At 66.5% G+C, this 57,671-nt stretch carries 47 protein-coding genes and 1 riboswitch (1 of these 48 only partly in view); of the genes, 27 read left to right on the top strand and 20 right to left on the bottom strand.

Annotation, left to right across the window (positions count from 1 at the left end):
• Window positions 1-1,246, top strand: the final stretch of a protein-coding gene (gene uvrA / locus AC1PLS_RS06225; protein ID WP_024940077.1) for an excinuclease ABC subunit UvrA. 1,721 nt of this gene lie to the left of the window's left edge; 1,246 of the gene's 2,967 nt are visible here — the last part of the coding sequence; its start codon lies off the left edge, out of view; it ends in the stop codon at window positions 1,244-1,246.
• A complete protein-coding gene (locus AC1PLS_RS06220) occupies window positions 1,246-1,653 on the top strand; it encodes an acyl-CoA thioesterase (protein WP_024940078.1) in 408 nt (135 codons plus the stop codon). Before uvrA ends, AC1PLS_RS06220 begins: the two co-directional genes overlap by 1 nt.
• Window positions 1,654-1,904: 251 nt before the next feature.
• On the opposite strand, the gene AC1PLS_RS06215 is transcribed toward AC1PLS_RS06220, so the two are convergent.
• Window positions 1,905-2,342 (bottom strand): copper chaperone PCu(A)C, encoded by a 438-nt coding sequence (locus AC1PLS_RS06215; RefSeq protein WP_046342023.1) that lies wholly within the window; start codon window positions 2,340-2,342, stop codon window positions 1,905-1,907.
• A gap of 53 nt (window positions 2,343-2,395) precedes the next feature.
• On the opposite strand from AC1PLS_RS06215, the gene AC1PLS_RS06210 reads away from it, so the two are divergent.
• From AC1PLS_RS06210 to AC1PLS_RS06195, 4 genes are all read left to right on the top strand, one after another.
• On the top strand, window positions 2,396-3,166 hold the full coding sequence (locus AC1PLS_RS06210; protein ID WP_046342022.1) for an enoyl-CoA hydratase/isomerase family protein: 771 nt from the start codon (window positions 2,396-2,398) through the stop codon (window positions 3,164-3,166).
• Window positions 3,167-3,237: 71 nt separating this feature from the next.
• The gene (gene tesB / locus AC1PLS_RS06205; protein WP_016901707.1) at window positions 3,238-4,152 is read left to right on the top strand and encodes an acyl-CoA thioesterase II; all 915 of its coding nucleotides are present in this window, start codon (window positions 3,238-3,240) and stop codon (window positions 4,150-4,152) included.
• A gap of 148 nt (window positions 4,153-4,300) precedes the next feature.
• Window positions 4,301-4,810, top strand: a complete 510-nt coding sequence (locus AC1PLS_RS06200) for a putative signal transducing protein (protein ID WP_184431815.1) — start codon at window positions 4,301-4,303, stop codon at window positions 4,808-4,810.
• A 99-nt stretch (window positions 4,811-4,909) separates the two neighbouring features.
• Window positions 4,910-6,103, top strand: a complete 1,194-nt coding sequence (locus tag AC1PLS_RS06195) for an RNA polymerase sigma factor (RefSeq protein ID WP_054590907.1) — start codon at window positions 4,910-4,912, stop codon at window positions 6,101-6,103.
• A 186-nt stretch (window positions 6,104-6,289) separates the two neighbouring features.
• On the opposite strand, the gene AC1PLS_RS06190 is transcribed toward AC1PLS_RS06195, so the two are convergent.
• Window positions 6,290-7,027, bottom strand: coding sequence for an EF-hand domain-containing protein (locus AC1PLS_RS06190; protein ID WP_374057716.1), 738 nt, complete (start codon window positions 7,025-7,027; stop codon window positions 6,290-6,292).
• On the opposite strand from AC1PLS_RS06190, the gene AC1PLS_RS06185 reads away from it, so the two are divergent.
• A complete protein-coding gene (locus AC1PLS_RS06185; RefSeq protein ID WP_039519976.1) occupies window positions 6,918-7,832 on the top strand; it encodes an arginyltransferase in 915 nt (304 codons plus the stop codon). The two genes, AC1PLS_RS06190 and AC1PLS_RS06185, sit on opposite strands and share 110 nt — an antisense overlap.
• A gap of 52 nt (window positions 7,833-7,884) precedes the next feature.
• On the top strand, window positions 7,885-9,114 hold the full coding sequence (locus AC1PLS_RS06180) for an endonuclease/exonuclease/phosphatase family protein (protein ID WP_240307497.1): 1,230 nt from the start codon (window positions 7,885-7,887) through the stop codon (window positions 9,112-9,114).
• Between the two features lie 100 nt (window positions 9,115-9,214).
• On the opposite strand, the gene purT is transcribed toward AC1PLS_RS06180, so the two are convergent.
• A complete protein-coding gene (gene purT, locus AC1PLS_RS06175; RefSeq protein ID WP_054590905.1) occupies window positions 9,215-10,414 on the bottom strand; it encodes a formate-dependent phosphoribosylglycinamide formyltransferase in 1,200 nt (399 codons plus the stop codon).
• A gap of 127 nt (window positions 10,415-10,541) precedes the next feature.
• Here purT and AC1PLS_RS06170 point away from each other — a divergent pair, with 127 nt between their 5' ends.
• The 4 genes from AC1PLS_RS06170 (at window position 10,542) to AC1PLS_RS06155 (ending at window position 12,835) form a co-directional block, all read left to right on the top strand.
• Window positions 10,542-11,411, top strand: coding sequence for an SPFH domain-containing protein (locus tag AC1PLS_RS06170; RefSeq protein WP_016901700.1), 870 nt, complete (start codon window positions 10,542-10,544; stop codon window positions 11,409-11,411).
• 9 nt (window positions 11,412-11,420) lie between these two features.
• Complete coding sequence (locus tag AC1PLS_RS06165) at window positions 11,421-11,705, top strand: hypothetical protein (RefSeq protein ID WP_184431817.1); 285 nt, start codon at window positions 11,421-11,423, stop codon at window positions 11,703-11,705.
• Entirely contained in the window at window positions 11,702-11,881 is a 180-nt protein-coding gene (locus tag AC1PLS_RS06160) for a type II toxin-antitoxin system antitoxin (RefSeq protein WP_024939461.1), read from the top strand. The genes AC1PLS_RS06165 and AC1PLS_RS06160 overlap by 4 nt, the downstream gene beginning before the upstream one ends.
• 156 nt (window positions 11,882-12,037) lie before the next feature.
• Window positions 12,038-12,835, top strand: coding sequence for a M15 family metallopeptidase (locus AC1PLS_RS06155; protein WP_184431820.1), 798 nt, complete (start codon window positions 12,038-12,040; stop codon window positions 12,833-12,835).
• Window positions 12,836-12,872: 37 nt separating this feature from the next.
• Here the strand turns inward: AC1PLS_RS06155 and AC1PLS_RS06150 are convergent, their stop codons facing one another.
• The 5 genes from AC1PLS_RS06150 to AC1PLS_RS06130 all read right to left on the bottom strand — a co-directional run bounded on the left by AC1PLS_RS06150 (window position 12,873) and on the right by AC1PLS_RS06130 (window position 17,410).
• On the bottom strand, window positions 12,873-13,547 hold the full coding sequence (locus AC1PLS_RS06150) for a DNA-3-methyladenine glycosylase family protein (RefSeq protein WP_481104285.1): 675 nt from the start codon (window positions 13,545-13,547) through the stop codon (window positions 12,873-12,875).
• A gap of 2 nt (window positions 13,548-13,549) precedes the next feature.
• Window positions 13,550-13,921 (bottom strand): DUF423 domain-containing protein, encoded by a 372-nt coding sequence (locus AC1PLS_RS06145; protein WP_039815377.1) that lies wholly within the window; start codon window positions 13,919-13,921, stop codon window positions 13,550-13,552.
• 95 nt (window positions 13,922-14,016) lie between these two features.
• The gene (locus AC1PLS_RS06140) at window positions 14,017-15,198 is read right to left on the bottom strand and encodes a polyketide cyclase (RefSeq protein WP_024939464.1); all 1,182 of its coding nucleotides are present in this window, start codon (window positions 15,196-15,198) and stop codon (window positions 14,017-14,019) included.
• 374 nt (window positions 15,199-15,572) lie between these two features.
• Entirely contained in the window at window positions 15,573-16,214 is a 642-nt protein-coding gene (locus tag AC1PLS_RS06135; protein WP_016901693.1) for a response regulator, read from the bottom strand.
• Entirely contained in the window at window positions 16,214-17,410 is a 1,197-nt protein-coding gene (locus tag AC1PLS_RS06130) for a sensor histidine kinase (RefSeq protein ID WP_016901692.1), read from the bottom strand. Before AC1PLS_RS06130 ends, AC1PLS_RS06135 begins: the two co-directional genes overlap by 1 nt.
• 226 nt (window positions 17,411-17,636) lie before the next feature.
• Here AC1PLS_RS06130 and AC1PLS_RS06125 point away from each other — a divergent pair, with 226 nt between their 5' ends.
• The 5 genes from AC1PLS_RS06125 (at window position 17,637) to AC1PLS_RS06105 (ending at window position 20,652) form a co-directional block, all read left to right on the top strand.
• On the top strand, window positions 17,637-18,236 hold the full coding sequence (locus AC1PLS_RS06125) for a GNAT family N-acetyltransferase (RefSeq protein WP_024939465.1): 600 nt from the start codon (window positions 17,637-17,639) through the stop codon (window positions 18,234-18,236).
• 3 nt (window positions 18,237-18,239) lie between these two features.
• Window positions 18,240-18,986 carry a septum site-determining protein MinC gene (gene minC / locus AC1PLS_RS06120; RefSeq protein ID WP_016901690.1) on the top strand — a complete coding sequence of 249 codons (747 nt, stop codon included), beginning with the start codon at window positions 18,240-18,242 and terminating at the stop codon, window positions 18,984-18,986.
• Window positions 18,987-19,021: 35 nt separating this feature from the next.
• Entirely contained in the window at window positions 19,022-19,831 is an 810-nt protein-coding gene (minD, locus tag AC1PLS_RS06115; protein ID WP_046342008.1) for a septum site-determining protein MinD, read from the top strand.
• Between the two features lie 2 nt (window positions 19,832-19,833).
• Entirely contained in the window at window positions 19,834-20,091 is a 258-nt protein-coding gene (gene minE / locus AC1PLS_RS06110) for a cell division topological specificity factor MinE (RefSeq protein ID WP_005994583.1), read from the top strand.
• A 69-nt stretch (window positions 20,092-20,160) separates the two neighbouring features.
• Window positions 20,161-20,652 (top strand): hypothetical protein, encoded by a 492-nt coding sequence (locus AC1PLS_RS06105; RefSeq protein ID WP_102252572.1) that lies wholly within the window; start codon window positions 20,161-20,163, stop codon window positions 20,650-20,652.
• Between the two features lie 177 nt (window positions 20,653-20,829).
• On the opposite strand, the gene AC1PLS_RS06100 is transcribed toward AC1PLS_RS06105, so the two are convergent.
• Together AC1PLS_RS06100 and AC1PLS_RS06095 are read right to left on the bottom strand one after the other, a co-directional pair.
• Window positions 20,830-22,125, bottom strand: coding sequence for a sensor histidine kinase (locus tag AC1PLS_RS06100; protein WP_046342007.1), 1,296 nt, complete (start codon window positions 22,123-22,125; stop codon window positions 20,830-20,832).
• The gene (locus AC1PLS_RS06095) at window positions 22,118-22,834 is read right to left on the bottom strand and encodes a response regulator transcription factor (protein ID WP_481104284.1); all 717 of its coding nucleotides are present in this window, start codon (window positions 22,832-22,834) and stop codon (window positions 22,118-22,120) included. The genes AC1PLS_RS06100 and AC1PLS_RS06095 overlap by 8 nt, the downstream gene beginning before the upstream one ends.
• Before the next feature lie 136 nt (window positions 22,835-22,970).
• On the opposite strand from AC1PLS_RS06095, the gene AC1PLS_RS06090 reads away from it, so the two are divergent.
• The 5 genes from AC1PLS_RS06090 to AC1PLS_RS06070 all read left to right on the top strand — a co-directional run bounded on the left by AC1PLS_RS06090 (window position 22,971) and on the right by AC1PLS_RS06070 (window position 32,504).
• Window positions 22,971-24,704 (top strand): ArnT family glycosyltransferase, encoded by a 1,734-nt coding sequence (locus AC1PLS_RS06090; RefSeq protein ID WP_184431826.1) that lies wholly within the window; start codon window positions 22,971-22,973, stop codon window positions 24,702-24,704.
• Window positions 24,705-24,804: 100 nt separating this feature from the next.
• Window positions 24,805-25,569 carry a phosphatase PAP2 family protein gene (locus tag AC1PLS_RS06085; protein WP_104600886.1) on the top strand — a complete coding sequence of 255 codons (765 nt, stop codon included), beginning with the start codon at window positions 24,805-24,807 and terminating at the stop codon, window positions 25,567-25,569.
• On the top strand, window positions 25,566-27,221 hold the full coding sequence (locus tag AC1PLS_RS06080) for a phosphoethanolamine transferase (protein WP_184431828.1): 1,656 nt from the start codon (window positions 25,566-25,568) through the stop codon (window positions 27,219-27,221). The genes AC1PLS_RS06085 and AC1PLS_RS06080 overlap by 4 nt, the downstream gene beginning before the upstream one ends.
• Window positions 27,222-28,435: 1,214 nt before the next feature.
• Complete coding sequence (locus tag AC1PLS_RS06075) at window positions 28,436-30,454, top strand: M2 family metallopeptidase (protein WP_481104283.1); 2,019 nt, start codon at window positions 28,436-28,438, stop codon at window positions 30,452-30,454.
• A gap of 130 nt (window positions 30,455-30,584) precedes the next feature.
• Window positions 30,585-32,504 (top strand): XVIPCD domain-containing protein, encoded by a 1,920-nt coding sequence (locus tag AC1PLS_RS06070; protein ID WP_184431832.1) that lies wholly within the window; start codon window positions 30,585-30,587, stop codon window positions 32,502-32,504.
• A 118-nt stretch (window positions 32,505-32,622) separates the two neighbouring features.
• On the opposite strand, the gene AC1PLS_RS06065 is transcribed toward AC1PLS_RS06070, so the two are convergent.
• Window positions 32,623-33,024: a hypothetical protein gene (locus tag AC1PLS_RS06065; RefSeq protein ID WP_016901679.1), complete on the bottom strand. Its 402-nt coding sequence runs from the start codon at window positions 33,022-33,024 to the stop codon at window positions 32,623-32,625.
• A 16-nt stretch (window positions 33,025-33,040) separates the two neighbouring features.
• Window positions 33,041-34,294, bottom strand: a complete 1,254-nt coding sequence (locus AC1PLS_RS06060; RefSeq protein ID WP_024939474.1) for a multidrug effflux MFS transporter — start codon at window positions 34,292-34,294, stop codon at window positions 33,041-33,043.
• A 256-nt stretch (window positions 34,295-34,550) separates the two neighbouring features.
• Window positions 34,551-34,665, top strand: a riboswitch (glycine riboswitch).
• Between the two features lie 98 nt (window positions 34,666-34,763).
• On the opposite strand from AC1PLS_RS06060, the gene gcvP reads away from it, so the two are divergent.
• The 4 genes from gcvP (at window position 34,764) to AC1PLS_RS06040 (ending at window position 42,961) form a co-directional block, all read left to right on the top strand.
• Window positions 34,764-37,697: an aminomethyl-transferring glycine dehydrogenase gene (gcvP, locus tag AC1PLS_RS06055; protein WP_184431834.1), complete on the top strand. Its 2,934-nt coding sequence runs from the start codon at window positions 34,764-34,766 to the stop codon at window positions 37,695-37,697.
• Window positions 37,698-38,121: 424 nt separating this feature from the next.
• A complete protein-coding gene (locus AC1PLS_RS06050) occupies window positions 38,122-39,771 on the top strand; it encodes a carboxylesterase/lipase family protein (RefSeq protein WP_065031897.1) in 1,650 nt (549 codons plus the stop codon).
• A gap of 21 nt (window positions 39,772-39,792) precedes the next feature.
• Window positions 39,793-40,647 (top strand): aldo/keto reductase, encoded by an 855-nt coding sequence (locus tag AC1PLS_RS06045; RefSeq protein WP_065031894.1) that lies wholly within the window; start codon window positions 39,793-39,795, stop codon window positions 40,645-40,647.
• Between the two features lie 205 nt (window positions 40,648-40,852).
• Window positions 40,853-42,961 carry a catalase gene (locus tag AC1PLS_RS06040; RefSeq protein WP_046342001.1) on the top strand — a complete coding sequence of 703 codons (2,109 nt, stop codon included), beginning with the start codon at window positions 40,853-40,855 and terminating at the stop codon, window positions 42,959-42,961.
• A gap of 829 nt (window positions 42,962-43,790) precedes the next feature.
• On the opposite strand, the gene AC1PLS_RS06035 is transcribed toward AC1PLS_RS06040, so the two are convergent.
• Both AC1PLS_RS06035 and AC1PLS_RS06030 read right to left on the bottom strand, forming a co-directional pair.
• Window positions 43,791-44,516, bottom strand: coding sequence for an AraC family transcriptional regulator (locus AC1PLS_RS06035; protein ID WP_184432916.1), 726 nt, complete (start codon window positions 44,514-44,516; stop codon window positions 43,791-43,793).
• Between the two features lie 127 nt (window positions 44,517-44,643).
• Window positions 44,644-45,114 (bottom strand): hypothetical protein, encoded by a 471-nt coding sequence (locus AC1PLS_RS06030; RefSeq protein ID WP_184431836.1) that lies wholly within the window; start codon window positions 45,112-45,114, stop codon window positions 44,644-44,646.
• 323 nt (window positions 45,115-45,437) lie between these two features.
• Between AC1PLS_RS06030 and AC1PLS_RS06025 the strand changes: the two genes are divergently transcribed.
• Window positions 45,438-45,842 (top strand): hypothetical protein, encoded by a 405-nt coding sequence (locus AC1PLS_RS06025; RefSeq protein WP_221237717.1) that lies wholly within the window; start codon window positions 45,438-45,440, stop codon window positions 45,840-45,842.
• 101 nt (window positions 45,843-45,943) lie between these two features.
• Here AC1PLS_RS06025 and AC1PLS_RS06020 read toward each other — a convergent pair whose 3' ends face one another.
• The 6 genes from AC1PLS_RS06020 to AC1PLS_RS05995 form a co-directional block, all read right to left on the bottom strand.
• Window positions 45,944-48,064 (bottom strand): alpha/beta hydrolase family protein, encoded by a 2,121-nt coding sequence (locus tag AC1PLS_RS06020; protein WP_184431840.1) that lies wholly within the window; start codon window positions 48,062-48,064, stop codon window positions 45,944-45,946.
• Window positions 48,065-48,237: 173 nt separating this feature from the next.
• Window positions 48,238-49,524 carry a carbohydrate porin gene (locus AC1PLS_RS06015; protein WP_184431842.1) on the bottom strand — a complete coding sequence of 429 codons (1,287 nt, stop codon included), beginning with the start codon at window positions 49,522-49,524 and terminating at the stop codon, window positions 48,238-48,240.
• Between the two features lie 238 nt (window positions 49,525-49,762).
• Window positions 49,763-52,189 carry a glucose/quinate/shikimate family membrane-bound PQQ-dependent dehydrogenase gene (locus AC1PLS_RS06010; RefSeq protein ID WP_311736835.1) on the bottom strand — a complete coding sequence of 809 codons (2,427 nt, stop codon included), beginning with the start codon at window positions 52,187-52,189 and terminating at the stop codon, window positions 49,763-49,765.
• A 302-nt stretch (window positions 52,190-52,491) separates the two neighbouring features.
• Entirely contained in the window at window positions 52,492-53,340 is an 849-nt protein-coding gene (locus AC1PLS_RS06005; protein ID WP_184431844.1) for a transporter, read from the bottom strand.
• An 824-nt stretch (window positions 53,341-54,164) separates the two neighbouring features.
• Window positions 54,165-56,135, bottom strand: coding sequence for an OPT family oligopeptide transporter (locus AC1PLS_RS06000; protein WP_047125795.1), 1,971 nt, complete (start codon window positions 56,133-56,135; stop codon window positions 54,165-54,167).
• A 615-nt stretch (window positions 56,136-56,750) separates the two neighbouring features.
• Window positions 56,751-57,569, bottom strand: coding sequence for an HDOD domain-containing protein (locus tag AC1PLS_RS05995; protein WP_046341997.1), 819 nt, complete (start codon window positions 57,567-57,569; stop codon window positions 56,751-56,753).
• Between the last annotated feature and the right edge of the window lie 102 nt (window positions 57,570-57,671).

The following is a 57,671-nucleotide window of genomic DNA, read 5'->3' as shown; positions in this document are numbered from 1 at the left end:
CGCGCAAGGCTCGTTGCAGGACATCCTGGATGCACCCGGCTCGCTGACCGGCCAGTACCTGTCGGGCAAGCGCCGCATCGAGATTCCCAAGCAGCGCCACAAGCCCAACCCGAAGATGATGTTGCATCTGCGCGGGGCGACCGGCAACAACCTGAAGAATGTCGACCTGGATATTCCGGCCGGCCTGTTGACCTGCATCACCGGCGTGTCCGGCTCGGGCAAGTCCACGCTGATCAACGACACCTTGTTCTCGCTGGCGGCCAACGAGATCAACGGCGCCTCGCATCCGGTGGCCGCGCATCGCGAGGTGGAGAATCTGGATCTGTTCGACAAGGTCGTGGATATCGACCAGTCGCCGATCGGGCGCACCCCGCGCTCCAATCCAGCCACCTACACCGGCATGTTCACGCCGTTGCGCGAGTTGTTCGCACAGGTGCCGGAAGCGCGCGCACGTGGCTACTCGCCGGGCCGTTTCAGCTTCAACGTGCGCGGCGGCCGCTGCGAGGCCTGCCAGGGCGATGGCCTGATCAAGGTGGAGATGCACTTCCTGCCCGACGTCTACGTGCCCTGCGATGTCTGCCACGGCAAGCGCTACAACCGCGAGACGCTGGAGATCCGCTACAAGGGTTTCAACATCAGCGACGTGCTGCAGATGACCGTCGAGGACGCGCTGCGGCTGTTCGAGCCGGTGCCGTCGATCGCGCGCAAGCTGGAAACGCTGGTGGATGTGGGCCTGAGTTACATCAAGCTGGGCCAGAGCGCGACCACGCTGTCCGGCGGCGAGGCGCAACGCGTCAAGTTGTCCAAGGAGCTGTCGCGTCGCGATACCGGACGCACCCTGTACATCCTCGACGAGCCGACCACCGGCCTGCACTTCCACGACATCGAAGCGCTGCTCGGCGTGCTGCACAAGCTGCGCGACGAGGGCAACACGGTGGTGGTGATCGAACACAATCTGGACGTGATCAAGACCGCCGACTGGATCGTGGATCTGGGCCCGGAAGGCGGCCATCGCGGCGGCAGCATCCTGGTCTCCGGCACGCCGGAAGATGTGGCCGCGCACAAGGCGTCCTACACCGGGCAGTTCCTGGCCAAGATGCTGCCATCGGTGAAGGCGCGCGAGACCCGGCCGGCGGCCATGGCCAACAAGCCCGATGCGCGCCCGCCACGCAAGATCAAACCGGAGAAGGTGGCGAAAGTCGCCAAGTCCGCCACCAAGAAAACCGCAAAGAAGAAGGCAAGCTGATGAGCGAAGAGCACAAGGTGTTGGCACGCATCCCGATCAGCGTGCGCTGGCGCGACATGGACAGCATGGGCCATGTCAACAACGCCAAGTACATTTCGTACCTGGAGGAAGCGCGCGTGCGCTGGATGCTGGGCGTTGAAGGCGTGGCGATGACCGACCGCATCGCGCCGGTGGTCGCGGCCACCAACGTCAACTACAAGCGCCCGCTGATATGGCCGAACGACATCCTGGTGGAACTGTTCGTCGAGCGCCTGGGCAGCAGCAGCATCACCATCGGCCACCGCATCCTCGACCAGAAGGACGAGGGCGTGCTGTATTCCGATGGCAACGTGGTGGTGGTGTGGATCGATACGCAGACCGGCAAGAGCGCATCGCTGCCGGACGCGGTACGCGCCGCCAGCAGCTGAGATTTGCCAGTTGCGCGTTGGCTCTCCAGCGCCATAAGACGACGGCGGCTCTTCCGGGAGCCGCCGTTGTTGTTTGCAGCGCTCCTGTCATGCCGCTGCGCGATACCACCGACAGGCCGCGTGATCGAGACCGACACAGTGAAGTGGCAGCCTGCTCGCCACCACGCATCGCGTTTGATCGGCAACATCGCGCAGTGGGCTCGGCAAACACTACAGGACCCAGACTCCGCTCAGCCGCGCACTGCGCGCGTTTACGAACCCGGCGCGCGCTTGCGCGCCTGCAGCGTGGTCTTGACCTCGCGGCCATCCTGCAAGGTAAAGGTCACCGGCACCTGCGCGCCTTCCTGCAGCGGCGCACGCGCTTCCATCAGCATCAGATGCAGGCCGCCCGGTGCAAGCGGCACCGACTTGCCGGCCGGCAATGCCAGCTCCGGCACCGCGCGCATGCGGCTGACGCCGTTGGTTTGCGTGGTCTCGTGGATGGACACATCGGCAAACGCACTGCTCTTGGCCGCGGTGACCTTCGACGGCTGCGCACAGCCATTGTGGAACTGCCCGAAGCCCGCTGCCATGCCCATGCCACCGGGTGGCGGAATGCGGATCCAGCCGCCCTTGAACTCGGGCAGGCACTGCGCGCCAGCGCCTGCACTTGCCAGCATCACCCATGCACCGAGCACGCGTGCGTACATGCGCTGCCTGCTTCGACTGCCGTCTATCATGACCCAACCTCCAGGAGCCCCGAATGAGCATCCAGATCTTAGACCATGGCCGTCTTCGCGAAATCCGTCTGGCGCGCCCGCCGGTCAATGCACTGGACAGCGCGCTGTGCCAGGCCCTGAGCGTTGCGGTGCAGCAGGCCGGCGAGGAGACCGACGGCATCGTGCTGTCGGGCAGCGAGCGGATCTTTTCCGGTGGCATGGACGTGCCGCACCTGCTGGCGCATGGCACCGACCGCGCCGCGTTGCTGGCCAGCTGGACGGCCTTCTTCGAGGCCGCGCAGGCGCTGGCGAACAGCCGCGTGCCGGTGGTCGCGGCCATCGGCGGGCATGCGCCGGCCGGCGGCTGCGTGCTGGCGCTGTGCTGCGACTACCGGGTGATGGCACGCAGCGCCGATACCGCCAAACCGTATGCGATCGGCTTGAACGAGGTGCAGGTGGGCCTGGCTGCGCCGGAAGGCATCCAGCGCCTGCTGCGCCGCGTGGTCGGCGCGCACCGCGCCGAGCGCCTGCTGATCTCCGGGCAGCTGCTGCCGGCCGAGCAGGCGGTCACGATCGGCCTGGTCGACGAACTGGTCGATGGCGAATTGGTCACCGCCCGCGCGGTGGCCTGGCTGCAGGACCTGCAGCAGCTGCCGCGCCAGCCGATGCTGGCCACGCGCGCGATTGCCCGCGCCGATCTGCGCGCGGCACTGGCGCCGGAGCTGATCCAGCTGGAGCGCTTCATCGACGGCTGGTACGCGCCGGATGCGCAGGCCGCCCTGCACGGCCTGGTGGCGCGGCTGCAGAAGGCCTGAAGGCGCTCCCGCACGGCGCGCAGGGGGCGGCCCGCTATAATCGCGGTCCGTCGCACGCCCAGGCCAGCCCCTTGTCCGCCACTGCCGAACCCGTCGTCTCCGAACTGATCAGCCTGCTGTCGCTGGAGCGCCTGGAAGACAACCTGTTCCGCGGCCAGAGCCGCGACATCGGCACCAAGTACGTGTTCGGCGGACAGGTGCTGGGCCAGGCACTGGCCGCCGCGCAGGCCACCGTGGACAACGGCCGCCAGGCGCACTCCCTGCATGCCTATTTCCTGCGCGCCGGCAATATCGACCACCCGATCGTCTACGACGTCGACCGCACCCGCGATGGCGGCAGTTTTTCGGTGCGCCGGGTCACCGCGATCCAGCATGGCAAGGTGATCTTCTTCTGCGCGGCCTCGTTCCAGCAGCGCGAAGACGGCGCCGAACACCAGTCCGCGATGCCGGTGGTACCGCCGCCCGAAGACATCGAACCCACCCCGCCGCTGGCGGCGGAGGTGCTGGAGAAACTGCCTGCCAAGGTGCAGCGCTGGCTGTCGCGTGGCGGCCCGTTCGAGTTTCGCCATGTGTTTCCGCGCGACGAACTCAAGCCGCCCAAGCGCCCGCCCTTCCAGCAGATGTGGCTGCGCCTGAGCGACCCGGTCGGCGACGACGTCGGCCTGCACCAGGCCTTGCTGGCCTATGCCTCGGATTTTCAGCTGCTGGGCACCTCCACCTTTCCGCATGGCATCAGCTACTACACGCCGAATGTGCAGATGGCCTCGCTCGATCACGCGCTGTGGTTCCACCGCCCGTTCCGCACCGACGACTGGCTGCTGTACTCGCTCGACAGCCCCACCGCACAGGGCTCGCGCGGCCTGGCGCGCGGGCAGTTCTTCACCCGCGATGGCGTGCTGGTCGCCAGCACCACCCAGGAAGGCCTGATCCGCGTGGTGCCCGACGGCAGCGCGATCGCGGTGCCGGCAAACGACTCGCCATGTTGATCGCTGCACCGCGTTCGTCGCGCGCAGGCATGCTGATGGCCGCCTGCACTTTCCGGCCTGGATCGACGTCCTTGCCGCTCCTTTCTTTCAGCTCGAGCAAGCGCATTCGCAGCGCGCCCTGCTCGGCAATCGCTGGCACTCCTTAAGCATGCGCAAGATCTTCAGCAGTCAACGTATCGAAACCGCCGAAGGCGTGGCCGATCTCCTGCGCAACGCCGGTATCGACGTGCGCATGAGCAACGGCCGCTCCTACGAGAGCAAGCGCAGCGGCCAGTTCAGCTATCTCGAACAGGGCAACGCCCAGGCCTACCCCACGGTGTGGATCGTGCACGCCGACGACCAGCCGCGCGCCCGCGATCTGCTGCGCGACGCACGCCTGCTCGACACCACCCGCCGCGATCTGCCGAATGTGGAGTACACCTTCCGCGACGGCGAAAACGGCTCGAGCACCAATGCGCGCAGCTGGGCCTGGCGCATCCGGCTGGTGCTGCTGCTGGTGATCGGCGCGGTCGCCATGTTCGTGGTGCTGCGCCATCGCAATGCCCCGGATGCGGCCAGGCCAGTGGCACCGCCGGCCGCGCAGCCAGCGCCCGCCACCACCGCACTGCCCGCCACAGAGGACGACGAAGTGCGTGTACGGATCCAGCCGGCGCGCTGAGCGCAGCCACCCGGCGCTGCGCCAGGCGCCACCGCCATCACGTTGGTCACATCCGCTGCTCGCCTGCGTCATGCTGGGACCAGGACATGGATTGCGCCGATGCACACCGACACGCTGGACCTGATGTTGCAACGCGAATTGCCGGTCGCCGCCGCCGGCTGCCAGCAGGCCTACGGCCGCATCGTGCGCGCCTGCCAGAACACGGTGACCGCCATCGCACTGGCGATCACCCGCGATATCGCCGCCAGCGAAGACATCGCCCAGGAAGCCTTCCTGCGCGCCTGGCAGCGGCTGGCGCAATTGCATCAGCCGGCCAGTTTCCTGCCGTGGCTGCGGCAGATCACCCGCAACCTGGCGCGCGACTGGCTGCGCGCCAACCGGCATCGCGCGCTCAGCGGCGAAGCGGCGGACCTGGCGATCGCGATGGCTGCCGACCCGGCCCCCTCGCCCGCCGACCAGTTGCTGCAGGTGGAAGAAGAGATCGCCGCGCTCGACATCATTTCTGCATTGCCCGAAGAGAGCCGCGAGACGCTGCTGCTGTTTTATCGCGAAGGCCAGAGTTCGCGGCAGGTTGCCTCGCTGCTCGGGCTGAGCGATGCGGCCGTGCGCAAGCGCCTGTCGCGGGCACGTGCCAGCGTGCGCGGCGAGCTGCTGCGCCGGTTCGGCGAGTTCGCCCATGGCAGCGCGCCCAGCGTGGCCTTTGCCACCGCGGTGACCTCGGCAACCCTGCTGGCCGCGCCGGGGACGGCGAGCGCGGCCATCGTGCTGACGGGCATGGGGGGCGCGGGCAAATTAGGCGTGAGCGGGCTGACCGGCTCGGCATTGGGCGGGGGTGGCGCGGCCGGTGCGCTAAGCCTCTGGCTCGGCCTGCCGTCTCTATTCGCCGCCGGCGCCGTGCTGATTGCCGGCGTCGGCACGTACTGGTCGTGCTGGTATCTGCTGCGCTTTGCGCAGACCGCCGCCGAAGCAGCGGCGATTCGTCGTTTCCTGCACATCACCACGCTGACGTCGGTGCTGGTGGTGGGCAGCACGCTGCTGCTCAAACGCCTGGATGCCGGCGCATGGGCGTCATTGCTGCTGCTGGGCGCAGGCATGGCGGTGCTCACCTACCAATCCATCCGGGTGCTGCCACGCGTCATGCGCCCGATGCTGGAACGCGATGCGCAACGACGCGGCACCACGCGGGCACCGCTGCTGTATCGCTGCATGTTCAGCCCGGCCGCGATGCTGGTGAGCACGGCGGCGGTCATGCTGCCCATCGTGCGGCACTACATGAAGCTGGGGATGCTCTGATCCCGGCGTGGCGCCATCGCCGCATGCGGCAAGTGCGGCCATTCCAGTCAACAAAAACGGCCTCCTGCTTGCGCGGGAGGCCGTTGGTCGATCGGCGCCTTGTTGCGTGTTGCGGTTTACATGCTGCGTGTGACGCCAGTGCTGCCCCGGTCGCAGCACTGCGACCGGGTAAGCGACTGGATGAACTCAGTTGCCCGCGGCAGGCTTGGCCGGCATCGGACGCTTGCCGTGATCGCCATGCTCGCCCTGACCCCAGCGGCCATGCTCGCCGCGCTGCTTGGATGCGGCATCGAACTCGGCCTTGCTCAACTTGCCGTCCTTGTCGGTATCGGCCTTGGCAAACCATGCATCGCGATGCTGCTGCATGCGCAGCTCACGGTCCGCGCGATCGACAAAGCCGTCCTTGTTGATGTCCATCTCATCGAAGCGCGCGGCGAACTTGGGGTCGGCCTTGGCTTCTTCGCGGCTGATGCGGCCGTCCTTGTTGGTGTCGAGCTTGCTCAGCCATTCGCCGCGTCCACCGCGACCCGGGCCGCGATGATGCGGCCGCTCGTCGCGCGACAGCTTGCCGTCCTTGTTGGTGTCCAGCGTGTCGAACTGTGCGGCCAGCTTGGGGTCGGCAGCGGCCTCGCTGCGATCGATCACGCCATCGCCGTTCTTGTCGAGTTTGGCAGGACGCGGCGCATCGCCGGCGGCAGGCGGAGCGGCGAACACCGCGCCGGTGGACAGGGCAGCCAGCACGGCCAGTGCGAGAAACGGTTTGCGAGACGTCATGAGAAACTCCTGGAATGTGGGAACCACACGCGGCACCTGCATGGGCCGCATCGCGTGGGTGGCGCATCCGGATCCACCGTGCGCTGCCACCAACACCCACATCAACGAGCCATCGGCGCGCGCGTTGACGCGGCAGCCGGGCGTATTCATCCGGCGGACAGTCGCCGCCGTTGCGACGCGCAGGCGCTATCCTGACGCCATGGCCATCCACGCCGACACCCATGACGACCTGCGCCTGTTCCAGACCGGCGAGCATGCCTGTGGCTACTGGTCCGAGCGCCGCGCGCGCGACCTGGTGCTGGATCCGCACGACCCGCGTCTGGGTGCGATCTATCCGCAGGCCTTGGCATGGGGATTCCGTCGCTCCGGCGATCTGGTCTACCGGCCGCATTGCGAACGTTGCCGCGCCTGCGTGCCGGTGCGCATCGCGGTGGATGCGTTCCGGCCCGATCGCAGCCAGCGCCGCTGCCTGGCGCGCAACCAGGACCTGGTGGTGCGCGTGGTCGCTGCCGAGCGCACCGACGAACAACTCGCGTTGTACAGGCAGTACCTCAAGCACCGCCATCCCGGCGGCGGCATGGACGAACATGGCGCCACCGAATTCGACCAGTTCCTGATCGGTGGGTGGTCGCATGGACGCTTCCTGGAAATCCGCGAACCCGCAGTGGCGCACGCGCCGGGGCGGCTGCTCGCCGTTGCGGTCACCGATGTCACCGAGCATGCGTTGTCGGCGGTCTATACGTTCTACGCACCGGATGCCACTGCGCGCAGCCTGGGCACCTTTGCGATCCTGCAGCAGATCCAGTGGGCGCAACGCGAGCGCCGCGCGCATGTGTATCTGGGCTACTGGATCGACGGCCATGCCAAGATGAACTACAAGCGCCGCTTCAGCGCGCTGGAGGCCTACGACGGCCGCCAGTGGCGCGGGCTTCCTGCCGCTGCACCGGAAGGGTGAACCCCGCCGGGACGACATCGGGCTGTCGTCTTGCACATGCGAGAATATCGCGATGATCAGACCTCTCTTACTGCTTGCGCTGACCGCGCTCTGCGCCGCCTGCGCCCATCAGGCGACCTCTCCGGATACGAGCGCCAAGGCAACTGCCGCCTCCGCGCCGGCCCAGCTACGCATCGCGACCTACAACACCTCGCTGTATTCGGATCAGGCCGGCGGCCTGGTGCGCGAACTGCAGGGCGACAGCGCGCATGCGCGCAAGATCGCCGCAGTGCTGCAGCGGGTGCGTCCGGATCTGGTGCTGCTCAACGAGTTCGACTTCGACCCCGAGCACCGCGCCGCCGATCTGTTTCAGCAGCGCTATCTGGAGGTCGCCCAGCCGGGCGGCGGCGCAGCGTTGCGCTACCCATATCGCTACCTGGCCCCGGTCAATACCGGCGTGCCGAGCGGCCTGGATCTGGACAACAACGGCAGCGTCGGTGGCGATGGCCGCACCCGCGGCAACGATGCCTGGGGTTACGGATTGCATCCCGGCCAGTACGGCATGCTGGTGCTGTCGCGCTACCCGATCGACACGCAGGCGGTGCGCAGTTTCCAGTTGCTGAAATGGAGCGCGCTGCCGGGTGCGCTGCGCCCGACCGACCCGTCCAGCAAACAATCGTTCTATCCCGACGCGATCTGGGCGCAGCTGCGGCTGTCGTCCAAGTCGCATTGGGACGTGCCGGTGCGCACGCCGCTCGGTGTGGTGCACGCGCTGGTCTCGCACCCCACCCCGCCGGTGTTCGATGGCGCCGAGAAGCGTAACGTCGCCCGCAACCACGACGAGCTGCGGCTGTGGCGCGAGTATCTGGACAATCCCAAGGACGCCAGCTGGCTGTGCGACGACCAGGGCCGCTGCGGCGGGCTGCCCGCCGATGCGCGCTTCGTCATTCTCGGCGACCTCAATAACGACCCGGTCGACGGCGCCGGCCGGCACGATGCGATCCGCGCCTTGATCACGCACCCGCGGGTGCTGCAGTACCCCACGCCGCACAGTGCAGGCGGCCCGGAAAAAACCGCCGAATACGCCGCGCAAGGCATTGCCCATGCGGGCGACCCGCACCAGGTCACCGGCGACTTCGGGCCGCAGGCGGGCACGATGCGGCTGGACTACGTGCTGCCTTCGCGCCAGTTCACCTTGGTCGGCAGCGGCATCTTCTGGCCCGCCAGCGCCACGCCGGAAGCGGCGATCGCCGATGGCAGCGATCATCATGCGGTTTGGGTGGATGTGGCTGGGGCGCGGTGATTGGGGATTGGGGATTGGGGATTTGAAGCGTCGGTTGGTTGCTTGTGTCTTGGCGCGATTGCGGCTGGTTGCCGCAACCGCGCCGTGACCCGCGCAGCGCTCAGTCCAGCTGGATCTGCAACGCCTCTGCGGCTACCCGCGCCTTCTCGCGCGCGGCGTCGATGCTGTCGGCACGCGCCAGCGTGACGCCGACGCGGCGGTGACCGTCCACGCGCGGCTTGCCGAACAGGCGCAGTGCGGTGTCCGGGTCGCGCAAAGCCTGCGCGACATTGTCGAAGGCCGGCACGCCATGACCGTGCGCCAGCAGCGCGCACGAGGCCGACGGGCCGCTCTGACGGATCACGCCGCCGTTTTCCGCACCGACCGGCAGGCCGAGAATCGCGCGCGCGTGCAGGGCGAATTCGCTCAGCTCCTGCGAGACCAGCGTGACCAGGCCGGTGTCGTGCGGGCGTGGCGAGACCTCGCTGAACCACACCTCGTCGCCCTTGACGAACAACTCCACGCCGAACAGGCCCAGACCGCCCAGGTCGTCGGTGATGGCCTGCGCGATCTGCTGCGAGCGCTGCAAGGCGGCCGCTGACATCGGCTGCGGCTGCCAGCTCTCGCGGTAGTCGCCGTCCTTCTGCCAATGCCCGATCGGGTCGCAGAACGAGGTGCCGCCGGCATGCCGCACGGTCAACAAGGTGATCTCGTAATCGAAGTCGATGAAGCCCTCGACGATGCAGCGGCCGGCACCGGCACGTCCGCCGGTCTGCGCGTAGTCCCAGGCCGCCTCGATGTCCGCCTCGCTGCGCAGGGTGCTCTGGCCCTTGCCCGAGGACGACATCACCGGCTTGACCACGCACGGCAGGCCCACCGCGGCGATCGCCTCGCGATACTCGGCAGCCGTGTCGACGAAGCGATACGGCGAGGTCGGCAGGCCCAGCGTTTCGGCAGCCAGGCGACGGATGCCCTCGCGGTCCATGGTCAGGCGTGCGGCGCGCGCGGTCGGGATGACCCGCTGGCCCTGCTCGCGTTCCAGCGCGAGCAGCGTTTCGGTATGGATCGCCTCGATCTCCGGCACGATCAGATGCGGCTGCTCCCGGGCGATCAGCGCGCGCAGCGCCTGGGGATCGAGCATATCCAGCACGTGCGAACGGTGCGCCACCTGCATCGCCGGCGCGTCGGCATAGCGATCGGCGGCGATCACTTCCACCCCGAAGCGCTGCAATTCGATCGCCACTTCCTTGCCCAGCTCGCCCGAGCCCAGCAACAACACGCGGGTGGCGGAAGGCGACAACGGCGTGCCGAGAGTAGTCATGAGCGCAGTCCAGATCGGGAGGGGGCCGCCATTCTAACGGGCCATCACCATGGCCGCCGGCTGCGCGACTTGCATCGACTGATATCACTTTGATATCTTTTTTCCACTCCCCAAGGACACCCACCTCATGAAAGAGAAGCCGATCAGCTCACTGCCGGGCATCCCGGTCATCCTCGCCGCTGGCGCCGCGTTCGCGGGCGCCGCCTGGTTCATTCTCACGACCCTGGCGGCCGGCAGCCCGACTCCAGCCGGGTTCCTGATTGCGCTGTTGGTGGTGGCGGCGGGCATCTTCATGCTGGCCGGCCTGTACACGCTGGAGCCGAACCAGGCGGCGGTGCTGAGCCTGTTCGGCAAGTACGTCGGCACGGTCAAGGACCCGGGCCTGCGCTGGAACAGCCCTTTCTACGCCAAGCGCCGGGTCAGCCAGCGCGTGCGCAACTTCGAGAGCGGCCGGCTCAAGGTCAACGAACTGGACGGCAGCCCGATCGAGATCGCCGCGGTCATCGTGTGGCAGGTGCTGGACGCTTCCGAGGCGGTCTACAACGTCGACGATTACGAAAGCTTCGTGCATATCCAGTCCGAAGCGGCGCTGCGCGCGATGGCCACCAGCTACCCGTACGACCAGCACGAAGACGATCAGATCTCGCTGCGCAGCCATCCGGCCGAAATCAGCGAACAGCTCAAGCGCCATCTGGACGAGCGCCTGACCCAGGCCGGCGTGGACGTGATCGAAGCGCGCATCAGCCACCTCGCCTACGCGCCGGAAATCGCCCAGGCCATGCTGCAACGCCAGCAGGCCAATGCGGTGATCGCCGCACGCACGCGCATCGTCGCCGGTGCGGTGGGCATGGTCGAAATGGCGCTGGCCGAGCTGCAGAAAAACGGCGTGGTGCAGCTGGACGAAGAGCGCAAGGCGCACATGGTCAGCAACCTGCTCACCGTGTTGTGTTCTGATCGTGGCACCCAACCGGTGGTCAACGCCGGCTCGCTGTATTGAGGTGATGCAATGAATGTCATGGTGCCGTTGGTCGTCGCGCTTTCCGGCTTGCCTGCATTGGCAATCGCCGCCTCCATCGGTGCGGACGACGACGACCGCGCGCGCGGCCTGGGGCTGCGCTGGGCCCTGATCAGCCTGGTCATCCTGATCGGTGCTGCCTGCCTGTACTGGGCCGGCGACAACCGCGCCGGCATCTACGCGGTGGTGATCGGCATGCTCGTCGGTGTGAATGTGTTGATCGTGTCGATGGTGATGCACCTGCGCCGCTACAGCGGCCGCCAGGAGCGCGAGTGAGCGAGAAGAAGGCCTACCCGCTGCGCATCAACGCCGACGTGCTGGCCGCCGCGCAGCGCTGGGCCGACGACGAACTGCGCAGCCTCAACGCGCAGATCGAATACGTGCTGCGCGACGCGCTACGCAAGGCCGGGCGCCTGCCGAAGCCGCAGGGCGACAAGGACGCCGATGCTTGAACAAAGCAAAGGCGTGATTGGTTGAGAGGAAAGCGACTGTTCCCGTTCGTATGCATCCGCCCACCGCTGCTCAACGGAGCATCTCTATCGGCGCACGCCAGCATTCGCGCCGCTCCGGACTGGCAGCCCTCACGTAGCACCCGCTAAGCTGGGTAGATGCGCAATTCTCCACGTCTGCTCCTCAACACCCGCACCATCGAACTGTGGCCGGCAGACCTGCCGCGTGCGCGCGGCAATGCGGATGCACGCGTGCTGGCGCAGGCCGACTGGCTGCTGCGGCGCAAGCGCGACGGGCGCTACCTGGCCGCGCATCTGCCGCAGGGCCTGATGCCGTTGATCCCGCGACTGGCGTACGAGCCGGGGCTGGACGAGGCACTGGCGCTGCTGGAACTGCCAGGCGGGCGTGCATCGGACCGTACGAACACGCTGTTGCCGGTCAGCGGCGTGCAGCAGCGGCTGGCGCAACTGGAAATCGACGTGGAGGCGTATCCACGGCAGACCGGGCTGAGCCTGGTGGCCGAACCTGCTGCCCTGCACTTTGCCGGACGCGATCGTTTTGCGCGTCCGTTGTGGCTCAGCGCCGGCGCAAGCCGTGCATGGCGACAGATGCAGGCCGACGCTGCACGCGCTGGCGTGCTGCTGGATGCGTTGTCCGGGTATCGCAGCCACGATTACCAACTGGCGATCTTCGAACGCAAGCTGGCGCGCGGCCTGACGGTGCCGCAAATCCTGGCGGTCAACACCGCGCCCGGCTTCAGCGAACACCACAGCGGCGATGCACTGGATATCGGCACGCCCGGCGAGCCGCCGGTGGAAGAATCCTTCGAGACCACGCCGGCCTTCGCGTGGCTGCGCGACAACGCGGATCGCTTTGGCTACCGGCTGAGTTATCCGCGCGACAATCCCTACGGCATCATCTACGAGCCCTGGCACTGGCGTTGGTCGGCGGCGTAATGCGCGCGGCAAGCCGCACGCACCGCACTGCAACGCCCTACTCCTGCGAGCGCGGCGTCGGCACTTTGGCTGCCACGCTGAAGTCGGAGATCTTCCATAGATAAAACGCGGCGTAGCTGCGGTACGGGGCCCAGCGTTCGCCGCGGATGGCCAGTTCCTTCGGCGTGGGCATCTGTTCCTGCCTGTCCACGCGCTGGGCGCCCTTGCGCACGCCCAGGTCATCGACGGGCAGAAGATCCGGGCGCCCCAGGCGGAACATCAGCATCATCTCCACCGTCCAGCGGCCGATGCCGCGCACCGGGATCAGCGCCTGCACGATCGCTTCCTCGTCCATGAAGGCGAGCCTGCGCAGGGAGGGAATCTCGCCATCGCGCTCGCGGCGCGCCAGATCGCGCAGCGCCAGCGACTTGTTGCCGGACACGCCACACGCGCGCAGTGCCGCGTCGTCGATGCGACCGAGCGTGTCTGCATGCAGGCGCGGCGCACCGATGGCCGCCTCCACCCGCGCCACGATCGTCGATGCGGCCTTGCCGCTGAGTTGCTGGAACAGGATCGCGCGCGCCAACGCATCCACCGGATCGAACGGCTTGCGCCAACCCGGCTGCGCGGTGATCGGGCCGATGCGCTTCATCCACGCGCCCAGCGCACGATCGCGCCGGCTCAGGTACGCAAAGGCGGCCTCTACATCGAATCCGCGGGTATGGCGCGGCATGCTCAGCGCCTCAACGCGCCGATCGCCAGCACCGCCCAGCCCAGCATCAGGCTGACGCCGCCCACCGGTGCAAGGCTGGTGGGCCAGTGCAGCAGCGCGCCGCCGACCAGGCTGCCGGCAAACAGCAGCGTGCCGAGCAACAGCAGATACAGGCCGAGCCGGCCAAGCGCGCGCGTTTCGGTGGCGCCGAGTACCGTCAGCACGGCACCGTGGCCAAAGGCATACAGCGCTGCCAGTTGCAGCCGCGATTGCACCAGCGCATCGGCTACCCCGTGCGAGGCATAGGCCGACAGGCCCACCGCGCTGGCGGCCAGCAAGGCGCCGCAAAACGCCAGCAGCGACGGATGTTTCTTGCGACGTTCGAGCAGTGACATAAAGGCGATTCCATTGCAGCGCCGTGGCGCAAAAAAAAACGCGCCGCAGGACTGCGGCGCGTTTTCGTCTGGATCAGATCATCGTGGTGAGACGATTACTTGATGGCCCAGTAGACGTCGTAGGTACCGTCCTGCGTAAACGACTTGTCCACGCCGCCCTTCCACGACTCGTACGGACGCTCGGTCACGTCGTTGCCGTTGGTGGCAGCCCAGGCACGCAGGGAGCTACGCACTGCGTCCAGGCCGGCCATGTGGCCTGCGTAGGTCGCAAACGCGGAACGGTGTGCCTTGGTGCGCTCGTACTTGACCGGTGCTTCCGACGGGATGTTGACCTTCAACTCCTCGCCCGCTGCAGCAACCGGGGTTGCATCCACAGGTGCGGCAGCCGCGGCGTCATCCTTCTTGGCATCGGCCTTGGCGGTGTCGGCCTTGGCATCGGTCTTCGGCGCGCCACCGGCACGCTTGCGGACCGGCTGCACGACGTCGAACGCGTACTTGTCGCTAGCGAAGTCGGTGGTCACGATGCGGACCGGACCAGCAGCCTCGAGGCCGTTGGCGTCCATCACGCGCTTGATCCACTCCTGGTTGTCCTTGATCGACTTCTTGATCGTCTCGTTGTCACGATCGATGTTGCCTGCGTTGACGACCAGCAGGTCCTCGGCCGGCACATCGACGAGCTTGAGATCGCTCAACACCGGCTTGCCGTCGAGCTGGGCGCGGTAGTCGAAATTCGGCACGGTCGCCAGTGCGGTCGCCAGACGCGACAGACCCAGCTTCAGGTCGTCGCCCACGTGGCGGCTGACATACAGGCCGGCATAACGACCGAACAGGTTCCAGCCGTACTTGACGCTGTAGTCCTGGGTGATCTTGACGTTCTTGTTGTTCTTGCCGGTTGGCGCAAGGGTGAAATTGGTGACTTTGTCGTAGCCCTTGGTGGGATCGTCGATCGAAATCTCAACACGCTCGTTCTTGACGCTGTTGGTGATCTCCCAGCTACCGTCGCCGATGTAGCCTTCGGTGGAGCTGTATTCGACGCGTGCACCCTTGCCCTCGTTCGGGCCGACCAGCTTCAGCTGGATCTTCGGGTCACGCAGCACAAGCGGGTTCCAATCCTTGAAACGACGGAAGCTGTTCACGGTGTCGTAAACAATCGTCATCCTGCGGTTGGTCTCAACACTCTCGGACATCTGCCGCTCCGAGGGCAACACCAAGCCCACCACGACAAACAAGCCAGCCACGATCCCCAAGGCGATCAGGAACTCGATAATACGGGTCATTCAGGAGGTCTCCGGGGCCGATCCCACGGCCGGGTTGAGTGAAGCGAAGCCGCCATCCTAGCAGGCTTCGAGAAAGATGTTCAGTTGTGCGACGGGTAGCGCGGTCTTGCGGTGTCATCCACCGCGCAACCGCGCAGCCCATGACTGCGCAACCCCAACCTGCACAAGGGTTTGGTCAGATTGCGCGCAGCTATCATGCACATCGCGCGATGCCTGTGTGTGATGCGATTGCCGCCGGCGCCACGTTCTGCCTCCCGGCCGCGTGCGTGATCAGGTTGGAAACGACCAGACCACCCCGCCGGGTGCCCTGGCGTACGCGCAGCGTGCGGCACGCGTGGCCGCCATGCCGCACGCCGCGCCGCCTGCGCTGCCGATCAGACCAATTGCAGCTCGAAGGCCTTCAGCACCGCGCGGGTGCGGTCGCGCACGCCGAGCTTGGACAGGATGTTGGAGACGTGATTCTTGATGGTGCCCTCGGCCACGCCCAGCGAGTTGGCGATCTCCTTGTTGGAGAAGCCGCTGGCCATCAGCCGCAGGATCTCGGTCTCGCGGTCGGTCAGCGGATCGGGCCGGTCCAGGCTGACGAACTCGTTGCGCATGTGCTCCAGGCCCGACAGCAGGCGCTGGGTCACCGCCGGCTGCACCAGCGAGCCGCCGTCGGCCACGGTGCGGATCGCGCCGACCAGTTGTTCCAGCGAGACGTCCTTGAGCAGGTAGCCCTTGGCGCCGGCCTTGAGCCCGGCCAGCACCAGCTGGTCGTCGTCGAAGGTGGTCAGGATGATGGTCGGCGGCAGCGTGCCGTTGCGCGAGAGCATCTGCAGCGCCTCCAGGCCGGACATCACCGGCATGCGCATGTCCATCAGCACCACATCGGGCTGGACCTGCGGGATCTGCTCAACCGCCTGCTTGCCGTCCGAGGCCTCGGCCACCACCTCGATGCCGTTATCCAGCGCCAGCAGCGAGCGGATGCCCTGGCGTACCAGGGTTTGGTCGTCGACCAGGCACACACGGATCATCAGAACACTCCTTGAGTCACGGCCGCAGGCATCAGTGCCGGCGCGCCTGGGACGGAGATGCGCAGGCCGAAGCCGTCACCCCGCCGGGTTTGAATCTCGAGCTGGCCACCATACTGGTTCAGCCGCTCGCGCATGCCGCGCAGCCCGTTGCCGGGCGCCACCGTGTCGGCGCCATGGCCATCGTCGCGCGCGTCGATCAACACGGTGTCGGCATCGCGCCGCACCTGGATCCACAGGTTGCGCGCACCGGCATGGCGCACCGCATTGGTGATGATTTCCTGGGTACAGCGCAGCAGCACGTGGGCGCGCTCGGGGTCGTCCAGGGTCAGCGGCTGGGCGATGTCCAGGTGGATGTCCAGCGACGGCACCTGGGTCACCAGCGGGCGCAGGGCCGCTTCCAGGTCGATCGCGCCGCTGTCGCGCAGGTGGCTGACCGCTTCGCGCACGTCGGTGAGCAGCAGCTTGGCCAGCGTATGCGCCTGGCGCACGTGCTCCTGGGCCTGGCCGTCGGTGATGTGGCCGGCCACTTCCAGGTTCAGGCTCAGCGCGGTGAGGTGGTGGCCGAGCAGGTCGTGCAGCTCGCGCGAGATGCGGGTGCGCTCGTTGACGCGGGCGCTTTCGGCCAGCAGCGCGCGGGTGGCGCGCAGCTCGGCATTGAGCCGGCGCTGTTCTTCGCGGGCATCGGTCTGCTGGCGCGCGACCAGGCTGGTCACGAAGATGAACATCGAAAAGCCGCCGTACAGCAGCGACTGCATCAGCGCGGCGAACAGGGTGAAGTCCGGGCGCAGGTAATAGAACACCGGCAGCACCGCCAGCTGGCTGAGCACCAGCCAGGCCACGCCGATGCGCAGCGGCAGCAACCAGGGGATCACCCCCGCCGCCACCATCATCAGAATGCTGCCCAGCCCGGTCCCGCTGAGATAGCTGACCGCCAGCGCGAAGATGGTCAGCAGCAGCAGGATCAGCCGGTCGTACCAATGCGCATGGCCGCCGCTGCTCAGGCCGCGGGTCAGCCAGAAGTAGCTGGCGCCGAAGCCGACGAAGAACGCCGACATCAGCAGGCCTTCGGCCACGCTGCGGTGGTCGCCCTCTTCTGCGGCTGGCCAGTAGGTGTACACCAAGGGCATGGCGATCATCGCCCAGGTGAACAGGCCGGCGAAGCGCAGGACGCGCGTATGACTGAGGTATCCCAACATGCAGGCATCTTAGGCGCTCGCCGGGCGGCTGCCCTCTTGCCGGAAGTCATGCATGCGTGTGGCATGGCGCGCCGGGCCTGGCAGCAGGAGCTGCCGGCATTGGCATGCTGCAGTCGGTTCTCATGCCTGGCTGGCAGCACACGGCGGGTCGCCGCTTCAGGCCACGCATGCAATAATCCGACGCAGATCCGATTTCGGGTCGAGAGCGTTACCCCACGGAGTCCCAATGTCGATCGTTATCCGCGACGTGCGCGAGCACGAGCTCGATTCCGTCCTGGCCCTGAACAACAATGCCGGACTGGCAATCCTGCCGCTGGATTCAACCAAGCTGCAACGTTTCTACGAGCAGGCCGAATATTTCCGCGTCGCCGAGCGCGACGGCAACCTGGCCGGGTTCCTGGTCGGGTTCGGCAGCGGCAGTGCGCATGACAGCAGCAATTTCGCCTGGTTCCGGGACCGTTACCCGGAATTCTTCTATATCGACCGCATCGTGGTCGCCAGCCGCCGTCGCGGCGGTGGCGTCGGGCGTGCGTTCTATGCCGATGTGCAGAGCTACACCGAGTTGCGCTACCCGCAACTGGCCTGCGAGGTGTTCCTGGACCATGGCGCCGATGCGGCGCTGCTGTTCCATGGCAGCTTCGGCTTCCGCGAGGTCGGCCAGAACACCATGGCCGATGTCGAGGTGCGCGCCAGCATGCTGATGAAAGACATGTGCAGCTATCCGTGGGTCAAGGAGACCTATGCCGGCAAGTTGCCCGACCACCTGCCGTGGGTCGGCCGGCCGCGTCATGCCGCCGCCACCGACAACCCGTCGACGGGGAGCTGAGGCGTGGCGAGCGTGAATGTGGATTTTGAACAGGCCGGCGAACTGAAGATCGGCCAGGTGGGCATTGCCAACCTGCGCGTGCGCACGCTGGACGTGCCGCGCCTGGTGCGCGAGATGCGCGAGCGCGTGACCCGCGCGCCGAAGTTGTTCGGACGCGCGGCGGTGATCCTGGATTTCGGCGGCTTGTCGCAGGTACCGGACCTGGCCACGGCCAAGGCGCTGCTGGACGGACTGCGCGATGCCGGCGTGTTGCCGGTGGCGCTGGCCTACGGCACCAGCGAGATCGACCTGCTCTCGCAACAGCTCGGCGTACCGCTGCTGGCCAAGTTCCGCGCGCAATACGAGCCGACCGCGGTGAGCCCGCCGCCACCCCCGCCACCACCGGCGCGTGCCGAACCCGCAGCGCCAGCGGCGCGGCCGGCGCCTGGGCGCATGCAACGCAACGCGGTGCGCTCGGGCCAGCAGCTGTATGCGGAGAACTGCGACCTGACTGTGCTCAGTACGGTCGGTGCCGGGGCGGAGGTCATCGCCGACGGCAGCATCCATATCTACGGTACCCTGCGTGGCCGCGCGTTGGCCGGCGCCCAGGGCAACCCTGACGCGCGCATCTTCTGCCGCGACTTCCACGCCGAACTGGTTGCCATCGCTGGCCACTACAAGGTGCTGGACGATGTTCCCATGGACCTGCGTGGCAAGGCCGTCCAGGTCTGGCTGGAGCAGGATCAGATCAAGATCGCTGCGCTGGACTGACGCAGCCCAACCACAGAAATATTCGGAGAAATCCTTTGGCTGAAATCATCGTAGTCACCTCCGGCAAGGGCGGCGTTGGCAAGACCACCACCAGCGCGAGCCTGGCCTGCGGGCTGGCACGGCGCGGCAAGAAGGTCGCCGTCATCGACTTCGACGTCGGTCTGCGCAACCTGGACCTGATCATGGGCTGCGAGCGGCGCGTGGTGTACGACTTCGTCAACGTCGTGCATGGCGAAGCCACGCTCAAGCAGTCGCTGATCAAGGACAAGCGCTTCGACAACCTGTACGTGCTGGCTGCCTCGCAGACCCGCGACAAGGACGCGCTGACCCAGGAAGGCGTGGAGAAGGTGCTCAAGGACCTGGCCGCCGACGGCTTCGACTACATCGTCTGCGATTCGCCGGCCGGCATCGAGAAAGGCGCGTTCCTGGCGATGTATTTCGCCGACCGCGCGGTGGTGGTGGTCAATCCGGAAGTTTCCTCGGTCCGCGACTCGGACCGTATCATCGGCCTGCTCGATTCCAAGACCCGCAAGGCCGAGCAAGGCCAGACCGTGCCGGCCTTCCTGCTGCTGACCCGCTACAGCCCGGGCCGCGTGGAAGGCGGCGAGATGCTCAGCATCACCGACGTGGAAGAAGTGCTGGGGCTGAAGGCCATCGGCGTGATTCCCGAATCCGGCGATGTGCTCAACGCCTCCAACAAGGGCGAGCCGGTGATCCTGGATGCCGAGTCCCCGGCCGGCCAGGCCTACGACGACGCGGTCGCCCGCATCATGGGCGAAGAGCGCCCGATGCGATTCACATCCGTGGAGAAGAAAGGCTTCTTCAGCAAGCTGTTCGGAGGGTAAGCATGGGCCTGCTCGATTTTCTCAAGAGCAAGAAGAACACCGCCGAGACGGCCAAGAACCGCCTGCAGATCATCATTGCGCAGGAGCGCAACCACCGCGGCGGGCCGGATTACCTGCCGCTGCTGCAGCGCGAATTGCTGGAAGTGATCAAGAAGTACGTCAACATCGACGCCGATGCGGTGCGGGTTGATCTGGTCAAGGATGGCGAGCATGACGTGCTCGATATTTCGGTTGCCTTGCCCGAAGACGGCGACAAGTAAGCGTCCCCTGCGGCACCGTGTTTGCACGGTGCCGCCTTGACGGCCCGAACCGACCGCGAGCCTTTGCGTGTGACCATCGATTCCTCTCCCAGCCCCGAGCCAGCCAGCGTGTTGTGCGTGGGCGATATCGGCCTGGACGCACCGGCCGCGCTGCTTGCCCGCTATGGCCTGCGCCTGCATCGCGTGGAAGCCGGCGCGCCGATCCCTGGCAGTTTCTGGGGCGAACCGGAAGCCGGCATCATCGGCTGCGATGTCTATGTGCGTGACGACACGCCGGTGCATTCGCTGTTGCACGAGGCCGGGCATCTGATCGTCCTGCCGGCCGACAAACGCGCGGCTGTGCATACCGACGCCACCGATTCGGTGGATGAGGAAGACGCCACCTGTTATCTGCAGATCCTGCTGGCCGAGCAATTGCCGGGCGTGGGCAGCGCGCGCCTGATGACCGACATGGACACCTGGGGCTATACCTACCGGCTGGGATCCACGCGCGCCTGGTTCGAGCAGGACGCAGAAAATGCGCGCAGCTGGTTGAGCGCGCGCGGCTTGCTGCCGGCCTGAGTGCCCGCGCCGTGGTCGAGGGGCGTTGCGCTGGATGCGGCTCTCGAGATCAGTCGATGCGTCCACTCAACGCAGTGGCTGCCACGCCGTAGTAAACAGCCGTCGGGCGCTGGCAGATGCCACACAAGCGGCGTGTGCGCGACCACGTGCGATGTCACCGCCTGCGTGACTGCCCCATCATCCCTTCGCTGTCGCGGCCAATGCCCCGGACAGGTCCAGCGTCGCCACCGTGCCCTGCCCGGCATTGGAATCCAGGTTCAGATGCCAGCCCAGATGCTCGCAGAGCCGTCCGATCAGTTCCAGTCCGATGCCGTTGCCCTGGCGTGCGTTGCCGCGCGCCAGGCGCGCGTAGATCGCGCTGATCTCCTCCGGCGTCATGCCGTGGCCCGGGTCGGCAATGCGCACCACACCTGGTGCCGATAGCGAGACGCGGATGATGCCGCGGTCGCTGTTCTCGATCGCGTTGCGCAACAGGTTGCCGATGGCGGTCTGCACGATCGCCACCGGTGCGGTGAGGCTGCATGGCGGAAGCGGATCGGTGAGTACCTGCAGATCCTTGTCGGCGAGCAGATGCGCGTGGTCGGCGACGATCTCCGGCAGCAACTGGTCCAGACGCAGCGTATCGCTGCTGCGCGTCAGCCGGCCGGGGTCCTTGGCCAGCACCAGCAACAAGGTGATCAACTGCTCCACCGCGGCGCTGGTCTGGGCGATGCGCTCCAGCTGGTGGCGCACCGCCGGCGGTGTGCCGGCTTGTTCCAGCGCCAGTTCGGCAGCATTGCCGATCACCGCCAGCGGGGTGCGCAACTCATGGCTGGCACTGTCGATGAAGGCGCGTTCGCGTTCGACGAACTGGCCGTTGCGATCGAGATAGTCGTTGAGCGCGTCGGCAATCACGTACAGCTCGGCGCTGCCCTGCGGGCCAACAGCAATGCGTTGTGCACGCCGCTCCGGACGCAGCGCGCCGATGTCGCGCGCCAGCTCCACCAGCGGGCGCACCAGCCGCGCCATCGCATAAGTGCCCATCAGCAAGGTGATGCCGATCAGCGCGACGCCTGCCGCCAGCATCCAGCGGGTGATGAACTGCTCCAGCGCCTCGAAGTCGGTGATATCCAGCACCAGCGCCAGGCGCCCGGCATGCGGCGTGTCGCGCACCATCACCGCGCTCTGGCGGCCGGCGATTTCCAGCTCGTCGTGCAGGCCGGGATGCAGCGTGCGCAGGACCGGCGGCACTGCCGCGCTGCCGTCGACGCGATACAGCCGCAGGGTGTCCGAGTCCTGCCAGCGGTAATCCGGATTCTGCGCACTGCGATCCAGGATGCTGTCCAGCTCCGAATTCAGCAACGAGCGCCACACGCCGTGTTCTGCGCGCTCGTGCAGATACTGCGCGGTGCCGAACACCGCCAGCACCATCAACAACGTGTAGCCGAACAACCACACCAGCACGCGGCGGCCCAACGGGCGCTGCCTAAGCATCGCTGCACTCGCCCGCAGCCGGATCGCCGGCACCTTGCAGCGGCGCCAGGCGATAGCCCAGCCGCGGCAGGGTGTGGATCAGTTTCTGCGCGAACGGGCCGTCCACGCTGCGACGCAACTCGTAGATATGCGAGCGCAGCATGTCGCCATCGGGCGGATCGTCGCCCCATAGCGATTGCTCCAGCCGCTGCCGGGTGACCGCGGCGGGGCTCGCCTGCATCAGCACTTCCAGCAGCTTGCGGCAGGCCGGATACAGGTGCAGCACCTGGCCGGCGCGGGTGGCTTCGAGGGTGGACAGGTCCAGACGCAGATCGGCCACCTGCAGCAACTTGCCGCGTCGGCGCCCATGCGCACGCGCAAGCAGGGCCTCGATGCGGACCTCCAGTTCCGGCAGCGCGAACGGCTTGGTCAGATAGTCGTCGGCACCAGCCCGGAAGCCGGCGATCTTGTCGGGCAACTCGTCGCGGGCGGTGAGCATGATCACCGGCAGCTCGGACTGGTGCTGCTCGCGCAGGCGGCGCAGCACTTCCGGGCCGTCCATGCGCGGCATCATCCAGTCCAGCACCAGCACGTCGTACTGCTGGGTGGTGGCCAGATGCAGGCCGGTGATGCCGTCAGGCGCTGCGTCAAGGGTGTGCCCGCGCGCTTCGAAATAGTCGAACAGGTTGGCAACCATGTTGCGGTTGTCTTCGATGACCAGCAGCCGCATGAGCGCGTTTCCAGGGCGGCCCGGCAGGGACGATGTGCGCATCCTAACCGAGCCTGGCCGAACACAGCCGCTCTGGATGGCTCCGACAAAATTCCGACCTGCTTGCCGGATAGTGTGGCGCCCCACCGATCGGGGCGTGCGCGTGTCGCCTGCCATCTCCGCCGCCACTTCCCGCCAGCGCGCACTGCTCGCCGCCGTGTTGCTGATCGTCGTCAGCCTGCTGGCCGGGCTGGGCCTGCGCCAGCCCAACCCGCCGGACGAGCCGCGCTTTGTGCTGGCCGCACGCAGCATGGTTGCGACCGGTCAATGGCTATTGCCGCACCGGGGCAGCGAGCTGTATGCCGAAAAACCGCCGGTTTTCATGTGGTTGCAGGCAGCCAGCTACGAGCTGGTGCCGCACTGGCCGGTCGCGTTCCTGCTGCCGTCGCTGCTGGCTGCGCTCGCCACGTTATGGCTGACCTGGGACATCGCGCGGCGGTTGTGGAACCGGCGCGTGGCGCGGCATGCGGTACTGGCGTTGTTTGCGGTGCTGCAGTTCGGCCTGATGGCCAAGCGTGCGCAGATCGACATGGTGCTGGTGGCGCTGACCACGCTGTCGTTGTGGGGGATGCTGCGGCATCTGCTGCGCGGGCCGGACTGGCGCGCATGGACGCTGGGATTGTTCGCCGCCGGCGTGGGCACGGTGACCAAGGGCGTGGGCTTTCTGCCCTTGCTGCTGTTGCTGCCGTGGATGGCGCTGCCGCGCAGGCACTGGCGCGTGCTGCCGGCACGCGCACAGGCCGGGCGCAGCTGGTTGCTGGTGCTGCCCGCGTTCCTGGCGGGGACCGCGGTGTGGCTTGGTCCGCTGGGCATCGCGTTGTGGCAGAGCAACGACCCGGCGCTGCATGCCTACGCGCACGAGTTGTTGTTCAAGCAGACCGGTACCCGTTACGCCCACGCCTGGCATCACCTCAAGCCGGCCTGGTACTACCTGCAGGTGATCGCCACGCTGTGGTTGCCCGGCTGCCTGCTGTTGCCCTGGTTGCTGCCGGCCTGGTGGCGACGGCTGCGGCGCAGCGACCCGCGCTATCTGTTGCTGCTTGCCTGGAGCGTGTTGGTACTGGTGTTCTTCAGCGCCAGCCCGGGCAAGCGCGAGGTCTACATCTTTCCGATGCTGCCGGCCCTGTGCATTGCCGCTGCACCGCTTCTGGCTGGGCTGCTGCGCAAGCGTGGCGTCCGCGTATTGCTGACCGGCTACCTGCTGCTGCTCGCACTGGCCGCTCTCGCATTGGGCAGCGGTATCGCGCTGCATCTGCACTGGGCGGAAAACACCGCGCTGCAGCGCGGAATGGAGTTGGCCTCGCTGCGGTCGGTGGGTGTCTGGTTGATCGGCCTGGGCGTGGTCGGCCTGGCGGCAATTGCATGGTCGCGTGGCAAGCGCACCGGCACCGCGGTGGTGGTGGTGACCGCCGCGCTGTGGAGCGTGTACGGCCTGGGCTTGATGCCGGCACTGGACCCTTACAGTTCTGCCGCTGGCTTGATGCAGCGCGCGGGACAGCGCATCGGCCCGGAGGCCGAGCTTGGTATGCTGGCCTGGCGCGAGCAGAACATGCTGCAGGCGGATCGACCGGTCACCGACTTCGGCTTCAAGGCGAGTTGGCAGCAGCAGTGGGCCAAGGCCGGTCCGTGGCTTGCAGACGCACCTGAGCGCCGTTGGCTGTTCGTCCTCAAGCAGGCGGTACCGGCGTGCATCGATCCGGCGCAACGGATCGATATTGGCGAGTCCAACCGCAATCAATGGCAGTTGGTGCCGGGCACGGCATGGCATGCCGGTTGCGTTGCAACCGCCTCCGACACCAACACCGGCGGTGGCGACAGCGAGACAGACTGAACGCCGGATAGCGCGTTAACCGCCGGACAACTCCGGTCCGACCGCTTTCCGACATGCCGCTTTCGAAGATGCCGGGCATAGACCACCGGCCGATGCTTCGATGACCACGCTTCCCGTATACGCACCTGCCCTGGCGCGCACAGCCACTGTTGCGCAAACCCGCTTTCTCGTTCGGCATCTATGGCTGCCGCTGGCAGGCGTACTGGTGCTCAGCGCGTTGTTGATGGGCGCCGGCGGCGACCAGTGGGTTGCCGATGCGCTGTATCGGCTGGAAGGTGGGCAGTGGCTGCTCAAGGACCACTGGTTCACCAGTGGCGTGATTCACCGTGTCGGCAAATGGTTGAGCACCGCTGGCGCTGTCAGCGTGCTGGTGCTGGCGCTGGTTGCCTGGTACCGGCCGCGCCTGCGCGTGCTGCGCTGGCCGCTGACGTATCTGGCTGCATCGATCGCACTGTCGACCTCGCTGGTGTCCTTGCTCAAGTCGTGGACGGCGATGGATTGCCCGTGGGATCTGAGCCGTTACGGCGGCACCCAGCAGATGATCGGGCTGTTCGAATCGCGCCACGGCATTGCTGCGTCCGGTTGTTTTCCTGCAGGCCATGCCAGCGCCGGTTATGCGTGGGTGGCGCTGTATTTCTGTGCGCTGGCACTACGTCCCGCGTGGCGTGTTCCTGCATTGTGGCTGGGCATCGCGGCAGGGTTGTTGTTCGGGATTGCACAGCAATTACGCGGCGCGCATTTTCTGTCGCATGACCTGTGGTCGCTGGCGGTGTGTTGGGGAACTGCACTTGCACTGTACTGCGTGATGCTGGCTCGACCGCATCGCGCCAATGTTGTGGTGTTGCAATCGGGGGATGCAGCATGAGTACCTATTTACCGCAATCGCGTGGGTTCAAGCGCCTGCGCGCACTGAGCTGGACGACGCGACCGACGGTCTCGACCGAAACCTTGGTGTTGTTGTCGAGTCTTTTCTTCGCACTGGTGTGCAACCAGCTGTTCTGGCACACGGCCATGGCCACGCATCCGGGCAGTCTCGGGTTTGCCATCTCGTTGATGGCCTTGCTGGTGGCCGTGCATGCGTTATTGCTGGGCCTGCTGGTGTGGCGCTGGAACGCCAAACCGCTGTTGACGCTGCTGCTGTTCACCACCGCGCTGGCTGCGCATTACATGGACAGCTACAACGTCTACCTGGATGCGGACATGCTGCGCAATGTGCTGCATACCGACCACAAGGAATCGCGCGAACTGCTCACGCCCGGCCTGATCCTGCCGCTGCTGTGCTACTTCCTGATTCCGGCCACGCTGTTGTGGCGCACGCGTCTGCAAGCACGCAGCATCGGCAGATCACTGGCAATCCGCGCCGGTTTCTTGCTGGTGGTGGCAGTGGTCGGCGCGGCCGGCGCGATGCTGTCGTCGCAGGACGTCTCGGCGTTGATGCGCAATCACCGCGAGGTACGTTACCTGGCCACGCCGATCAACTACATCGTGGCACTGCGGCAGAACCTCAAATCCGATTCGCCAATCAAGCATGCGCCCAAGCAACCGGTCGAACACGACGCCATGGCCACACCACGTGCACCCGGAAGCCGTCCGCGCCTGCTGCTGGTGGTGCTGGGCGAAACCGCACGTGCGCAGAACTGGGGCCTCAACGGCTATGCGCGCCAGACCACGCCCGAGCTGGCGCAGGCCGGAGTGATCAATTTCCCTGACATGCATTCCTGCGGCACCAGCACCGAGGTCTCGGTGCCATGCATGTTCTCGCCGTTCGGCCGCCGCGATTACAACGAGGACACGATACGCGGCCACCAGTCGCTGCTGCATGTGCTCGAACACGCCGGCATTTCCACGCTGTGGCGCGACAACCAGTCCGGCTGCAAGGGCGTCTGCGATGGCCTGGACATCCAGAAGCTGGACGATGCCACCACGCCAGAGCTGTGTGCCGATGGCCGCTGCATGGACGAGATCCTGCTGAGCGACCTGGCTGCGCAAGTGCGCGCAAAGCCCGGCGACCGCGTGGTGGTGCTGCATCAACTCGGCAGCCACGGGCCGAGTTACTTCGAGCGCTACCCGGCACAGTTCGAGCGCTTCAAACCGGTGTGCAAGACCGCCGACCTGGGCAGTTGCAGCCGCCAGGACATCGTCAACGCCTACGACAATTCCATCACCTATACCGATCACTTCCTCAACCAGGCCATCCACACGCTGCGCGGGCTGCAGGACTACGACACCGCGATGATCTACCTCTCCGATCACGGCGAATCACTCGGAGAAAAAGGCCTCTACCTGCATGGCGTGCCATACGCGATCGCACCCAAGGAACAGACCCACGTGCCGATGGTGATGTGGTTCTCGCCGGAGTTCGCGCGCGACCGCGGCCTGGACGAAACCTGCCTGCGCCACCGTGCCGGCAAGTACACCGACCAGGACGCGCTGTTTCCATCGGTGCTCGGGCTGATGCAGGTTAAGACCAGCGTCTATGCACGTGAGCGCGATCTGTTCGCGCAATGCACGGGATAAATGCGGCTGGATTTCTTCAAGCATGGCTTATCGAAGGCACGGTGCCCTAGCCGCTCGCGCGATACGCCGTGAATCCTCCCGTGGAGGTTCCTTGGCGGCATCCATGCCGGCGAGGACACCGCGCCAGTAAATTGGTCGGCTTCTTTTTTGAAGACTTGCTGCGCGGCTTGCGATGGAAAGATTTTCGGACGCACGACGCTCCGAACAACGCGCATCAGGCACTGCTCTTACCGTGCACACCGACTATCTCGACAGGTCCTTGCCCGCCCACCGTCGCGGGACCTTACGCGGCATGGATGCCGCGTAAGCGCCTACACGGACGTACTTGCGGCGCGTCCTGCGAGGGTGGGCGGGCAAGGGCCCTGCAACCCAGCCGCAGATCATCCGCTCTGTAGCCGATCTATCCGCGCTGTCCAGACCTTTGGAGCACGACACCCAAAACAACGCGTGACAAGCTGCTTGTCGCGTGTGTGTCGGACTTCGAGCATCTAACAACGCGCATTACGCACTGCTCTTACCGTGCACACCGACCATCTCGACTGGTCCTTGCCCGCCCACCCTCGCGGGACCTTACGCGGCATGGATGCCGCGTAAGAGCCTACATGGACGTACTTGCGGCGTGTCCTGCGAGGGTGGGCGGGCAAGGGCCCCGCAGCCAAGCGGCAGATCAGCCTCTCTGCAACTGATGCATCGGCGTCGCCCAATCCTCTGGAGCACGACACCAAAAGCAAGCTCGTGAAAAGCTGCTTGTCGCGCGTGTGTCGGAGGTCGAGCATCTAACAACGCGCATGACGCACTGCTCTTACCGTGCACACCGACCATCTCCACTGGTCCTTGCCCGCCTACCGTCGCGGGACCTTACGCGGCATGGATGCCGCGTAAGAGCCTACACGGACGTACTTGCGGCGTGTCCCGCGATGGTGGGCGGGCGAGGGCCTTGCAGCCAAGCGGCAGATCATCCGCTCTGCAACTGATCCGCCTGCACCGCTCCATCAACCCAATGCCACCAGTCCCCCAGTCTTGAAGCAACTGGCAGTACATGGCGGGCAAACAGGTAACGGCCGTGCCCGCCTGCGATGAGCACGCCAATGTGGCACTTGCTCTGACGAGCACACACGGATTTGCAGCCGTCCGAGTCGCGTACACCGTGACAGCGCTTGCGGTGAACCCCGACGCGCTCTAGCCTGCGTCGGACTTCACCGCAAGGACCACCCGTGAATCCTCGTTTGTTGTGGCTGGCACTGGCCGTGGCCACCGGCACCCTGTCGTTGTCGGCCTGCCGTCAGGACGCGGCAGCACCCGCCAAGCCCGCTGCCACCAAAGCCGCGCCGGAGGAAAGCGCCGACCAGTTCGTCGCGCGCATCAGCGCCGAGTACAAGGCCGCTTACCCGGAACTCACCGCCGCGCAGTGGTTGTCTTCGACCTACATCAACGGCGACTCGCAGCTGCTGGCCGCCAAGGCCAACGAACGCTCGCTGGCGCAACTGGACCGCTGGATCGAACAATCCAAGCAGTATGCAGGCACCCCGATGTCGGCCGACAGCGCGCGTGCATTGCAACTGCTGAAATTGATGAGCGCCCTGCCCGCACCACGCGACCCGGCCAAGCTGGCAGAGCTCACCCGGATCGCCGCCAAGATGGAAGGCGATTACGGTGCGGCCAGTTATTGCGTGGGCGATGGCGAACAACGCCGCTGCCGCCAGCTTGGCGAGCTGGAACAGGTGCTGGCCAGCAGCCGTGATTACGCCGAACAACTGGATGCCTGGCAGGGCTGGCATGGCACCGCAGTCCCGATGCGCAAGGACTATCAGCGCTTTGTCGAGCTCGCCAACGAGGGCGCGCGCGGGCTGGGCTTTGCCGATGTCGGCGTGCTGTGGCGCAGCGGTTACGACATGCCGCCAGCGCAACTGGCCAGCGAGACCGACCGTCTCTGGGACCAGGTCAAGCCGCTGTACGCACAACTGCAGTGCTATGCGCGCGGCAAGCTCGATACGCAGTACGGCAAGGACAAGGGCGAGCTCGCCAGCGGCATGTTGCCGGCGCATCTGATGGGCAATATGTGGCAGCAGGACTGGAGCAATCTGTGGGACCTGCTGCAGCCATACCCGGGTGCCGGCGACCTGGACATCACCGCTGCGCTGGAAAAACAGTACCAGGGCAACCTGAGTGCGGTGCTGGCGCGCACTACCGGCACGGAGGGCGGCAGTGGCGCACGCTTCCAGGCCGAGCGCGAAGCGCAGCTGCGCACCGCAAGACAGATGACCGAACGTGCGCAGGATTTCTACACCTCGCTCGGCATGCCCAAGCTCCCCGACACCTATTGGCAGCGTTCGCAGTTCATCAAACCGCTGGACCGCGACGTGGTCTGCCATGCCAGCGCATGGGACATGAACATGGGCGGCGAAGCGACGCAGAACATCGGTGCGGACGTGCGCACCAAGATGTGCATCAAGCCGACCGAAGAAGATTTCACCACCATCTATCACGAGCTTGGGCACATCTATTACGACCTGGCCTACAACCCGCTGCCGCCACTGTTGCAGAACGGCGCCAACGACGGTTTCCACGAAGCGATCGGCGACACCATCGTGCTGGCGATGACGCCCAAGTATCTGCAGTCGATCGGCATGGTCGGCGAACAGCAAACCAGCCGCGAGGCGCTGCTCAATTCGCAGATGCGCATGGCGCTGAGCAAGGTTGCCTTCCTGCCGTTCGGCCTGATGATCGACCGCTGGCGCTGGGGCGTGTTCGACGGCTCGATCCCCCCCGAGCGTTACAACCAGGCCTGGTGGGAACTGAAAGCCAAGTACCAGGGCGTTGCACCGGCGAACCCACGCGGCGAAGAGTTCTTCGATGCCGGCGCCAAGTACCATGTGCCCGGCAACACGCCGTACACCCGGTATTTTCTTGCGCACATCCTGCAGTTCCAGTTCTACAAGGGCCTGTGCGAAGCCGCCGGCCATCAAGGCCCGTTGTACGAGTGCAGTTTCTACGGCAACAAGGACGCCGGGCAGAAGTTCTGGTCGATGCTGCAACGGGGTTCCAGCCAACCCTGGCAGACCACGCTGAAGGAACTTACCGGCAACGACCGCCTGGATGCCGGCCCGATGCTGGAATATTTCGCGCCGATGAACGAGTGGCTGAAGCAGCAGAACCAGGGAAAATTGTGCGGCTGGCAGGCGAACGCACCCGCGGCCGCCAGCACGACGCCTGTGCCTGCCGTAACGCACTGACGCACGCGCTCCCTGCGGCATGCGGCGGCCCTCACCCTGGCCGCCGCATAACGTTGATTTGATAAACGCACAAAACGCCGGCGATATACTGCGCGCCCGCTGCACCGGCGCAGCATGCAGGATGCATCCAGTGAACAACACCTCCACCGGCCCGGACCCGCGCGACGCGGACCGTAACAAGCAGTTCATCGACGACGCAAACGACCGCGCATTCGACCCGATCTACAGCAGCAAGAGCAGCGACTACGCGCTGGAAGTGGGCGGCAGCAACATCGAGCTCAGCCCCGAAGATCAGACGGTCAAGTATTCCCATACCAGCGAGCAGAGCAGCGGCAGTCCGACGCAGCCGCTAGGCGAGAACAGCCTGCGCAGCAGCCGCTCGCTCGGCCTGGGCAAGCTCAGCGACGCCGAGGCGAAGACCACCACCTTCAACCTCGAGGCCGACGCCAACACCGGCCAGCAGCAACGCCTGCAGACCAAGCTCGGCGACAGCAAGCTGAGCATCGAGACCAGCACCAGTGCCGGGCAGCGCATGCGTTACGCACTGACGCTGCCCGGTGCCGACCAGCCTGCAGAGGCGGCCACCCGCGTCAATCCGCTGCAGCCGGAGAGCCTGCCGATCGGCGCGCGCGCGGTGATGGACGCCCAGACCTACACCCAGCGCGATGCCTCGGCGAGCCTGCAACACCTCACCATGCAAAGCGAGATCACCGAAGCCAGCGGCCGCAGCTACCTGATCGAGCGCGTGGACGAGCGCCACGTGCGTGTGGTGACCGGACCCAACGCAGCCATCGAGGCAGTCAACGCCGTTGGCCTGAAGGTGGGACCGGCGCAGGCCCTGCTCGGGCGCGCCGACGCCCTGGGCCAGTCGCGTGTGGAGAGCGCGCAATTTGACCTGGCCGATCCACGCGCGCTCGCGGCCATGGGCGACTTTGTGCGCGAGGGCAAGATGGCACCGGGCGTGCCCGGCGTCGATGAGCTACAGACGGTGGAGCGGATCAGTTTCAGCTCGCAGCAGCGTCTGCAGCTGGAATTGGGCCCGCTCAGCGCCGATCTGGCCGGCAACCGGAATCAGGGTAGCCAGGTGCGCATCAGCACACCGGGCCAGGACGGCTACACCGTGGTGCAGCAGCTGCAATACGGCGGCAACGTGCCGCTGACGATCGTGCGCCAGTACGACGGCAACGACACCGAGCGCGTGCAGGAACGCAGCTACCGCTTCGAGATCGATGGCGATGTCGCCGCGCCGGGGCTGCTGCAACGCCTGGGTGGGCGCAACGAGGCCAGCGAGGAAAAGGCGATTGCACAGAATCTCAACAGCGCGCTGAGCGGCGACATGGCGGGCACCGGTGCGATTGCGCCAGGGCAGAAGACCACGCTGGCCTTCAGCGAGGCGCAGATGCAGGCGCTGATGCAGCAGACCCAGGCCAGCGTCGAAGCCGGCAGGATCGGCGGCAGCTCGCTGACGGCGCTGGTCGGCGACCGCAACGCCGCACCGCAATCACCCGAACGCTTCGCGATCGCGATGGCGCGCAATGTGGGCGGCGAGCCGTATCCGTTCGTCGAGCGACTGCAGCGCATCGCCGACGGCGCCGATGGGACATACGACGGCCGGTTGCAGCGCATCGATGCCGAGGCGCTTCCGCGCCAGGCGGCGGCGGATCCGCGCAATCCGGCCAGTCCGGACCATGCGCTGCTGAGCCAATGCACCGCAGCGGTGGAGCAGTTGGAGGCAGCGCGCGGCCGCGTGCCCGATGCGGACAGCGAGCGCTTGGCAGCCGGAGCGCTGGTGGCCGCACGCGAGCACGGGCTGCAGCGTGTCGACCACGTGGTGCTGGGCCGCGACCCGGCACAGGGCTTCGTGGTCCAGGGAGCGCTGGATTCGCCGGCGCACTTGCGCGGCCCCTTCGATGCCCAGGCCGCGCAGCAGACGCCGGTGGACCACAGCCTGCAGCGCGCGCAGGCAGTGGGCGCCGAGCAGGATCGCAACGCCGCCGCGCAGGAACAGGCGCAGCAGCAGGACGTCCAGCGACAGGCACCGGCGCGCTGATCCAGCGCGCCGGCTGATCCGCAGCCAAGCGCTGGCGCATTTCAGCCCCAACACGGCCCATCCACGCGGAACGGGCCGTGTTCGGAGCCGGCCTCGCCGACACCGCTGCGTTATGACCTCAGTTGGTGCGCGCGGGCACCAGCTTCTGCGCGAACTCGATCCGGAACGCCTCGAAATCCCTGCCGTCGGCGGCCGCCTCGGCATGCGCCGCGTCCTTGAGCGCGTCCGAATAGGTCAGCCGTACCGGCGTGCCCTGGCGTTCGTGCAGCTCGGCCGCGCGCATGATCAGGGCCAGCACCTGGGCGGCGCTGGTGCTTTCGCCGGCAATGCGGCCGTCCATCCCCAGCACCCATTCGCCGTCGCGGCGGACGATGCCGGCCAGTAGCGTGCGTTGCTGGTCGCGCAGTTCGGCATGCGGCTCGATCGGCGAAACCGGCGCGGGATTGGCGGCGGCCTGGTTGCGCTGGCGCTCGGCGGCGCGCTTGCGGGCGTCGCGGCGCAGCTTGGAATCGGTGGACATGCAGGCTCCTGTGAGGTCAGAGATGGTCGGCCGGCTCCAGAGGCACTGCCTCCTCGGCCTGGCGGCGGCGCAGACGGCGGCCGCTGCGGCGTTCCCAGCGCCAGAATAGCCAGCCCAGCAGGAAAAAACCGGTCATGCCGATCGCCAGATGGCGCGGGTGTTCACTCAGCAGCGGCGACAGCACCCCGGCCACCAGCGTATTGGTCATCAGCTGGGTGAAGGCCTGCAGCGAGGAGGCCAGGCCGCGCTGATGCGGGTACATGTCCAGCACCGCCAGCGCCAGGATCGGGAAGATCAGCGCCATGCCCACGCCAGCCAGGAAGATCGGCAGCACCGCCCAGGGCAGCGCGATCTGCGCCGCCGTCATGGTGTAGCCCAGGTTCGCCAGCGCCGCCACGCCGCAGCAGATGAAGCCGATGCGGATCTGCCGCACCGGGTCCATGCTGCCGGCCATGCGCCCGGACAGGAACGAGCCCAGGGTCATGCCGCCGATGGTGGGAATGAACAACCAGGCGAAGTCGCCCTCGCCCAGGTGCAGGTGGCGCATGATCAGCACCGGCGCCGAGGCGATATACAGGAAGATGCCGGCGAAGTTGAACGCACCGGCCGCGGCCAGCCGCTGGAAACGCGGGTTGAAGCCGATCCGCACGTAGTCGTGCATCAGGCGGCGCAGTTGCAGCGGCGTGCGCGCCTCCGGCGGGTGGGTCTCCGGCAGCCAGGTCAGCGTGGCCACCAGCAGCACCAGCCCGAACGCCACCAGGAACCAGAAGATCAGCGGCCAGCCGGCGCCGCTGAGCAGGATCCAGCCGCCGATGATCGGCGCGATCGCCGGGGCGATGCCGAAGATCATCGACACCTGGCTCATCAGCCGTTGCGCGTCCGCCCCCTGGAACAGGTCGCGGATCACCGCCCGCCCGACGATCATGCCCACCCCGGCCGACAGCCCCTGCAGCGCGCGGAATGCCAGCAGGGTGGGCAGGTCCTGTGACAGCGCGCAGCCCACCGAGCCGGCGATGAACAGCACCAGCCCGCCCAGGATCACCCGCTTGCGGCCCCAGGCATCGGACAGCGGGCCGTGCGCGATGCTCATCAGCCCGTAGGCGAGCAGATAGACGCTGATGGTCTGCTGGATCGCCACCTCGTCCACCGCCAGGCTACGGCTGAGCCGCGAGAACGCCGGGAAGATGGTGTCGATGGAAAACGGGCCGAACATCGCCAACCCGGCGAGCAGCAGCGCCATGCGACGGGTGGAAGGCGTGGTGGGGGTCATGCAGGGATCCGAAACGTGGTGCATCGGGGGGACGCACGCCGGCGCCGCCCTGGGGGCGGCGTCGGGATGGGCACAAGGGCGTCGATGATAGGCGCTCGCCGTTGCAAGGTTAAGCAAACCCGAGCGCATGGCCTGCCGCGTGCGCTCCGGCGCGTGCGCACGCAGGCTATAATCGGCCGGCAACACGGTGGGAGAAGCGGCACTGCCGCTGCCGAAGGCGCAACAGCCCGTAATCGCTCAGGCCCGATACCATCCGCAGTACAACTCTGGAGAGACCGGCCGATGCCGGCGCCGAAGGGGCACGGAACGCAGGCAGGCCCAGCGCCATGCCGCGTTCTTAAACTCTCAGGCAAAAGGACAGAGGGGCGCGAGGAAGACTGTCGCTGCGACAGGAGGTGATGCGCTGCGCGCGTCACGCCGGTCCGGTGGTTGTCGACCATTCGTCTGCCCCCTGCCCCGGATGCCCGCCATGTCCCAGACCACGTCTTCCTTGCGCGACCTCGAACACCACAGTGCGTTCGTCGAACGCCATATCGGCCCCAACGACGCAGAAATCGCACAGATGCTGGAGGTGGTCGGCCACGCCTCGCTGGATGCGATGACCGATGCGATCGTGCCCGGCAACATCAAGTCGCCAGCGGCGCTGGCGCTGCCCGAGGCGATCACCGAAGAAGAGGCGCTGGCCAAGATCCGCGCCATCGCCAGCAAGAACCAGGTGCAGCGCAGCTTCATCGGCCAGGGCTATTACGGCACCCATACGCCCAAGGTGATCCTGCGCAACATCCTGGAAAACCCGGCCTGGTACACCGCCTACACGCCCTACCAGGCCGAGATTTCGCAGGGCCGCATGGAAGCGCTGATCAACTTCCAGACCCTGTGCACCGACCTCACCGGCATGCAGATCGCCAACGCCTCGCTGCTGGACGAGGCCACTGCCGCGGCCGAAGCGATGACGCTGGCCAAGCGCTCGGCCAAGTCGAAGTCGGACACCTTCTTTGTGCATGACGCGGTGCACCCGCAGACGCTGGAACTGCTGCGCACCCGCGCCGAGCCGCTGGGCATCGTGCTGCGCGTCGGCACGCCGGAAGAGGCCTTGCAGGCCGAGTGCTTCGGCGTGCTGCTGCAGTACCCGGACAGCTTCGGGCACATCGGCGATCACGCCGCGCTGGCCGATGCGGTGCACGCGCAAGGCGGCCTGGTCGCGGTGGCCACCGACCTGCTGGCGCTGACCCTGATCGCCGCACCCGGCGAATGGGGCGCCGATATCGTGGTCGGCAATTCGCAGCGCTTCGGCGTGCCGTTCGGCTTCGGCGGCCCGCATGCGGCGTTCATGGCCTGCCGCGATGCCTACAAGCGCTCGATGCCGGGCCGCCTGATCGGCGTGTCGATCGATGCCGCCGGCAACCCGGCCTACCGCCTCACCCTGCAGACGCGCGAGCAACATATCCGTCGCGAGAAGGCCACCTCCAACATCTGCACCGCGCAGGTGCTGCTGGCCGTGATGGCCTCGATGTACGCGGTCTACCACGGCCCCGAGGGCCTGACCCGCATCGCGCGGCGCACGCATCGCCTTGCCGCGATCCTGGCCGCCGCCCTGCGCGGTGCCGGCGTCACCGTGGGCGAGCAGTTCTTCGACACCCTGCACGTCAAGGCGATCGATGCCGACGCCATCCACGCCAAGGCCCGCGCCGCCGGCATCAACCTGCGCGCGATCGACAGCGAAGCGGTCGGCATCAGCCTGGATGAAACCAGCACGCGCGCCGATGTGGTCGCGCTGGCCGCGTTGTTCGGTGCGCAGGCGGATGTGGACGCGCTCGATGCCGCCACCGCCGACGCATTGCCGCACGGCCTGCTGCGCAGCAGCGCGTTCCTGACACACCCGGTGTTCAACACCCACCACAGCGAGCACGAACTGCTGCGCTACATGCGCTCGCTGGCCGATAAGGACCTGGCGATGGATCGCACCATGATCCCGCTGGGCAGCTGCACGATGAAGCTCAACGCCACTGCCGAAATGATCCCGGTGACCTGGCCCGAGTTCGGCGTGATCCATCCGCTGGCCCCGGCCGAGCAGTCGGCCGGCTACGCGCAGCTGATCGAGGAGCTGGAAGCGATGCTGGTCGAATGCACCGGCTACGACGCGGTCAGCCTGCAGCCCAACTCCGGCGCGCAGGGCGAGTACGCCGGCCTGCTGGCGATCCGTGCCTATCACCGCGCGCGCGGTGAAGCGCATCGCGACATCTGCCTGATTCCCGAATCCGCCCACGGCACCAACCCGGCCTCGGCGCAGATGTGCGGCATGACCGTGGTGGTGACCAAGTGCGATGCCAACGGCAATGTCGATGTCGACGACATCCGCGCCAAGGCAGAAAAGTACTCCGAGCGTCTGGCCGCGTTGATGATCACCTACCCGTCCACGCACGGCGTGTTCGAAGAGGACGTGGTGGCGATCTGCGAAGCCGTGCATGCGCATGGCGGCCAGGTCTACACCGACGGCGCCAACATGAATGCCCTGGTCGGCGTGGCCAAGCCCGGCAAGTGGGGCTCGGACGTGTCGCACCTGAACCTGCACAAGACCTTCTGCATTCCGCATGGCGGCGGCGGCCCGGGTGTGGGCCCGTGCGCGGTGAAGTCGCATCTGGCGCCATACCTGCCTCGTGCCGGCATCCATGCCGGCGAAGGTCAAACTGCCGCCATCCATGGCGGCGGACTCAACTCCGAAAGCGGGAGTGGACACTCCTCGCGCATTGGCGGCATGGTCAGCGCGGCGGCCTACGGCTCGGCCTCGATCCTGCCGATCAGCTGGATGTACGTGACCATGATGGGCAGCGGCGGCCTGCGCAAGGCGACCCAGGTGGCCCTGCTCAATGCCAACTACATCGCCAAGCGCTTGGCGCCGCACTACAAGACGCTGTACACCGGCCGCAACGGCTTGGTGGCGCACGAGTGCATCCTCGACATCCGCCCGCTGGAAAAGACCAGCGGTATCGGTGCCGAAGATATCGCCAAGCGCCTGATCGACTTCGGCTTCCACGCGCCGACGCTGAGCTTCCCGGTCGCCGGTACCTTGATGGTGGAGCCGACCGAAAGCGAATCGCAGCACGAACTGGACCGCTTCATCGACGCGATGATCCAGATCCGCGAAGAGATCCGCGCCATCGAAGACGGCCGCCTGGACCGCGACGACAACCCGCTCAAGCACGCCCCGCACACCGCCACCCAGGTGTCGGCCAGCGAGTGGACCCACGCCTACCCGCGCGAACTGGCCGCCTTCCCGCTGCCCAGCCTCAAGCAGCAGAAGTACTGGCCGCCGGTGGCACGCGTGGACAACGTCTACGGCGACAAGAACGTGATGTGCGCCTGCATCCCGGTGGATGCGTACAAGGACGACGTGGAGGCGTAAGCGCCACCACCAGGTAAAAACGCGAAACCCAGCCGGTCACATGGCTGGGTTTTTTGTTGCCGTGCCGGGACGGGACGGCGCTGCCGCCGACACAGGTTTTGCGTTTGCCACAGCCAAGGCGATAGCCGGCTCTTCATGGGCAGCGATGAACGATTGCCCTCCGACGCGTGCTGCGCTCATCGCACCGCACTCGACCAGGTGATAGCGATGCCATCTGCCCGTCGCAGGCGGATGCATCAACACTCGTGCATGAGGACTGCGCGAGTAGATACACATACGTCGTAGGCAGCGATATCTGACCAATCCTCGGCGACACGTGCACCCGGCCATCTCATGCCGGAGCCCTACCAACCACACGTTTGCCTGCCCTACACGTGCGGTGGAGATGATGGCGGACGTCCTCACGCACACGGCAGACCTGCGCATGCTTCAGCTGAAACACTTCGGCATCCTCCTGCTGGCGGCCTGCACGCTGGCCGCGTGCGCGCCACGCCGCCCTGGCGAGGTGCCGGCGCTGGTGCACGCGGCCGATGCGCAGGCCGAGGTGGTGCAGACCGATGCCGGCGCAGTCCGCGGTGTTGCCGGCGCGCAGGGGCGGGTTTTCTTGGGCGTGCCGTTCGCCGCGCCGCCGGTGGGCGCATTGCGCTTTCGCGCGCCGCAGGCGGCGCCCGCCTGGAAGGGAGTCCGCGATGCCACCCAGGCCGGGCCGGCGTGCCTGCCGCGTTATCGCTTCGGGCAGAAGCAGGTGTCCGAGGATTGCCTCACCCTCAACGTCTATGCGCCACCCGGCCCTGCGCTGGCGCATCCGCGCGCAGTGATGGTGTGGATCTATGGTGGCGCGCTGGAGCTGGGCAGCAATGTCGACTACGACCTGAGTGCATTGGCCGCGCGGCAGAACGTCATCGTGGTGGCGCCCAATTACCGGTTGGGGGTGTTCGGTTTCTTCGCGCATCCGGCGCTGCGTGGCGAGGGCGAAGGCGCATATGCATTGCTCGATCAACAGGCTGCGTTGCGTTGGGTCAGGCGCAACATCGCCGCCTTCGGCGGCGATGCGCACAACGTCACCGTGTTCGGCGAATCGGCCGGTGCCTGGAGCATCTGCTATCAACTGGCCGCACCGGGCGCGGCCGGTCTGTTCCAACGCGCAATCCTGCAGAGCGGCAGTTGCCTGGCCAGCGATTCCAGCCTGCCGCGTGCCGAAGCCGAGCGCGGCGGTGTGCGTATGGCGCAGACGCTTGGCTGCGAGCGCTCAGGCGATGTTGCCGCGTGCCTGCGCGCATTGCCTGCCGACAGCGTGGCCGACGCAAAACCGCAGCGACGTGGCCTGACCGGCAGCGATGCGTGGGCGCCGATGTCCGGCGGCGAGGTGTTGCCGTTGCCGCCCGCCAAGGCGATCGCCAACCTGCAACATGCGCAGGTGCCGGTGCTGATCGGCACCAACCGCAACGAAGGGCGGCTGTTTGCGCAGCTGCTGTCCTACATCGGCAAGCTCAACCGGCGCAGCGGTTATGAGGCGCGCCTCAAGCGCATGCATGCCGACCCTAGCGCGATCATGGCGCGCTACGCGGACGTTGCCGCGCAATCGCGCTGGGATGCATTTGCCGACATCGTCACCGATGGCGGATTCGCCTGCCCGACACGTAGGCTGGGCCAGGCCTTGCACACCCGCGCGCCGGTGTATGCGTACGAATTCGACGACCCGCAGGCGCCTTACGGCCTGTTGCGCCTGCCGTTCTCGCATCCGCTGGGCGCGTATCACGCGTCCGAACTGGTGTACCTGTTCCAGCGTCCGTGGGTACTCAGTGGCGCGCCGGCGTTCACGCCGGCGCAGCAGGCCTTCGCCAATACGCTGCAGGATTACTGGGGCGCGTTTGCGCGCACCGGCGATCCGAACGGGGCTGGCCGTCCGCAATGGCCGCGCTTCGATGGCGACGCTCCGTTGACGCTGTCGCCCGGCAGGATCGGCGCAACGCCCGACTTCGCGCAACGGCATCGCTGCACGTTCTGGGATGCCCAGGCAACGCTGACACCACCGCACGCGACAGCAACGCCGGCACAGTCACCCTCGCATTGATCGCATCATCAGGAGCCACCCATGTCCGTTTCCACCTCATCCCCCTGCCCCACGGTGCGCCTGCGCAACGGACGCAGCGTGCCGGCACTCGGGCTCGGCTCGTGGAATCTGGGCCAGGGACGACACCCGCCGCAGCAGGAGATCGATGCGCTGCAGACAGGCCAGCAATTGGGCATGCGCCTGATCGACACCGCCGAGATGTATGGCAATGGCCGGTCGGAGCAACTGATCGGCCAGGCCATGGACAGCGCGCAGCGGCCTTATCTGGTGTCGAAGGTGCTGCCGAGCAATGCCAGCGCACGCGGCATCGCGCGTGCCTGCGAGGCCAGCCTGCAGCGGCTTGGCGTGCGCACGCTGGATCTGTATCTGCTGCACTGGCGCGGTGGCAGCGAGCTGCGCGAGGTGGTCGATGCCTTCGAGGCCTTGCGCGATGCCGGCAAGATCCGCGACTGGGGCGTATCGAATTTCGATGTGGAGGACATGCAGGACCTGTGGGAGATCGAGGGCGGGCAGCATTGCCTGGTCAATCAGGTGCTGTATCACGCCGGTAGCCGCGGCATCGAGTTCGATCTGCTGCCGTGGTGCGCACAGCACGAGGTGACGGTAATGGCGTATTCGCCGCTAGGCAGCCGCGCATTGCTGGATCACCCGGTACTGCACGCGATCGGCGAGCGACGCGGCGTGGCCGCAACTGCGGTAGCGCTGGCATGGGCGATCCGCAGCGGCCAGGTCATTGCCATTCCCGAATCGGGAACGCCCGCGCATGTGCGCGCGAATGCAGCGGCGTGCACGCTGCACCTGGACGCGCAGGACCTTGCCGAACTGGACCGTGCGTTCCCGCCACCGACGCGCAAGCAGCCGCTGGATCTGCTGTAGTCGGCATGTAACGGTCGCGTTCGCTGCATGCGCTTGCAGACGTGCGTCGGCACATTGCGTGACCGACGCATCGGACGGCTGCGATCCAGTGCAAACTTTCGGCTGCATGTGAGTATTCGTTCGCATGCAGACACGTGCACTTAACAGCGCCCCTCCCAGGCTCAGTGGATCAGCCCGCATTTCAAGCCCGCCAGAGTGGAGTCCCATGCCCAAGTCCCCCAGCAAGTCCGCGCAACTTCCGTCCACCGCTGCTGTCAGCGCAACTCCCGAAACGTTGCGCGGCACGGGCGATGAATTGCATCAGAAGGCCGGCGGCACCCATCCGCAGCTGACCACCAACCAGGGCATTCCGGTTGGCGACAACCAGAACTCGCTGCGCGCAACGCCGCGCGGGCCGACGTTGCTGGAAGACTTCATCCTGCGCGAGAAGATCACCCACTTCGATCACGAGCGCATTCCCGAGCGCATCGTGCACGCACGCGGTAGCGCGGCGCATGGCTATTTCGAGCTGACCAAGTCGTTGAGCCAGTACACCACTGCCAAGATCTTCACGGAAGTCGGCGAAAAGACGCCGTTGTTCACGCGTTTTTCCACCGTCGCCGGTGGTGCCGGCTCGGTGGACACGCCGCGCGACGTGCGCGGGTTTGCGGTGAAGTTCTACACCAAGGAAGGCAACTGGGATCTGGTGGGTAACAACATCCCGGTGTTCTTCATCCAGGATTCGATGAAGTTCCCGGACCTGATCCACGCGGTGAAGATGGAGCCGGACCGCGGTTTCCCGCAGGCTGCCAGTGCGCACGACACCTTCTGGGACTTCATCTCGCTCAGCCCCGAGTCGATGCACATGATCATGTGGGCAATGAGCGACCGCACCATTCCGCGCTCGCTGCGCATGATCGAAGGCTTCGGCATCCACAGCTTCCGTTTCCTCAATGAAAAGGGCGACAGCACCTTCGTCAAGTTCCATTGGCGCCCCAAGCTCGGCCTGCAGTCCACGATCTGGGACGAGGCGGTGAAGATCGCCGGCGCCGACCAGGACTTCCATCGTCGCGATCTGTTCGAATCGATCCAGAACGGCGACTTCCCCGAGTGGGAGCTGGGGGTGCAGCTGTTCACCGAGGCGGAAGCCGATGCATTCCCGTTCGATCACCTGGATTCGACCAAGGTCATTCCGGAAGAACTGGTGCCGCTGCAGATCGTCGGCCGCATGGTGCTCGACCGCTGGCCGGACAACTTCTTCGCGGAGACCGAGCAGGTGGCGTACTGCCCGGCCAACATCGTGCCCGGCATCGACTTCAGCAACGATCCGCTGCTGCAGGGCCGCCTGTTCTCGTATCTGGACACGCAGCTAAGCCGCCTGGGCGGGCCGAACTTCCACCAGATCCCGGTCAATGCGCCCAAGTGCCCGTTCGCCAACAACCAGCGCGACGGCCATATGCAGATGGGCGTCCCCAAGGGCCGTGTCGCCTACGAACCCAGCTCGTTGCAGGCCGACGCACCGCGTGAGGCGTTGCGTGGATTCCCCAGCCATGCGACACCGGCCGAAGACGGCGCCAAGGGTCGCGTACGCGCAGCAAGTTTTGCCGATCACTACAGCCAGGCACGCATGTTCTTCCGCAGCCAGACCGCACCGGAACAGGCGCACATGGCATCGGCGCTGGTGTTCGAGTTGTCCAAGGTTGAGACCGCGCACGTGCGCGAAGCCATCGTCGGTCACCTGCGTCACATCGACCCGACGCTGGCACAGCGTGTGGCCGATGGCATGGGCATGACCACGTTGCCGCCGGCACCGCCGGCTGCGGTCGCACCGACCGACATGCCGCTGTCGCCTGCCTTGCAGCTGATCGGCAAGATGAAGGACACCTTGCAGGGCCGCACGGTCGGCATCCTGATTCACGACGGCTCCGATGCAGCGACGATCAAGGCGGTGCGCAAGGCTGCCGAAGCCGCCGGTGCCACGGTCAAGATCGTCGCGCCGAAACTGGGTGGCGCCAAGCTCAGCGATGGCAAGCAACTGGCTGCCGATGGTCAATTGGCCGGCACACCCTCGGTGGTGTTCGATGCGGTGGCGGTGGTGTTGTCGTCGGAAGCTGCCAAGGCGCTGACACGCGAATCGGCGGCGCTGGATTTCGTCAGCAACGCGTGGGCGCATCTGAAGGCAATCGCTTTCGACGATGGCGCGCAGCTGCTGCTGAAGGCCGGCAATGTAGGCAAGGACGCGGGCGTGATCGCGGCGGCAGACACCAAGGCATTCATCACTGCCGCCAAGACCCGCCAGTGGGCACGCGAACCGAAGGTGCGCATGCTGGCGTAACCGCATCCGCATAGGCTGCGCAGGCTTGGGCGCGAACGACTTCTACGTCGTTCGCGCCCAAGTCGTTTATGCGGGTAGCAACTCATGTTCAACGGAAAACCAGCGCATCTTCTGCAACGGCCAACCTTTAACCAGTCTTTTGGCCGCGCCTGATAAACGACGCTGCGATTTGGAAACCGGCTGTCTCTACGTTGTTGTGCGGTCGTGTCTTTGGGGTGTCGGCGCGCGCGGCCAGGTCGGCAGTAGAGCGGCGGGCTGCGGTTTGGCTGCGAGGCCCTTGCCCGCCCACCGTCGCAGGACACGCCGCAAGTACGTCCCTGTAGGCTCTTACGCGGCATTCATGCCGCGTAAGGTCCCGCGACGGCGGGCGGGCAAGGACCCGTCAAGAGAATCGGTGTGCACGTTTGCAAGCAAGAGCATGCGGTGCGCTGTGTGGATCACTCTGGGTCCGACTGGCTTCTCACCGCCTTCTCGTTGCAAGCGGAGTAGCCGACACCCTTTCAACACGTGACCTCTCAACCTTTCATCTGCCAGGCTGAGCAACAAGCTTTCAGGCAAACAGCCGACCAACTGTCTGGTACGGTGCCCTCGCCGCTTGCGGGACCGTGTGGCGGCATGGATGACGCCACCGAGCCTCCATGGACGGATTCACGGCGTGTCCCGCAAGCGGTGAGGGCGCCGCACACTCGACGAACTAGGCTTTCGACTGCATCTACCAAACGAAACTGCAACCCGGAATCCCGATGGATTCACGCAGTTCCCCGCAAGCATTACAGAGGAGCCGTGCTCGGCTAACTCAGCAGCTGAGCAGTCGTCTTGCTCAGTCGCGCTAAGTCGGTTCGGCAGGAAACTGCGCCGCGTTCGCCAGCGCGCGGTACTCGCGTGGCGTCATGCCGACCGCCAGCTTGAACTGCCGTGCGAAGGCGCTCTGATCGCTGAAACCGCAGGCATGCCCGATTTCGGTGAGGCTCTTGTTTCCGTGCAGCAGATGCATGGCCATCTGCAGGCGTAGCTTGGCCAGCACCTGTTGCGGGGTGAGTTGAAACACCTTGCGGAACGAGCGTTGCAGCTTGGACATCGAAAACCCGGTGATCTCCACCAGCGCCTGCATGCGCACGTTCTGCGCGTAGTTGGCGTTGAGGTACGCCAGCGCGAGCCGCAGTTTTTCGTACTGCGATTCGTGCCCGTCCTGCGGCCCCAGATCGCGCGAGATGCCGATGATGCCCTGCACCTTGCCGTCGACCAGCAGCGGACGTTTGCAGGTCAGGCACCAGCCCGGTTCGCGGTTGGCGAACAGATGCAGTTCCAGCAGGTTGTCGATCACTTCACCGGCCAGCACCTGCTCGTCCTGATTGGCGTAGTTTGCGCCCAGCCCGCTGGGATAGACCTCGGCAACGCGCTTGCCGATCAATTCCTTGCGCGATTTCAGGCCCAGGCGCCGCAGCATGGTCTGGTTGACGTGGGTATAGCGGCCCTCGCGATCCTTGACGAAGAACAGCACGTCCGGCACGGCATCGAACAACGCTTCCAGATCGGCAGGATCGATGCTCTTCATGGAGGTCATGCGGGACTGGACTCGGGATCAGGAAAGACGCAGCTGGCGCTGACGCGCGCCACCGGTGCAGGCCGCAGCGCGTGCAGCGCCATGATACGCCGCGCGCCCCAGACGCCGGCGCACTGGCTCAGCGCGGGTTGTCGGCCACCTTGGACGCGGCCGGCGCAGCCTTGCTGTCCACCGCCGCAGCGGTGGGGTTGCCGATGCGATCCAGCGGCACCTGCTGCGCGCGCCAGCCACTGACCACCGCCGCGCCGGACTGCGAGCCAACCTGCACCTGCAGGCGTGCACTGCCGCCGGGTGCGATGAACTCGACGGCGCAATCGCCGGCGGCCATGCAGCTGTCGGCGGCGAGCGGATCCACCAGCTGCCAGCCCTGCTCCATCACCGCCTGCGCAAACGCGCGGTAGCCCATGCCGGGCTTCAGCGTGGCCGGCAGCGGCACGGCCGGATCGCTGGCCACCGCATCGGTGCCAACTGCGGCAGTCGCAGACACCGGCGCGCGCGCAGGCACGGCGGCGGGCCGCGATGCGGCATTCAGGGCAGGACTACAGACGAGGGCGAGCGCCCACAATGAGGGGCGGAACAAGGTGCGCATGCGAACGGTCCTTGCGATCCTGGCAGGGAGCTGAGGAAGTTAAAGAATCGCTATTTTGACATGGCTTGCGTGCACTGCGGCACTGCTGGCTCATGCTGGCATTCAGCCAGATGCGGTGATTAGGACATCTTCTCGCGCTCCAAGCGAACTCATCCAGGCGTGGACGCTGCCAGCACGCAACACCGCACCTGCGAACATCGCCTGACGGGCGAAGCGTGATTGCGCAGACCTCGGGTCGAACGTCGGACCAACCCCGGCATGCCGGCAGAGTCGCCATCTCCGCAAGCGCGTTGCATCATTGCGGTTTGATCGTGGAGTACCCGATGCCCGACACTACCTCTCCCGCCTATGCGGTCGGCCAGCTTTGGCGCTGCCGTGGGCGTACCGCGACGGAGACGCCGCTGCTGCTGATCAACCAGATCGATGTGCATCCCCACGGTGGCCAGATCCTGCACGTGAGCATCAGCGACATCCAGGTACGTCACGCAGGATTGCCCGCTGGAATCCTGGACGCGCTGCCGCACATCCCGGTGATCGCGCAGACCCTGGAGCGCAGCGCTGCCGAACACGTCGGCACTGCCGCGCCCAATCAGGATTACCTGCCGGGTTATGCAGAATGGAAGGCCGCCTTCGACGCCGGCAATGCCGGCTCGTTCGGCATCGCAGTGGCGGAGATCCTGCAGATCGTGGAAGGCCAGTTGGCCAAACGCGATCAGCTGCCGAACTGAGCAAACCGAACAACCCTGCGACCCGCATCAAAGGCCGAGGTCTCACGCGTCATCGCCGCACCAACCGGCACGCCGCTCCAGGCGGCGTGCCGGTCGCGACCTCACTGGCCGATATGCTGCTTCAGCCAGCTGTTGACGGTGTCATGCCACAGCACGCTGTTGTCCGGCTTGAGTACCCAGTGATTCTCGTCCGGGAAGTACAGGAACTTGGAATCGATGCCCTTGCGCTGCAGCGCGGTGAACGCGGCCAGGCCCTGCTCGACCGGGATGCGGAAATCCTGCTGGCCGTGGATGACCAGCATCGGCACCTTCCACTTGTCCACGTGCAGCACCGGGTTGAACTTCTCGTAGCCGGCCGGGTTCTGCCACGGCGTGCCGCCGTTTTCCCATTCGCTGAACCACAGTTCCTCGGTGGCGTAGCCCATGGTGCGGTTGTCGAACACGCCGTCGTGGTCGACCAGGCACTTCCATGGCTGATTCCAGTTGCCGGCCATCCAATAGACCATGTACCCGCCATAGCTGGCACCCAGCGCGCAGGCCTTGTCGCCGTTGAGGAAGCCGTACTGCTTCTGCGCGGCGGCCCAGCCCTTCTGCAGGTCTTCCAGCGGGCGGTCGCCCCAATGCTGGCTGATCGCATCAGTGAATTCCTGGCCGTAGCCGGTGGAGCCGTGGAAGTCGATCATCACCACCGCATAGCCCTGGCCGGCGTAAGTCTGCGGATTCCAGCGGTTGCTCCAGCCGTTGCCGAAGCTGCCCTGCGGCCCGCCGTGGATCAGGAATGCCACCGGGTAGGTCTTGCCTTCCTGGTAGTTGTACGGCTTGACCACATAGCCGTGCACGGTGTCGTTGTTCCAGCCCTTGAACTGGAACTGCTCGTAATCGCCGAACTGCACCTCCGGCAGCAACTCGCCGGCGCTCTGGGTGATCGCACGCAGACCCTGGCCCTGCACGTCGCTCACAAAGACCTGGTCGCCGCTCTTGAGCGAGTTGCGGGTGAACGCCAGCGTGTTGCCGGCCAGGGTCGGCGCATGCACGCTGCCCTCGCCCACCAGCTTGGTCGCCTGGCCGCTGGCGATGTCGATCTTGAACAACGGATGCTCGCCGAGGTCATCGGCGCTGGTGTAGAGGCTGGCGCCATCGGCGCTCAAGACGATCTCGCCGGCCGAGCGGTCCCACTTGGGGGCGATCTCGCGGCTCTTGCCGCTGGCCACGTCCATCGCCATCAGGCCGAAGCGGTCGGCTTCGAAACCGGGGCGCTTCATCGCGCGGTAGTACAGCGTCTTGCCGTCGCTGCTGAACACCGGGCCGGCATCCCAGGCAGGATTGGACGCGGTCAGATTGACCGGCGCGGCCTTGCCGGCCGCATCCAGGCGGTACAGGTCGAAGTTGGTCTGCCACGGCTCGTCGTTGCCGGTGGGCTTGACGCCGGCGGTTGCCTTCTTGCCGGTTTCCGGCCCATGCGGTTGCGGCACGCGCACGCTGGCCACCACACTGCCGCCGTCGGGCGACCAGGCGTAATCGTCGTTGCCGCCGAACGGCTTGGAGGGCGCATCGCCGGCCAGCGTGGCGCTGATCGCCGAGGCACCGGCCACGGCCTTGCCGCCGGCAGCCGGCAGGTCGGCGACGAATAAGGTGTTGCGGCGGCCATCGTTCCAGGTATCCCAATGCCGCACGAACAACTGGTCATAGACCACGCCGCTGGCCTTGGCGCTCTTGAGGTTGGCGAGCTTGCTCTTGGTGCAACCCAGGTCCGAGCCGCAGTCCTGGAACACGCCGGCACTGAAGGCGATGCGCTTGCCGTCGGGCGAGAGCTTGTAGCTGTCCACATCCACCGCAAAGGCGGTCAACTGCTGCGGCGCGCCGCCGGCCAGCGGCTGCGCGTACAGCTGCTGCGTACCGGACTTACTGCTGAGGAAGTACACCGTCTTGCCGTCCGGCGACAGCGCCGGGCTGTTGACGTTCCAGCCATCGGGAGTGAGCCGCCTGGGCGGCGCGGCATCGCGGGTACGCAGATTGCGCGTCCACAGGCCGGTGGCCGGCTTGCCGTTGCTGCTCTTGGCCTGCCGCTTGGCGAACACCAGCACGCTGCCGTCGGGGCTGAGCGTGGGCGAAGACACCCGGTCCAGCGCGACCATGTCGCGCACATCGAATCCGCGCGCAGCGGCAAGACTTGGCAAGGCGGTCAACAGACACAGGGGCAGCACGGCGTAACGAAGCTTCATCGAGAGTTCCTGCAACGGCAAAACGTCGATGGTAGGCGTTGCTGCGGCGCACGCGCAAAGGCACAAGGTCATGCGCCCGCAGGCGCCGCACGTGGCCGCGCCCTGCAAGGCGCCAATGCACACCGCGCGCAGTGCGCCGTGCGGCAACGGCGCACTGCGCTGCGGGCACGCACTCAGAACGTGAGTTTGGCCTGCAGCCCGACCACCACTGCGTTGCGCGTGTGGGTATAGGCGTAGGTCCCGGGGTTGACGATGTATTGCAGGTCCGGGCGCAACATCAGCCACGGCGTGATCTGCGCGCTGTAGGCAAGCTCGTAGAGCTCTTCGGCAGCGCTCAGCCCGACCAGTGGCGAATCGGCCGCCACGCCGGCATCGATCAGTTCTGCGCGGCGTGCATCAAGCAGCCGATGATTGATCCTGCCGGCCACATAGCCGAGTGCGATGCGGTCCTGCGTGCGCGTGCCGATGCCCTGGTACACCCCGCCAACCGAATACCACCGTGTCATCAGCGCACTGTCGTGGTCGCTGGCCATGTACTGGGCGAATCCGGTCAGGCCGATGCCGGGGTCCGCTCCCGGGGTGAACAGTTTCTGTTCGACCAGCAGATAGGCGCCGTCGCGGCCGGTGCTGCGGCTGGTATCCAGCCCACGCCTGGGTACCGACGAGGAGTCGTAATAGCCGCCGAACTTGTACACGCCCGGGTAGCCCGCGGCGGCCGGCTTCCAGGTAAATTCGAGCGGAAAGATCGCACCGGTGGTGCCGCTGGCGAACGGCTCGAACGCGTAGGTGTCGCGGGCACCGAAGCCCAGATTCGGGTTGACCTGAAACCAGCCGGCATGCAGGTTGAGCTGCGGGGTCAGCTGCTGCGCGCCTTCGATGCCCCAGCGCGCGGCCGGATAGTTGTACCAGCCGCTATTGGCCGAAAACGCCAGCGGATGCGCGCAGAACGCAGCATTGACGAAGTTCACCAGCAACGTGTGCGAGGCGAACTGGTTGCCCATCGCATAGAAGCCCAGTTTCAGATACGTCCTGCCCTGGTTGAAGCTGCGGTCGTAGCTGAACTCGCTCAGGCGGGTGTACTGGCCTCCGTACACTTCCTGGATGGGGAAGCGATTGCCGACCAGGTCGGCGGAGGTACTGCGGCCGCGGCGGTCGTTGATGGTGACGTGCAGGCTGCCACCGCCCCAGCCGGCGAGCTTGGCCATGTCCAGATCCACGCCCACCCGCAATTGCTGCGCATAGCGCGCGCTGGTGTTTTCGTAGCCGCCATTCACCACGCCAAACGTCTCGGACACGTAGTCGCCGCGGACGCTCACGCCTTGCTCGGTCCAGGCTAACCGGCGCCCACCCCAGTCGCCGGTCAGCGTGGTATCGCCCGCAGCGACTGCGGTGGCCGGCAGTGCCAGCAACAAGGCGTAGCCCAGCGCACTGCGGCGCGGGAGGAAAGACAGACGATGCATCGTGGTTCTCTGATCAGGGCAGCGTGCACGGCCAGCGGTGGCGATGCATGGCGGTGTGCCAAAGCGCCGCTGCGGTAACGGGAGCGTTGGCCGGGATGTGCGAGACACCCGGCCGTCGGGTTGCAGCCAACTGCGGCTGACGCGAGTGCGCGGCGGTCAGCCGGGCACGCGGAGGTTTGTCGGCCGCTCCGTGACCACGCCGACGCAGCTGGCGACGTGGTCACGGGTGGGGGCGGTGTCAGTGCGCGTCAGGCAAGCTGTAGGCGATCACGTCATCGCCCCGATCGGGCGACTGCCGCGCACCGCCGGCACTGATCACCACGTACTGCTTGCCGGTCTTGTGCGAGACGTAGGTCATCGGCCCGCCCTGACTGCCGACCGGCAAGCGGCCCTTCCAGAGTTCCTTGCCGGTGGCACTGTCGAACGCGCGCAGGTAGTAGTCCTGGGTGCCGGCGATGAACACGAGCCCGCCCTGGGTGGACAGCGTGCCGCCCAGCGTGGGCATGCCGATCGGGATCGGCAGATGCATCTTGATGCCGAACGGGCCGGTGTCCTGCACCGTCCCCACCGGCACCTGCCAGGCGATGCTGCGCGTCTTGAGGTCGATCGCGCTGAGCGTGCCGTACGGCGGCGCCTGGCACGGAATGCCCAGCGCCGACAGGAAGCGGTTCTTGTTGACCGCATACGGCGTGCCCTTCAGCGGCACAGCGCCCATGCCGGTATTGACGGCCTCGCCACCACCGGCCGCCTCGGCCTTGCGGGTGTCGGCAGGAATCATCTGCACCCACAAGCCCAGCCGCATATCGTTGGCGAAGATGACGTCATGCACCGGGTCGGTCGATAGGCCTCCCCAGTTCATGCCGCCCAGCGAGCCGGGGAAACTCAGCGAGACATCGGTGCCCGGCGCGGTGTACAGGCCTTCATAACGCATCTGCTTGAACGCGATGCGGCACAGCATCTGGTCGATCGCAGTGGCGCCCCACATGTCCGATTCGGTCAGGTGCTTGGTGCCGATCTGCGGCATGCCGACCGACAGCGGCTGAGTCGGTGCGTACTGCTCGTGTGCAATATCCGAGCCTTTCACCGGTACTTCCCTGACCTCGGTCAGCGGTTTGCCGGTGGCGCGGTCGAGCACGTAGATCTGCCCGGCCTTGGTGCCGATGACCACCGCCGGGGTGTGGCTGCCGTCCGGGTTGGGGAAGTCGATCAGGCTGGGCTGCATCGGCAGGTCGAAGTCCCACAGATCGTTGTGCACGGTCTGGTAGACCCACTTCTCCGCACCGGTGGTGGCATCCAGCGCCAGCACCGAGGCGCCGTAACGATGATCGAGCGCGGTGCGCTCGGCGCCGTACAGATCGGTCGACGGCCCGCCCAGCGGCAGGAACACGGTGTTCATCGCCGCGTCGTAGGACATCGGTGCCCATACGTTCGGCGTGCTGCGCACATAGCTGCTGCCGGCGGCCGGCGCCTGGCGATCGTGTGGATTGCCCGGGTCGAAGGCCCAGCGCTGCGCGCCGGTGACCACATCGAAGCCGCGCACCACGCCACCAGGCATGTCGGTCTGCACGTTGTCGGCCACGCGTCCGCCCACCACCACGGTGGTGCCGGCCACCAGTGGCGGCGAGGTCAGCTGGTAGAACGGATCCGGCGCAGCGCCCAGGCCGGCCTTGAGATCAACCTGACCGTTGCTGCCGAAGCCCTGGCAGAACGCACCGGTGTCCGCATCCACCGCGATCAGGCGACCATCGATGGTGTTGGTGAACAGGCGGCGACGGCAGTTGGCGTCCTGCGCCACCGTCACCGCGGCGATCGGCGAGGGGTTGGCCACGCTCGGTGCCGGCAACGCCGCGTCGGCGTCGAAGTAGCCCAGGCCACGGCAGCGCTGCCAGACCGATGAGGTCGCATTGATCTCGCGCCGCCACAGCTGCTTGCCGGTGCTGGCGTCGAGCGCAATCAGATTGTTGTGCGGTGTGCACAGGAACACCTTCTCGCCCACCTGCAGCGGGGTCAGCTGGTCTTCGGCACCGTTACCGTCGCTGTTGGCGATCTCGCCGGTGTGGTAGGTCCAGGCGACCTGCAGCCGGTCGACGTTGCTGCGGTTGATCTGGTCCAGCGCAGCGAAGCGGCTGCCGCCATCGGTATTGCCATAGGCGGACCAGTTTTGTTGCACGCTTCCAGGCGGCACCGCCGTCATGCCCGGCCCCGCGTTGCCTGCGACCGGCGGATGCGGCACGAACATGCCGCCGATCCCGGCCACTACCGCCAGCGCCAGCACCGTCGCCACGCCATAGGCCGTGCGCCCGGTCGGCAACGCCCGGCTGCGCCGCAGCGCTGGCCAGGCCAGTGCCACCAGCACGGCGAACCCCGCAGGCAGCATCAGCCGCGAGACCAGCGGCCAGAACTCCAGCCCCGCATCCCACAGCGCCCACACCAGCGTCAGCGCGAAGGCGACGCCGTACACCAGCGCACCGGCCGGCCGACGCAGCACGATCAAGACACCGGCCAAAGCGGTCGCCAGGCCCATCAGCAGGAAGTACCAGCTGCCGCCCAGGCTGGCCAACCTCGCGCCACCCAGCAGAAAGATCAGCCCCACCAGCGCGACCAGCATGCCCAGCACCAGCAGCAATGCCCGGCCCGGGACCGGCAACTTCGATTTCGTTTCCACGTTGCAACACCTCGATCAGGAGATTCCGCGCTGCACTGCGCCCGGCATTCCGATCTGGATGCTGCAAGGCGCACGCACGACGGCCAGTAGAGGCAGCATCACTGCCCACTTTCTGTCACTCCCCTCCCCGGCCCGCGTACCTCTGGCGAGACCGGCACCGGCATGCCCGGCAGACTGACGACATAGTGTCGCACCGCACCGGGTATTTATTACATATCTGAAGCGATTTCCTGCGGAACACTGCAGTCCGCACAGACGCGGACCGCAGTGGCGTTTTGTGTGCGCAGCGCGCGCTGCGCGCGTCAGAAACGGTGCGACATGCCCACATACACCTGCGCGTCCGGGGTGCGGTCGTTGAGGCCGAAATTGGCGCCCACATCCAGCTGCAGCAGCGGATTGAGCAGATACGCAGCGGCGATGTCGGCCGAATACTGCTCGATGGTCTGCGCCGGATCGCGGTTGATCGAGGACCACACTTCCACCGCCATCGACAACTTGGAGGTGAGCGGATGCGCCAGGTTGATCGCATTGATCAGCGCAACATGCTTGCCGCTGCCATCGCTGTCGGCCAACCAATCCACCTCGGGCCCGAAGGTCAGCGAGAAGCTGTTGGGCAGCGCGAAATTGATCGGCAATGCGACGCCGCCTTCCCACTCGTCGTTGCCCAGGCCGGTGCGCGCGGTCGGTGCCTTGACGAACGGCAGCAACGCCACGCTGGCGGTATCGCTTTCGTAGAAACGCGCCTTCATGCGCAGATAGATGTCGCCGCCGCCGCTCAGGCTGCTGCGTGCGCCGGTGGCGCGGTCGGTGGTCTTGACCTGCAGCTGCGGCGCCCAGTTGAGCTGCAGATCGATGCGGTCGCTGACGCCGTATTTGAGCGTGGGATTGGTGAACACCGAGGTTTCGATGCGCGTGCCGGGCTGGCTGTCGCGGGTGTAGCTGCCGATGTCGGTTTCCAGCTGCCAGGCGCCGGTTGGCACGGTACAGGTGGAATTGGCCTTGGTCGGGCGATCGGTACACAGCGCCGCGTCGGTGGCCTCCTGTGCCTGCGCCTGCAGCGCAAGGCTGCACAGCACACCGGCCAGGGCGATGCTCAACACGGGGGCACGGCGTGCGCGGGTGGAACGGTGGGAGATAGCAGCAGTCAGCATTGCAGTGGTTTCCATGGCAAGACGCTGGCCAGATCGCGTGAACGGCCAGCAGTGGGAGGGGGAATGCGCGTGGATGTCGAACGACTGCATGGCCGCTGGAGGGCGGCGTGTTGCCAATCGATCTTATAGGCGTCGGCAGGTCCGAAAACGCCGTCGGTGACAAAAGCGGCCTCAACAGTGTGCGGATGTCGCACAGCGTGATGTGAGTCGCTTTTCCACGCCATCATTTATGGGGGTCAGGCGGTGCGATGAGCTGCGCCGTGGCGCGTCACCGGGATCGATCGAGGCATGCGGTCGCCGTGGTGCACCCATCGGTGCGGGAGACGGCACGATACGGAGCAGCCGCATAAAGTCGCTATGCACGAGGCCTGGGTGGGGCGTAAAGCCGGCGCAAAGGCGCTGCGGTGGTGCAGACGCGATGGCCTGAGCGTTGTGCGTGCATTGCGCGATCGGCAAACGCTTGATGCGTTGGCACGGTGCAGCTGCGCTGGCGGTGTCAGGCGATTGGTCAGATGCGCCAATGACGTTGCCCTGCAGTGACAAGGCAGGTCTGATCACGGTGGCAATGCACGAGCATGCAGGAATGTGCGAACTGGATATGCCGCTGTGCGGTCACGGCATCGATTCGGTGCACCATGCCTTGCCGGCATGCTGCTGCACTTGCGCATTCGGCAGCAGGGCCGCATTCGAACCGCGCCTGCTGCGAGGCGATCAGAACAGCGGCAATCCAGTCGCAATACCACAACGAAAAACGGACACGCATCCAGCGATGCGTGTCCGTCCAGAGGCAGCGCGCAGGCACATGCCTTGGCGAAGCGTCACCCTCAGGCGGTCTGTTCGCCGCGCTTGCCGACGCGGTACAGCAGCCAGCCGACCAGGGCGAGAATCGCCAGGCCGAACCATTGGTTGAGCTGCAGGCTGGCCGGCAACGCCAGCACATCGGCGCGGCTGGACAGCACGATCGGCACCGCGATGGCGATCCCCATCAACGCCTCACCGGTGATCAGGCCGGCGGCGAACAGCACGCCCGGGCGATGCACGCGGTCGCGGCCATCTTCGTCGTCGGCGCGGATCTTGTGGAAGCGCTCCACCAGGTGCGCGATCAGGCCGCCGAGGAAGATCGGCACCATCAGCTCCAGCGGCAGGTAGATACCGATCGCCGCCGCCAGCACCGGCACACGGAAGCGCTTGCCGGTCTTCTTCAGCCATTCGTCCAGCGCGATGATCGCCGCGCCCACGGCGGCACCGATGGCAATCATCGACCACGGCAGCTGCCCGCCGAACAGGCCCTTGGCGACCGAGGCCATCAGCGTGGCCTGCGGTGCAGCGAGCGAGTTGGGGTGCTGCGGCGTGGCCGGGCCAATGCCGTAGGCCTGCGCCAGCAGGTTCAACACCGGCGCCATGATCAGTGCGCAGGAAAACGCGCCGATGCCCAGCATCAGTTGCTGCTTCCATGGCGTGGCGCCGACCAGATAGCCGGCCTTGAGATCCTGCAGGTTGTCGCCGCCCACCGCTGCCGCGCAACACACCACCGCGCCGATCATGATCGCCGCCACCGCACCCAACGGCGCCGCGCCGATGCCGACCGGCACCAGACCATCCTTGCCGAGCAACAGCACCAGCACCGCCGAGGCGAACAGGATGGTGGAAATGGTGATGCCCGAGACCGGGTTGTTGGACGAACCGATCAGGCCGGCCAGATAGCCGGACACCGACACGAACAGAAAGCCGGCCACGATCATGATGATGGTCATCGGGATCGACACGTGCCACTGCTGCACGATCGCCTGGTACAGGCCCAGCAACGGCAAGGTGCACAGCACCAGCGCCGCCAGCATCCACTTCATCGGCAGGTCGCGCTCGGTCTCGGCGACCACACCGCCACCGCTCTTGCGCGCGGCGGCAAAGCCGCTCTTGACGCCGGACAACAGCGACTTGCGCAGCGAGAACAGCGTCCATACGCCGCCGATCAGCATCGCGCCGACACCCAGGTAACGGATCTTCGCGCCCCAGATGCCGAATGCCGCGTCGGCCGCCGGCGCGCCGACCAGGCTCTGCGCCAGGGCCGGGTCGCTGCCCATGAAGAACTGCTGATACAGCGGAATGGCGATATGCCAGGACAGGATCGACCCGGACAGCACCACGATGCCGACATTTAGGCCGACGATGTAGCCCACGCCCAGCAGCGCCGGCGACAGGTTGGTGCCCAGATAGCCGACCAGGCGGCTGCTGCCCAGGTACGTGGCCTGCGCCCAGGTGTCCGGGATCACCCGCAGGCCGCTGGCCGCACCCAGCTTGACCAGCGCGCCGATCGCACCGGACATTGCCAGGATCTTCAGGCCCGGGCCGGGGTTTTCACCGGCCTTGAGCACCTCGGCCGCCGCCTTGCCTTCGGGGAACGGCAGCGGGTCTTCGACGATCATCGAACGCCGCAACGGCACCGAGAACAGCACCCCGAGCAAGCCACCCATGCCGGCGATGCCGAGCACCCACCAGTATTTGAAGTCAGGCCAATAGCCCATGATCACCAACGCGGGGATGGTGAAGATCACCCCGGCGGCGATCGACGAACCGGCCGAGGCACCGGTCTGGACGATGTTGTTTTCCAGGATGGTGCCGCCGCCGAGCAGGCGCAGCACGCCCATCGAGACGACCGCAGCCGGAATGGCGGTGGCGATGGTCAGGCCGGCAAACAGGCCGAGATAGGCGTTGGCGGCCGAAAGCACCACCGCCAGCACGATGGCCAGCACGACGGCGCGGAAGGTGAGCTGGCGCGGCTGCGCGTCATGGCTCATGGGCAGTTCCCCTGTGGCAAAAAATCCGGACCACGCTAGCGCCTACACGGGGTTCCGTCCAGCTGCGCCGCGGCGTGACACTGTGCCTGCTGTGGCGGCTGGAATGCCCGGGGATGTAGCGACGGGGACGACAGGCGTGTACCAGCGTGTGTCAGCGACTGCATCGCGCATGCGGATTGCAAGCGCATAGGTCGCACGGTGTGGAGGTGGCGGACACTGCTGCATGGCATGCAGACCAGCGGCATACGGCGTCAGGGTGCGGCGATGCGGTCTTCCGGCTCGTCGACCGACGGAGGCGCCATGAGCGACGCGCGCCATGGCCGATAGGTGACAACGAGCGATGGACTCGTCATCACGCCCATCGCTCGTACCGGCGGTCGCCTGCCGCCCGTGCTGGCGGGACAGTGCGCTGGTGAGGGGCACGGATGAGGCCGCGCGCCCGTAAGGGCCGACTGGTCTGCTGCTGCAGCGGCGGGCACGCGTTGCCGTTACATCGCTATCGCCGTGAGCACTGGACGCTGCCGTTTTTCCTGCATGTCAGGGATCTGCTGCCGGCGATGGTGCGTCAGCGTCAGCGGCTGCGCCGACGCTGGCGGCGTCGGCGCGGCTGTTCGATCAATGCAGCAGTTCGGCAAACGCGCGGTCGGCCTCGATCACGTCCGGCAATGCGGCGAACAAGGCATCCAGATCCACGGTGTCCATCAACGGACCGCGCACCGCGTCCAACGCCGCCGGCGTGGCGCCACCATGTGCACGCAGCGCGTCGGACACCTGCACCGCCTGGGCGACCAGCAGCGGCATCCGCGCACCTTCCGGGGCAGCGGCCGGGCGGACCTGATAGGCGATCGCTTCCTGGATGACGACAGGCAGCTGCCAGCGACGTACCAGCTCGGCGCCGACTTCCGGGTAGCCGAAGCCCAGCTGCAGGGTTTCTTCGGCGGCATGGCCGGCCGATGAGCTGTCGTGATTGATGCGGCTGGCGTAATCCGGCGCGCCGGACTGGATCAGCAGCTCGCCGATGTTGTGCATCATGCCGCAGGTAAAGGCGGTTTCCGGATCCACGCCGTGCTGGCGCGCCAGCAGGCGGCAGATGCCGGCCACCTCGAAACTGTGCCGCCAGAACGCCTTCAGATCGAAGCCCGGGCCGGCGCGGAACGCGCCGGTCATCGCCGAGGCCAGCACCAGGGTGCGCAGCGTGTTGAAGCCCAGCCGCATGGCCGCGTCTTCCACGCTGGTGGAGTCGCGCAGGCCGTGGAAGCGCGCCGAATTGGCAAGCCGCAGCACCTTGGCGGCGATCACCGGATCGCGCTCGATGGTGTGCGCCAGCACATCGATGTTGGTTGCCGGATCGTCGAACCGGGCAATCAGGTCCTGCGCCACCTCGGGTACGGTGGGCAAGGTGTGCAACTGGTCGAACAACGCCTCCAACTTCATGATCGCCTCGTGGATGAAAGGTAAGCCAGCGCGGCCGCGCCGGCGTGCATGGTGTAGCACAGACCGGCCGGATGACGATGACCCGCCACGGCGGCTATTCAC

This window comes from Xanthomonas sp. NCPPB 3218, assembly GCF_056725185.1.
This window is presented reverse-complemented; position numbering and strand designations above follow the sequence as displayed.

Coding starts and splice junctions, on each gene's coding strand:
- AC1PLS_RS06220 (WP_024940078.1), top strand. CDS start 1,246: ATGAGCGAAGAGCACAAGGTGTTGGCACGCATCCCGATCAGCGTGCGC.
- AC1PLS_RS06215 (WP_046342023.1), bottom strand. CDS start 2,342: ATGTACGCACGCGTGCTCGGTGCATGGGTGATGCTGGCAAGTGCAGGC.
- AC1PLS_RS06210 (WP_046342022.1), top strand. CDS start 2,396: ATGAGCATCCAGATCTTAGACCATGGCCGTCTTCGCGAAATCCGTCTG.
- AC1PLS_RS06200 (WP_184431815.1), top strand. CDS start 4,301: ATGCGCAAGATCTTCAGCAGTCAACGTATCGAAACCGCCGAAGGCGTG.
- AC1PLS_RS06195 (WP_054590907.1), top strand. CDS start 4,910: ATGCACACCGACACGCTGGACCTGATGTTGCAACGCGAATTGCCGGTC.
- AC1PLS_RS06185 (WP_039519976.1), top strand. CDS start 6,918: ATGGGCCGCATCGCGTGGGTGGCGCATCCGGATCCACCGTGCGCTGCC.
- AC1PLS_RS06190 (WP_374057716.1), bottom strand. CDS start 7,027: ATGAATACGCCCGGCTGCCGCGTCAACGCGCGCGCCGATGGCTCGTTG.
- AC1PLS_RS06180 (WP_240307497.1), top strand. CDS start 7,885: ATGATCAGACCTCTCTTACTGCTTGCGCTGACCGCGCTCTGCGCCGCC.
- purT (WP_054590905.1), bottom strand. CDS start 10,414: ATGACTACTCTCGGCACGCCGTTGTCGCCTTCCGCCACCCGCGTGTTG.
- AC1PLS_RS06170 (WP_016901700.1), top strand. CDS start 10,542: ATGAAAGAGAAGCCGATCAGCTCACTGCCGGGCATCCCGGTCATCCTC.
- AC1PLS_RS06165 (WP_184431817.1), top strand. CDS start 11,421: ATGAATGTCATGGTGCCGTTGGTCGTCGCGCTTTCCGGCTTGCCTGCA.
- AC1PLS_RS06155 (WP_184431820.1), top strand. CDS start 12,038: ATGCGCAATTCTCCACGTCTGCTCCTCAACACCCGCACCATCGAACTG.
- AC1PLS_RS06150 (WP_481104285.1), bottom strand. CDS start 13,547: ATGCCGCGCCATACCCGCGGATTCGATGTAGAGGCCGCCTTTGCGTAC.
- AC1PLS_RS06145 (WP_039815377.1), bottom strand. CDS start 13,921: ATGTCACTGCTCGAACGTCGCAAGAAACATCCGTCGCTGCTGGCGTTT.
- AC1PLS_RS06140 (WP_024939464.1), bottom strand. CDS start 15,198: ATGACCCGTATTATCGAGTTCCTGATCGCCTTGGGGATCGTGGCTGGC.
- AC1PLS_RS06135 (WP_016901693.1), bottom strand. CDS start 16,214: ATGATCCGTGTGTGCCTGGTCGACGACCAAACCCTGGTACGCCAGGGC.
- AC1PLS_RS06130 (WP_016901692.1), bottom strand. CDS start 17,410: ATGTTGGGATACCTCAGTCATACGCGCGTCCTGCGCTTCGCCGGCCTG.
- AC1PLS_RS06125 (WP_024939465.1), top strand. CDS start 17,637: ATGTCGATCGTTATCCGCGACGTGCGCGAGCACGAGCTCGATTCCGTC.
- minE (WP_005994583.1), top strand. CDS start 19,834: ATGGGCCTGCTCGATTTTCTCAAGAGCAAGAAGAACACCGCCGAGACG.
- AC1PLS_RS06100 (WP_046342007.1), bottom strand. CDS start 22,125: ATGCTTAGGCAGCGCCCGTTGGGCCGCCGCGTGCTGGTGTGGTTGTTC.
- AC1PLS_RS06095 (WP_481104284.1), bottom strand. CDS start 22,834: ATGCGGCTGCTGGTCATCGAAGACAACCGCAACATGGTTGCCAACCTG.
- AC1PLS_RS06085 (WP_104600886.1), top strand. CDS start 24,805: ATGACCACGCTTCCCGTATACGCACCTGCCCTGGCGCGCACAGCCACT.
- AC1PLS_RS06080 (WP_184431828.1), top strand. CDS start 25,566: ATGAGTACCTATTTACCGCAATCGCGTGGGTTCAAGCGCCTGCGCGCA.
- AC1PLS_RS06065 (WP_016901679.1), bottom strand. CDS start 33,024: ATGTCCACCGATTCCAAGCTGCGCCGCGACGCCCGCAAGCGCGCCGCC.
- AC1PLS_RS06060 (WP_024939474.1), bottom strand. CDS start 34,294: ATGACCCCCACCACGCCTTCCACCCGTCGCATGGCGCTGCTGCTCGCC.
- gcvP (WP_184431834.1), top strand. CDS start 34,764: ATGTCCCAGACCACGTCTTCCTTGCGCGACCTCGAACACCACAGTGCG.
- AC1PLS_RS06050 (WP_065031897.1), top strand. CDS start 38,122: ATGCTTCAGCTGAAACACTTCGGCATCCTCCTGCTGGCGGCCTGCACG.
- AC1PLS_RS06045 (WP_065031894.1), top strand. CDS start 39,793: ATGTCCGTTTCCACCTCATCCCCCTGCCCCACGGTGCGCCTGCGCAAC.
- AC1PLS_RS06040 (WP_046342001.1), top strand. CDS start 40,853: ATGCCCAAGTCCCCCAGCAAGTCCGCGCAACTTCCGTCCACCGCTGCT.
- AC1PLS_RS06035 (WP_184432916.1), bottom strand. CDS start 44,516: ATGAAGAGCATCGATCCTGCCGATCTGGAAGCGTTGTTCGATGCCGTG.
- AC1PLS_RS06030 (WP_184431836.1), bottom strand. CDS start 45,114: ATGCGCACCTTGTTCCGCCCCTCATTGTGGGCGCTCGCCCTCGTCTGT.
- AC1PLS_RS06025 (WP_221237717.1), top strand. CDS start 45,438: ATGCCCGACACTACCTCTCCCGCCTATGCGGTCGGCCAGCTTTGGCGC.
- AC1PLS_RS06020 (WP_184431840.1), bottom strand. CDS start 48,064: ATGAAGCTTCGTTACGCCGTGCTGCCCCTGTGTCTGTTGACCGCCTTG.
- AC1PLS_RS06015 (WP_184431842.1), bottom strand. CDS start 49,524: ATGCATCGTCTGTCTTTCCTCCCGCGCCGCAGTGCGCTGGGCTACGCC.
- AC1PLS_RS06005 (WP_184431844.1), bottom strand. CDS start 53,340: ATGCTGACTGCTGCTATCTCCCACCGTTCCACCCGCGCACGCCGTGCC.
- AC1PLS_RS06000 (WP_047125795.1), bottom strand. CDS start 56,135: ATGAGCCATGACGCGCAGCCGCGCCAGCTCACCTTCCGCGCCGTCGTG.
- AC1PLS_RS05995 (WP_046341997.1), bottom strand. CDS start 57,569: ATGAAGTTGGAGGCGTTGTTCGACCAGTTGCACACCTTGCCCACCGTA.